Origin of the sequence: Flavobacterium mesophilum (assembly GCF_039581405.1) — a bacterium.
In the GTDB taxonomy this organism is placed as follows: domain Bacteria; phylum Bacteroidota; class Bacteroidia; order Flavobacteriales; family Flavobacteriaceae; genus Flavobacterium.
Window position 1 is genome coordinate 1 of the sequence record NZ_JBCPXZ010000006.1, and the last position, 57,671, is coordinate 57,671.

At 35.4% G+C, this 57,671-nt stretch carries 33 protein-coding genes (1 of these 33 running past the window's edge); 21 read left to right on the forward strand and 12 right to left on the reverse strand.

The window, feature by feature from the left end:
- The 4 genes from AAYQ19_RS17735 to AAYQ19_RS17750 form a co-directional block, all read left to right on the forward strand.
- On the forward strand, positions 1-2,441 hold a 2,441-nt coding region (locus AAYQ19_RS17735; RefSeq protein ID WP_343538087.1), incomplete at its 5' end, for a RemA C-terminal-like gliding motility protein.
- Between the two features lie 146 nt (positions 2,442-2,587).
- Positions 2,588-6,442 carry a RemA C-terminal-like gliding motility protein gene (locus tag AAYQ19_RS17740; RefSeq protein WP_343538088.1) on the forward strand — a complete coding sequence of 1,285 codons (3,855 nt, stop codon included), beginning with the start codon at positions 2,588-2,590 and terminating at the stop codon, positions 6,440-6,442.
- Between the two features lie 607 nt (positions 6,443-7,049).
- Positions 7,050-12,401 carry a RemA C-terminal-like gliding motility protein gene (locus AAYQ19_RS17745; RefSeq protein ID WP_343538089.1) on the forward strand — a complete coding sequence of 1,784 codons (5,352 nt, stop codon included), beginning with the start codon at positions 7,050-7,052 and terminating at the stop codon, positions 12,399-12,401.
- Between the two features lie 466 nt (positions 12,402-12,867).
- The gene (locus AAYQ19_RS17750) at positions 12,868-16,620 is read left to right on the forward strand and encodes a RemA C-terminal-like gliding motility protein (protein ID WP_343538091.1); all 3,753 of its coding nucleotides are present in this window, start codon (positions 12,868-12,870) and stop codon (positions 16,618-16,620) included.
- A 72-nt stretch (positions 16,621-16,692) separates the two neighbouring features.
- Here the strand turns inward: AAYQ19_RS17750 and AAYQ19_RS17755 are convergent, their stop codons facing one another.
- From AAYQ19_RS17755 to AAYQ19_RS17770, 4 genes are all read right to left on the reverse strand, one after another.
- Positions 16,693-17,559, reverse strand: a complete 867-nt coding sequence (locus AAYQ19_RS17755; protein WP_343538092.1) for a cupin-like domain-containing protein — start codon at positions 17,557-17,559, stop codon at positions 16,693-16,695.
- A gap of 80 nt (positions 17,560-17,639) precedes the next feature.
- Positions 17,640-18,728 carry a biotin synthase BioB gene (gene bioB / locus AAYQ19_RS17760; RefSeq protein WP_343538094.1) on the reverse strand — a complete coding sequence of 363 codons (1,089 nt, stop codon included), beginning with the start codon at positions 18,726-18,728 and terminating at the stop codon, positions 17,640-17,642.
- A gap of 172 nt (positions 18,729-18,900) precedes the next feature.
- Positions 18,901-19,338: a hypothetical protein gene (locus AAYQ19_RS17765; protein ID WP_343538096.1), complete on the reverse strand. Its 438-nt coding sequence runs from the start codon at positions 19,336-19,338 to the stop codon at positions 18,901-18,903.
- A 119-nt stretch (positions 19,339-19,457) separates the two neighbouring features.
- Positions 19,458-20,387 (reverse strand): bifunctional riboflavin kinase/FAD synthetase, encoded by a 930-nt coding sequence (locus tag AAYQ19_RS17770; RefSeq protein WP_343538097.1) that lies wholly within the window; start codon positions 20,385-20,387, stop codon positions 19,458-19,460.
- A 195-nt stretch (positions 20,388-20,582) separates the two neighbouring features.
- Here AAYQ19_RS17770 and AAYQ19_RS17775 point away from each other — a divergent pair, with 195 nt between their 5' ends.
- Positions 20,583-23,258, forward strand: a complete 2,676-nt coding sequence (locus AAYQ19_RS17775) for a zinc-dependent metalloprotease (protein ID WP_343538099.1) — start codon at positions 20,583-20,585, stop codon at positions 23,256-23,258.
- Positions 23,259-23,348: 90 nt separating this feature from the next.
- On the opposite strand, the gene AAYQ19_RS17780 is transcribed toward AAYQ19_RS17775, so the two are convergent.
- Complete coding sequence (locus AAYQ19_RS17780) at positions 23,349-23,927, reverse strand: ComF family protein (protein ID WP_343538101.1); 579 nt, start codon at positions 23,925-23,927, stop codon at positions 23,349-23,351.
- A 203-nt stretch (positions 23,928-24,130) separates the two neighbouring features.
- Between AAYQ19_RS17780 and AAYQ19_RS17785 the strand changes: the two genes are divergently transcribed.
- The 5 genes from AAYQ19_RS17785 to AAYQ19_RS17805 all read left to right on the forward strand — a co-directional run bounded on the left by AAYQ19_RS17785 (position 24,131) and on the right by AAYQ19_RS17805 (position 30,083).
- Entirely contained in the window at positions 24,131-25,672 is a 1,542-nt protein-coding gene (locus AAYQ19_RS17785) for a glycine--tRNA ligase (RefSeq protein ID WP_343538103.1), read from the forward strand.
- Between the two features lie 198 nt (positions 25,673-25,870).
- Entirely contained in the window at positions 25,871-26,824 is a 954-nt protein-coding gene (locus AAYQ19_RS17790; protein WP_343538104.1) for a LytR/AlgR family response regulator transcription factor, read from the forward strand.
- A 178-nt stretch (positions 26,825-27,002) separates the two neighbouring features.
- Complete coding sequence (locus AAYQ19_RS17795) at positions 27,003-27,239, forward strand: hypothetical protein (protein WP_343538105.1); 237 nt, start codon at positions 27,003-27,005, stop codon at positions 27,237-27,239.
- Positions 27,240-27,337: 98 nt separating this feature from the next.
- Positions 27,338-29,395 (forward strand): tetratricopeptide repeat-containing sensor histidine kinase, encoded by a 2,058-nt coding sequence (locus tag AAYQ19_RS17800; protein WP_343538106.1) that lies wholly within the window; start codon positions 27,338-27,340, stop codon positions 29,393-29,395.
- Positions 29,385-30,083 carry a response regulator gene (locus tag AAYQ19_RS17805; protein ID WP_343538108.1) on the forward strand — a complete coding sequence of 233 codons (699 nt, stop codon included), beginning with the start codon at positions 29,385-29,387 and terminating at the stop codon, positions 30,081-30,083. Before AAYQ19_RS17800 ends, AAYQ19_RS17805 begins: the two co-directional genes overlap by 11 nt.
- A 121-nt stretch (positions 30,084-30,204) precedes the next feature.
- On the opposite strand, the gene thiL is transcribed toward AAYQ19_RS17805, so the two are convergent.
- From thiL to AAYQ19_RS17820, 3 genes are all read right to left on the reverse strand, one after another.
- Positions 30,205-31,251, reverse strand: coding sequence for a thiamine-phosphate kinase (thiL, locus tag AAYQ19_RS17810; protein ID WP_343538110.1), 1,047 nt, complete (start codon positions 31,249-31,251; stop codon positions 30,205-30,207).
- Between the two features lie 191 nt (positions 31,252-31,442).
- On the reverse strand, positions 31,443-32,342 hold the full coding sequence (locus AAYQ19_RS17815; protein WP_343538111.1) for a hypothetical protein: 900 nt from the start codon (positions 32,340-32,342) through the stop codon (positions 31,443-31,445).
- Between the two features lie 171 nt (positions 32,343-32,513).
- Positions 32,514-36,503 carry a choice-of-anchor L domain-containing protein gene (locus tag AAYQ19_RS17820; RefSeq protein WP_343538112.1) on the reverse strand — a complete coding sequence of 1,330 codons (3,990 nt, stop codon included), beginning with the start codon at positions 36,501-36,503 and terminating at the stop codon, positions 32,514-32,516.
- Between the two features lie 278 nt (positions 36,504-36,781).
- On the opposite strand from AAYQ19_RS17820, the gene AAYQ19_RS17825 reads away from it, so the two are divergent.
- Positions 36,782-37,264: a DinB family protein gene (locus AAYQ19_RS17825; RefSeq protein ID WP_343538113.1), complete on the forward strand. Its 483-nt coding sequence runs from the start codon at positions 36,782-36,784 to the stop codon at positions 37,262-37,264.
- A gap of 43 nt (positions 37,265-37,307) precedes the next feature.
- Positions 37,308-37,808 carry a DinB family protein gene (locus AAYQ19_RS17830; RefSeq protein ID WP_343538114.1) on the forward strand — a complete coding sequence of 167 codons (501 nt, stop codon included), beginning with the start codon at positions 37,308-37,310 and terminating at the stop codon, positions 37,806-37,808.
- A 48-nt stretch (positions 37,809-37,856) separates the two neighbouring features.
- On the opposite strand, the gene AAYQ19_RS17835 is transcribed toward AAYQ19_RS17830, so the two are convergent.
- Positions 37,857-38,816 carry a helix-turn-helix transcriptional regulator gene (locus AAYQ19_RS17835; protein ID WP_343538115.1) on the reverse strand — a complete coding sequence of 320 codons (960 nt, stop codon included), beginning with the start codon at positions 38,814-38,816 and terminating at the stop codon, positions 37,857-37,859.
- 187 nt (positions 38,817-39,003) lie between these two features.
- Between AAYQ19_RS17835 and AAYQ19_RS17840 the strand changes: the two genes are divergently transcribed.
- The gene (locus tag AAYQ19_RS17840; protein WP_343538118.1) at positions 39,004-39,522 is read left to right on the forward strand and encodes a hypothetical protein; all 519 of its coding nucleotides are present in this window, start codon (positions 39,004-39,006) and stop codon (positions 39,520-39,522) included.
- 16 nt (positions 39,523-39,538) lie between these two features.
- Positions 39,539-40,033: a hypothetical protein gene (locus tag AAYQ19_RS17845; protein ID WP_343538119.1), complete on the forward strand. Its 495-nt coding sequence runs from the start codon at positions 39,539-39,541 to the stop codon at positions 40,031-40,033.
- A gap of 119 nt (positions 40,034-40,152) precedes the next feature.
- On the opposite strand, the gene lepA is transcribed toward AAYQ19_RS17845, so the two are convergent.
- The 3 genes from lepA to AAYQ19_RS17860 all read right to left on the reverse strand — a co-directional run bounded on the left by lepA (position 40,153) and on the right by AAYQ19_RS17860 (position 43,554).
- Complete coding sequence (gene lepA / locus AAYQ19_RS17850) at positions 40,153-41,949, reverse strand: translation elongation factor 4 (protein WP_343538121.1); 1,797 nt, start codon at positions 41,947-41,949, stop codon at positions 40,153-40,155.
- A 163-nt stretch (positions 41,950-42,112) separates the two neighbouring features.
- Positions 42,113-42,796 (reverse strand): NUDIX hydrolase, encoded by a 684-nt coding sequence (locus tag AAYQ19_RS17855; protein WP_343538122.1) that lies wholly within the window; start codon positions 42,794-42,796, stop codon positions 42,113-42,115.
- 41 nt (positions 42,797-42,837) lie between these two features.
- Positions 42,838-43,554 carry an NUDIX hydrolase gene (locus AAYQ19_RS17860; RefSeq protein WP_343538124.1) on the reverse strand — a complete coding sequence of 239 codons (717 nt, stop codon included), beginning with the start codon at positions 43,552-43,554 and terminating at the stop codon, positions 42,838-42,840.
- 488 nt (positions 43,555-44,042) lie between these two features.
- Between AAYQ19_RS17860 and AAYQ19_RS17865 the strand changes: the two genes are divergently transcribed.
- From AAYQ19_RS17865 to AAYQ19_RS17895, 7 genes are all read left to right on the forward strand, one after another.
- Positions 44,043-47,138, forward strand: a complete 3,096-nt coding sequence (locus AAYQ19_RS17865; RefSeq protein WP_343538125.1) for a SusC/RagA family TonB-linked outer membrane protein — start codon at positions 44,043-44,045, stop codon at positions 47,136-47,138.
- A 12-nt stretch (positions 47,139-47,150) separates the two neighbouring features.
- Complete coding sequence (locus AAYQ19_RS17870; protein ID WP_343538126.1) at positions 47,151-48,728, forward strand: RagB/SusD family nutrient uptake outer membrane protein; 1,578 nt, start codon at positions 47,151-47,153, stop codon at positions 48,726-48,728.
- A gap of 20 nt (positions 48,729-48,748) precedes the next feature.
- A complete protein-coding gene (locus AAYQ19_RS17875) occupies positions 48,749-49,630 on the forward strand; it encodes a hypothetical protein (protein WP_343538128.1) in 882 nt (293 codons plus the stop codon).
- A gap of 95 nt (positions 49,631-49,725) precedes the next feature.
- Positions 49,726-52,227, forward strand: a complete 2,502-nt coding sequence (locus AAYQ19_RS17880) for a glycoside hydrolase family 2 TIM barrel-domain containing protein (RefSeq protein ID WP_343538129.1) — start codon at positions 49,726-49,728, stop codon at positions 52,225-52,227.
- A 32-nt stretch (positions 52,228-52,259) separates the two neighbouring features.
- Positions 52,260-54,653 carry a glycoside hydrolase family 31 protein gene (locus AAYQ19_RS17885; protein ID WP_343538130.1) on the forward strand — a complete coding sequence of 798 codons (2,394 nt, stop codon included), beginning with the start codon at positions 52,260-52,262 and terminating at the stop codon, positions 54,651-54,653.
- Between the two features lie 180 nt (positions 54,654-54,833).
- Positions 54,834-56,840, forward strand: coding sequence for a glycoside hydrolase family 97 protein (locus AAYQ19_RS17890; protein WP_343538131.1), 2,007 nt, complete (start codon positions 54,834-54,836; stop codon positions 56,838-56,840).
- A gap of 143 nt (positions 56,841-56,983) precedes the next feature.
- Positions 56,984-57,671 carry the beginning of a GH39 family glycosyl hydrolase gene (locus tag AAYQ19_RS17895; protein ID WP_343538132.1) on the forward strand. It continues 878 nt past the right edge of the window, so only the first 688 of its 1,566 coding nucleotides appear in the window; the start codon lies at positions 56,984-56,986; the stop codon falls past the right edge of the window.

Genomic DNA, 57,671 nt, shown 5'->3' on the forward strand with positions numbered 1-57,671 from the left:
CAGCAGGAACAACAAATATTGTTTATACAATTACAGGAGGATGCAGCGGAACAAAATCTGCCCAGCTAAGCATCACTGTTAATCCAAATGCAGCAATCACTTCAGTTACGGGAGCAAGCACAATTTGTATTGGAGGAACAGCAACCGCATATACGGCTAATGGCATTGTTCTTGGTGGCGGCTCAGGAGCATGGAGCAGTACCAATACAGGTGTTGCTACAGTTGATGCTTCAGGTAATGTAACGGGAGTAGCAGCAGGAACAACAAATATTGTTTATACAATTACTGGTGGGTGCACTGGAATAAAATCACAACAAATAAATATTACAGTAAACCCATTTCCAACAATCTCTCCAATATCTGGAGGAGCAACAACAGTATGTACTGGTTTAACAACACCAGCCTTTACAAATGCAACAAGTGGAGGAACATGGTCAATAACCCCAGGAACAGGAACGGCAACTATTGCATCGACAGGAATTGTTACAGCTGGAAATGCAGGAGATGTGACTGTTGTTTATACAGTTACAAGTGGAGGATGCTCAAATACAGCAACATTTAGTTTAACAATCAAACCAAATTATCCAGCACCAACGGCAGGAACACCAACAAGACCAACTTGTTCAGGTGGAGCTAGTGTAACTTTAAGTGGCTTGCCTTCATCAGGAAATTTATTCCAAGATAATGGAACAACAGTTATAAGTATACCTTTCTCATCAAGTACACCAACAATTACTGGATTGGTTCCAGGAACATATAGATTTGCACTTGACAATGGTTGTACTGCAACTTACTCAGCACCTGTGACGGTTTTGGCCAATACTTATAGTGGAGGTTCGTGGTCATATGGTACTCCAGTATCAGATGATTATATTGATTTTCAAAGTAACTATACAGTTTCGTCAGATGTAACTTATTGTTCAGTAACAGTGAGTAATAATGCAATTGTAACAGTAGGCTCAAAAAAGACACTGACTGTTGAAAAGGGAGTACATGTAATTTCTGGAAGTGATTTGATTTTTGAAGATAGTTCTAATTTATTGCAGAACAATACTAGTAATACTTTAAATACAGGAAGTGTTACTTATATACGTGATGCAGGTAAAATTCGCCAAGCGGATTATGTTTATTGGTCAACGCCAGTTAAAAATCAGACTTTGGCTGCTCTTTCACCACTTACAAGCCAGTCTAAATTGTATGCTTATGATGGGACTAAATGGATATTTACACCTAGAACTACGGTTATGACTGCAGGAAAAGGATATATTGTCCGTGGGCCAGATACTTATTCAAATACAGTAAAAACTGATTTTACAGGAAAGTTTATTGGAACACCACAAAATGGTGATTTTACAGGGGAAACCATGGTAGGAGGTCAATTTTACCTATTAGGAAATCCTTATCCTTCGGCATTAGATGCTGACACGTTTATTAATGTAAACAAAACAATATTAGACGGAACATTGTATTTCTGGACTCATAATACTCCTGTAGTTTTAGTGGGTGCTTATCGCTATAAAACAGATGATTATGCAGTTTATAATTTGAGTGGTGGTACAGCGACTGCGGCTCCATCAGGATCTGATACTTCATTAGATACACCTAATACTGATCCACCAAGTGGAAGTATTGGCGCAGGCCAAGCTTTCTTCGTAGGTACTTCTGCTTCTGGAAATGTAACGTATAATAATTTAATGCGAGTTGGAGGTGCTTTAAATGGTCAGTTCTTTAAACCAGGAAAAACTTCTAAAACAGCAGGAATTGAAAAACACCGCGTTTGGTTAAATATGACTAACGAGGAAGGTGCTTTCAAGCAATTATTGGTGGCTTATGTTGAAGGAGCTACCAACAATTATGACAAAATGTACGATGGTAAAACTTTTGACGGAAATCAATACTTAGATTTTTATAGTATTAATGATAGCAATAATCTGGTTATTCAAGGTCGTGGTTTGCCGTTTAGTGATATTGACGAAGTGCCATTAGGCTATCGAACAACAATTGCAGGAGATTTTACAATTTCGATTGGTCAAGTTGATGGAAATATGACTTCACAGACAATTTTTATAGAAGATAAAAAGACTGGAACAGTTCATGATTTGACTAAGAGCAATTTCACTTTCAATACAGAAATTGGAACTTTCACAGATCGACTGGTTCTAAAATATACCAATAAATCGTTAGGAACTGGTGATTTTGAAAATGTTGAAAAAGGTATCACCGTTTCTGTAAAAGATAAAGCAATTAAGGTATTATCTTCAAATGAAACAATCCAAGAAGTTATTATTTTCGATACAGCTGGAAAACTGCTTTATAATAAAAAGAAAGTAGGTTCAAATGAATTGCAAATTTCAAATTTACAATCTAGCAATCAAGTTTTATTAATTGATATAACTCTTGAGAACGGATACAAAACGACTCGAAAATTAATTTTTCAATAGTTAGAAAAATAAAGTTAAAAAAGCCACTTCTTAATTAAAGAAGTGGCTTTTTTTTGTTCGAAATATCACTAAAAGTGGGTATTGTATATCTATGAAACACTTTTTAATTTTAAAGAAAATTCTTATAATTATTTAGTACTTTCATTTTGATTAGAAAATTACTTTATGCAGTTATTTTGGCTGTATTTTTTGGACATGCCTTTATTTATGGACAACAGGGAAAAGTTGACGTCACTTTTAATACTCTTGATGACGGTTTGATTGGTGATGGTTTTGATGCACCTGTTCAGACTTTGTCTTTGCAATCGGATCAAAATCTAATAGTGGGAGGGGAATATTTAAATCTAAACGGAAATTCTTCACCTTATTTGACACGATTAAAACCAGACGGTACGGTCGATGAAAATTTTCATACAGGAACCGGTTTTAACGGAAAAGTATATGCAACATACATTCAGCCTGATGGTAAAATAATCGTTGGCGGGAGTTTTACTTCTTATAATGGAGTAAGTGCCGGCAGGCTTATTCGATTAAATTCAGACGGAAGTTATGATCCATCATTTAATACTTCAGTTGGTGCAACAACGGGTATTATATATGATATTGCGCAACAACAAGATGGAAAAATTCTCATTACGGGCAGTTTTACAAAATATAATAATGCAACTGCAAATCGTATAGCGAGAATTTTACCCAATGGTACTTTAGATACTTCCTTTTTGTCAGGCTCAGGCTCTTCTTCTAATATTAATAATGTAAAAGTTTTGAACGATGGAAAAATACTAATTTCAGGAAATTTCACTGCTTTTAATGGTACTCAGGCAAATAGAATTGTGCGCTTAACAGAAAATGGAGTAGTTGATTCAGGATTCAATTTTGGAACTGGTTTTGATGACGATGTAAACGCAATGACAATTCAGGTTGATGGGAAAATTATTTTGGGTGGAAAATTTACCGCTTTTAATGGCAGAAGTGCAAATAGAATCATCAGAATTATGCAGGATGGAAATATAGATGCCTCATTTTTTATAGGATCTGGATTTAGTTCAGGAGCTGTCCTAGCCTTCAAAGTTGATAGTTTTGGAAATATAATGGTTGGAGGTTCCTTTACAGGAAATTATAATGGGAGTAGTGTCAACAGAGTTTGTTATTTGGATGGTTCAGGTTTTCTGAAGAATAACATTGATTTTGGAACGGGTCCGGCGTCAGCATCTGTTTTCGCATTAGAGACTGATGTTGAAGGCGCTTGGTATATTGGAGGTTCATTTTCTGTTTTTGATGGTTTAAATCAAGGAAAATTGGCAAAAATCGATTCAGAAGGAGAATACGATACAGGGTATTTAGCATCAGGAATTGGTTTTGACAATTCGGTCTACAAAATCCTTGCTTTAGAAAATGGAAAAAGTATTGTAGCGGGAAATTTTAAAAAGTTCAATGGTAGTAATATTTCTAGAATTGCAAAACTTTTAGAAGATGGTTCATCTGATCCTGATTTTAATTCTGGACAATTAGGAGCGAATAATTTAGTTAAAACAGCGGTTTTGCAAACAGACGGCAAAATTATTTTAGGAGGAAATTTTACAAAATATAACGAAACATTGATTAACCGAATTGTTCGAGTTTTACCAGACGGAACTGTTGATGCATCGTTTAATGTAACATCTGGATTTAATAGTCAAGTCTATGCGATGGAAATTCAATCTGATGGAAAAATTATAGTGGCGGGTAATTTTTCAAAATATAATGATGTAAATGTTGGTAAAATTATTCGGCTACTGCCAGATGGTTCTAGAGATAGTAGTTTCAATACAGGAGTTGGTGCTGATGGAATTATAGAGGCCATTTTAATTCAGCAAGACGGCAAAATTTTATTAGGTGGCCGATTTAACACTTTTAACGGAGCTCAATATCCGCACTTAGTTCGTTTAAATTCTGACGGAAGCATTGATGCGGGCTTTGCCATAGGCGACGGAACCAATAATAATGTATATGCTTTGGCATTACAGTCTGATCAAAAAATAATTGTAGGGGGTAATTTTTTAAGCTTTAACAAAGTTGCGCAAAAAAGAATTCTAAGGCTCAATCCTAATGGAAGTTTGGATAATACATTTGAGTCGGGTTTGGGATTTAGTAAAGGAGATGTTCGAAGTATTTTAGTGCAACCTGATGATCGCATTTTAGTTGGTGGAACTTTTTCTGGGACTTATAATGGAACGACATCGTTACGATTAATACGATTACTGAAATCTGGAGCTATCGATGTTTCTTTTAATGCTCGCTTAAATAATAAAGCTTATGCAATGGGTTTCTCTTCAGATTATAAACTTTTGGTTGGAGGCGATTTTAATTCTGTTTCAGGTATTTCCAAACACAGAATTGCGAGATTAAAACTTTGTTTAGAATCGACAACCTGGAATGGATCTTTATGGTCGAATGGTTTTCCGTCAGGCGGAAAAGAACTGTATTTCAAGGAAGATTATCCAAATTTGACAAATGCAAATGTTTGCAGTTGCGCTATCGATGAAGGCAAAAAAGTGACTTTGTTAGCTGGAAATACTTTGGGTATTGAATTCGCATATTCAGGTTTGGGAACTTTGATTATAGAAGATTCGGCAAATTTATATCAGTATGATGATGATATTATTAATACCGGGAATATTAATTTAAAAAGAAATTCATCACCTATTTTAAAATCAGATTATACGTATTGGTCATCTCCAGTGGAGAATCAAAAATTAATTGATCTTTCGCCAAATACAATATCTGATAGATTTTTATCTTATAATCCAAACGTAAAAAATTGGAAGATTGAAAACGCATCAAATATCATGGTTTCTGGTGCCGGATATATCATTCAGGGGCCTAAGGATTTTTCTGCAGTTATTCCTGTAATTTACACGGCAATATTTAAGGGAGTGCCACACAATGGGAAAATCGAAGTGAATTTGGGACCAGCAAATACTTTTAATTTAATTGGAAATCCATATCCCTCAACTTTGAATGCCGATTTGTTTTTAAAGGAAAACGCTTCAAAAATTAAAGGAACAATTTACTTCTGGACGCATTACACACCAATTGCAAATAATAAATATACTACTGATGATTATGCCGTTTATAACCTGTTGGGTGGAGTTGGAACGCGCGGCGCTTTGTCTAATGGTGCTAATGAAATAATTCCCGATAAGACAATTGGATCGGGACAAGCTTTTTTTGTGGCGAGCCAAAATTCGGGCGCAATTGAATTTAATGACAAGATGCGAATGAAAGAAAAAAATACTTCTTTTTATAAACCCACAAAAAGTAATAAAACTCAAAAAAATGATATTGAAAGGCAAAGAATTTGGATTAATTTAAAAAGCGAGGAAGGCCTTTTTAAGCAGATTTTAATAGGTTATATTGAAGGTGCAACAAATGCTTATGACGTGAGTTATGATGCAGAATCTTTCAATGGAAATAAATTTATTAATTTCTACAGTGTTTCAGAAAATAAAAATTTAGTTATTCAAGGACGAGCCTTTCCTTTTGAGCAAACAGATTCGGTACCTCTTGGTTATATGTCCACAATTGATGGTAATTTCAGTTTAAGCATTGATCATACTGACAATGAATTTTCAGAAGTAAATATTTATGTTGAGGATAAGGAATTAAAAGTAATGCATAATTTAAAAGATTCTCCATATACATTTAAAACCGAGAAAGGGACTTTTGATGATAGATTTGAATTAAAATATTTTGATAAGGAATTAAAGATTGATGATTTTGAAAAAGCTTCAAATTTGATTTTTGTTTCTGTGAAAGACAAGCAAATTAATGTTTATGCTTCAAGAGAAATTATTAAGGAAATTTCAATTTTTGATTTGAGTGGGAAAAATATCTATGAAAAAACTAAAATAGGGACGTGTAATTTTTATATCCAAAATCTGAATTCGAAAAATCAAGTTTTGTTTGTAAAAGTGACTTTAGAAAATGGTTTTATAGAGACAAAAAAAATCATTTTTTAAGTCATTTTATACGTTTCAAAATACAATCCGTTTAACTCAATAAACGGATTTTTTTTGCATTTTATTTTCCAAAAAGTTGGCTTGTCTGACGTTTTTTTTGATCGTTTTTTCTGGATCAATGAAAAAAAAATTAGTGTTGCCGAAAAAAGTAAAAAGTACGATTTTATTTATTCAGATGATTTGCAAAATTTAAAAGACCAATTACATTAAAAAAACAGATTCATGAGAAATTACTTAAAAAAATGATTATTAGGAAAACAATAAAATTATAAGGGTCTGTTTTTTAGGTTATTATTAAAATTTTGTAAATTGTTTAAGGATGTTTTCAAATAATTTACACTGCCATTTTACACTTCATTTCGAATCATTTTTTACTTGAAAGCAAGCCAAAATAAATAATTTGTTTTTCGCCCCTCTGCCGAATTAAATTACTGAGTGTTAAAATTTAAAAATACCAGATTTAAGGAACAAAATTACTTTTTACTCGACTTCTCTTTTTTTACGATTTAGGCCTTTTAGTGTTCCTAAGTAAATATGGTATTTGCAATTGCAGAATATTTTTCAGTTCAATCTGAATTTAATTTTTGTCATTTAAAAATACTACAGTATGAAAAAAACATTACTCATTTCAGTATTAGTTTGTCTTCCTGTTTTTCTTTTGGCACAAACTACAGCAACATTTACACTTGGAGGGACACAAACATTTGTTAGCCCAGCTGGTATTACTAGTATTACAGTTCAGGCATGGGGCGCCGGTGGAGCCGGAGGAAGCTCAACGAACCCTGGCTTTAATGGTGCATATGCTGGTTCTGGTGGTGGAGGTGGTGCTTTTGCCAGTGCTCCGCTTACAATTACTTCCGGAGAAACATTAACTGTTAATGTCGGTGTTGGAGGTAAGGGCGTAGCTAGTGCAAATGGCGGTTTTGGTGGATCTTCAGGAATATCAGGATATTCTATTTTGGCAGAAGGAGGAAAAGGAGGTCTAGTAAATAATGGTAGTTTGGTTGCCGGTGGAGCAGCAGGTCTAGCGGCAAATTCTATTGGTCTTACGCGAACTTCGGGAACTGCTGGGGGTAATGGAGAATTCGGATTTACCGATGATACAGGTTCAATTATAAGTTCTGGTGCCGGAGGAAATGGAGCCAATGGAGGAGGAACTGGTGGTGCTGGCATTGCAACTGCTTTTACCTCTAGTGTTGGAAATGCAGGAAATGCTCCTGGAGGTGGAGGAAGTGGAGGAAGATCTTCTTTTTTGGCTGCCGCGAGACGTGGTGGTGACGGTGGTGATGGAAAAGTAACGATTTCTTATACTTGTCCTGCTTATGGTTTAACAAATACAACCGCAAGCGCTGTAAATGTCTGCTCTGGAGATGCTTCAGAAGTTACATTAACTGGAACAGCCTTAAGTCTTCCTATTGGTTTATATTCTGTTTCCTATGAAATTCAAGGTGCAGCGCAAACACCGGCCACTATGAAAGTTACTACAGCCGGGACAGGAAGTTTTATTGCAAGTGGCTTTACAACTGTTGGAACCAGAACAATTAAAATAACTGCTTTATCATCTGGATCGAGTTCTGTAGCTTCAGAAAATTGTAGTACAACTTTAAATTCTGGTAATATTACAACAGTAACAGTAAATTCATCTGGCACAGCTCCAGTGGCTACCGCGGGAACAAATGCAACTTGTAACCAAATTACAGCAAATTGGCAGACAGTTGCGGGAACAGTTTATTACGAACTTGATGTTTCTACTGCAAGTAATTTTTCAAGTTTTGTGACAGGCTACAATGCTTTGAATGTTGGAAGTGTATTAACGTATAATATTACTGGCTTAGCAAACGGTGTTACTTATTATTATCGAGTTAGAGCATATAATGGAAATTGCATTAGTGCTAATTCTAATACTATAACTTATGCAACTGCTGTAATTCCTGGTACAGTAAATGCTTTAGCCGGAACAGGGGCAATTTGTACGGAGTTTATTGCAAACTGGACTGCGCTTGCCGCGGCAACCAGCTATTTGTTAGATGTCTCAACAACTTCTACTTTTAATGCTGGTACTTTTGTTGCGGGCTATAATTCTTTGGATGTAGGTAATGTGACAACTTACGATGTTACAGGTTTGAGTACTAATACGCAGTATTATTATAGAGTAAAAGCAAAAAATGGATGTGGAGTGAGCGTAAATTATTCCAACGTTCGTAACGTAACCACAACAAACGCCGTTCCTGGAACGGTTACGACTATTGCAGCTAATAATGTGCTGTGTAATTCTTTTAATGCTAGATGGAATTCTACATCAGCAACAACAAATTATTTATTGGATGTTTCAACGTCATCGACTTTTGCAAGTTTTTTGCCTGGATATCAATCTTTAGATGTAGATAATGTTAATGGATACGTAGTTACCGGATTGAATGGAGGCACACAATACTATTATAGATTAAAAGCAAAGAATGGGTGTGGTATAAGTGCTAATTATTCAGGAACTCAAACAGTAACTACTTTAAATTCAGGTCCTGTAGCTCCTACAGTATCCACTCCTACCGCATTATGTAATCAAATCAGTATAACTTGGACCGCTTCAGCGGGAACATTAAGTTATATTGCACAAATGTCTACATCTAATACTTTTCCAGCAACTACTGCAACCCAAACGATAACAGGTTTAACAACTACAAATTATGTTTTTACAGGTTTGCCTTCTGGTCAGACTTATTATTTTAGAGTATACGCAAAAAATGGGTGTTCAGTAGGAAATGGAACCGTTTCTAATGTCGTTACAGGAACTACTGAAACCCCACCCGGAGCACCAACAGTCACACAAGATGGGCAATTAACATTTTGCCAAACAGATGGAGTTAATCTGACTTCAAGTGCTGCACCAACTGGTTATACATATCTGTGGTCTAATGGTGCAAAAACTCAAACCATTTTTGTTACAGCTGCAGGAAGCTATACCGTTCAATTTGTCAAAACAGGTGGTTGTAATGGAGCAACATCTACTCCAAAAGTGATTGTAGTTGAGGATCTACCATCAGCAACAGCAGGTGGCTCAACAACTATATGTTCCAATGGGACTGCTACCGTAAGTGGGGCATCTGCTTCAAATGGAACTATTAAATGGACTTTTAGTGGAGGTGCAGGAAGTTTGTCAGGTGATACAACATTGACTCCGACATATACGCCAACTCTTGGAGGTGCAGCTAGAACCGTAATTTTAACTATGACGGTAACTAGCAATAATTCATGCTCACCTCAAATTGCTACGGCGACTTATACTATTAATATTAATGCGGCACCAACAGCATCAATCACTGGATCTAAAATTATTTGTTCCAATGGTTCTGCTACGGTCGGCGCTGGAGAAGCAAATGCGGCAAACGGCACTATTTTATGGACACATGATGGACTTGGAACTCTTTCTAATAGCACTACTTTGACACCAACATATAATGCAGTTGCAGGTGATGCTGGAAAACAAGTTACTTTAACTATGACAGTTACGGCTTCTCCGGCTTGTTCAACGGCCTACAAAGTGTCCGATATTTATCCTGTTGCAGTTCGTCCTGAAAATACAGTTACTACAGCTTCATCATCTCCTGTTTTGTGTGTCAATACTTTGATGACCGATATTACTCATACCACGACAGGTGCAACAGGAATTGGAACTCCTTCCGGTCTGCCTGCAGGCGTAAATGCAAGCTGGGCGTCAAATACAATCACAATAAGCGGAACGCCAAGTAATACAGGAACTTTTAATTATACTATTCCTTTAACTGGAGGTTGTGGCACTTATAATGCAACAGGAACAATAGTTGTAAATTTGAATACCGTTACCACAGCGTCTTCGTCGCCAACAGTTTGTAATCATACCTTAATGCCAAATGTTACTCACAACACAACTGGAGCAACAGGGATTGGTGCTCCATCAGGTTTGCCTCCAGGTGTGACTGCAAATTGGTCATCAAATATAATTACGATTAGTGGAACACCTACAAATACAGGAACTTTCAATTATACCATTCCGTTGATAGGAGGTTGTGGAACAGTTAATGCTATAGGGACAATTACTGTGAATCCTTTACCTGCAACGCCGGGTGTTGGAACCATTGTTCAACCCACTTGTGTTAATCCAAATGGAAGTATTGAGTTAAATGGACTACTTTCTTCAGTAAATTGGACAATAAATCAAAGCGGACCAGTTTCTAAAGTTTATAATACATCGGCTCAAACGGATTTTACAATTCCAAATTTGAGCCCAGGAATATATACTTTTACAATCCAAGATGGAGTAAACTGTCCGTCGCCAGCAACAATTAGTATTGAAATTAAAGCGCCAGTAACAAATATTTGGAGCGGAAGTTGGTCTAATGGAAATCCAGTAAGTACAGATGTTTTAGAGTTTGCAGCAGATTACCAGTCAATTGGGGATTTAAGTGGTTGTTCTTGTAAAGTTGATGCTGGAAAAAAAGTTACTATTAAATCTGGACATACTTTAATAATAGAAAATCAAGTTACAGTTGATTCAGGAAATGGAGCTTCACTTACTTTTGAAGATAGTGCAAGTCTAATGCAAAGTAATAATGTGGTAAATACTGGAAATATAATTTATAAACGCAATAGTGTTCCAATTCGACAAGCCGACTATGTATATTGGTCCTCACCAGTAAAACCGCAAAGAATAATTGACGTATCTCCACTTACTAAAGGAGATAAATTATTTAGTTATAATGGTTCAAATTGGGTGGGAGAAGCACCATCAAAAATAATGGTTGTCGGAAAAGGATATATTATTAGAGGGCCAGAAACCTACTCAAATACAGTCAGAACAAATTTTACGGCTTCATTTATTGGCGTTCCGAACAATGGCGATATAACTGGCGAAACAGTAGTTGCTGGAAATTACTATTTAATTGGAAATCCTTATCCATCTGCTTTAGATGCTGATGAATTTATAAATGGGAATCTTATTTTGGAAGGAACTCTTTATTTCTGGACGCATAATACCCCAGTAGTTTTAAGTGGTGCATATCAATATGCGACAGATGATTACGCTACATATAATTTGAGCGGAGGTGTAGGGACAGGGGCAGCTCCATCGGGAAATGCAGCTCCAGGAAACAATGCTAGTGTTCCAAGTGGACAAATTGGAGCTGGACAATCGTTTTTCGCAAAAATTAGTACTTCGGGGACTATTACTTTTAATAACCTTATGCGTAATGGTGGGAATAATAATAATCAATTTTTTAAACCGGGAAAAGAATCAAAAACGCAAAGTATTGAAAAACATCGTGTTTGGCTTAATATGACCAATGATCAAGGAGCTTTCAAACAATTAATGGTGGGTTATATTCAAGGTGCGAGCAACGAATTTGAAAAAAAATATGATGGCGAAAGTTTTGATGGAAATAAATATCTCGATTTTTACAGTATAAATAACGAAAAACATCTTGTAATTCAAGGCCGTGCATTACCCTTTTTAGATATTGACCTTGTGCCACTAGGATATAGAACGACTATTGCGGGCGATTTTATAATTTCGATAAGTCAAGCAGATGGAAATATGAGCAATCAAGCAATATATTTAGAAGATAAATTGACCGGAAAAATTCATGATTTACGTGAAAGCAATTATGTTTTTAAAACTGAAGCAGGAACTTTCACAGATCGTTTTGTATTGCGATACACCAATAAAACTTTAGGAACCGTAGATCTTGAAAATAGCGATAGCAAAGTCTTAATTGCTGTAAAAGATAAAGTAATTAAAATCAATTCAACTATTGAAACTCTTGACAAAGTCTACATTTTTGATGTTTCAGGAAAACTTCTTTATGAAAAAATCAATATTGGAGAAAAAGAATTACAAATCGCAAATCTTCAATCCTCTAACCAAGTTTTGTTGATAAAAGTCGTTTTGGAAAACGGGAATTTGACAACATCAAAGGTTATTTTCTGACGCTATAAAATCAGTTAAACTTTAAAAATCCATTCCTTTTTGGGATGGATTTTTTTTGTTTTAAAAGTAAGTTGGATGCACTAAATTTTGCTTTAACATCTTTTTTGTCGTTTGCGCTATTTCAAATAAATGCGAGACCAGAATGTTAAAATCTTGATTACTAAGTTAAAATTTTTCTTTATTGTAAATAAAATCGTACCTTGTTGTTGTTTTGATTCGACAAACAACCTAAAAGCCAGTTGTATTACACTTTTTGACTTCTGCAGAAAATAACAAGTCTTTTTATTTGCCTTAAATTCTGATTTTAATTTTAGTACTTCACTTTGGAAAGCAAGAGTTTTTTGTTTTCTGAAATCGCATCACTGTCATAATATGTCTCGTATTATGTCGCTGCTTTGGGGTATTTATAATTAGAGATGATTCTGTATCCGCTAGATTCTTTTTTTAATTTTTAAAATGCCAGAGTATGAAAAAAAATCTACTTATATCATCCATTTCTGTTCAATTTTCGACTTCAATTTTAGTTTATTTAAAACTGCAAAAATTACTTGCTCAGATACATACAACGCATCTATCTTGCTTGTTGTTTTTTATATGCACTTCTTTTTGGGCACAAACCCAACATACTTATACAGCCGATGGAACATTATTTGTCCCAGCCGGAATTACTTCAATAAATGTTGAAGCATGGGGTGCCGGTGGTTCAGGTGGAGGTGCAAGCGGAGCAACTGCAGACGGACGTAGCGGCGGCGGCGGCGGCGGGGGCGCATATGTCCAAGGAAAAATTACAGTTTCACCCGGAGCAACACTAGCAATGAAAGTTGCGGGTGCTACAGCCGTTGGAGCTTCTGGTGGGAATTCTACTATTACTGGGTATGAAAGTGTTTTTTTTGCAGCCGGTGGAAAGTTTGGTGCTGTAAATAATGCTGGAGGAACTCCTGCAGGAGGGAAAGGAGGATTAGATACGGATTCATTTGGGTCGATTAAAAAAACGTCAGGTACAGATGGTGGCTCTGGAAGTACTGGATTAATAGGATTATTGCAGGGGTCTGGAGCCGGAGGAAAAGGAGGGGATACAGGTGGCGGTGCTGGAGGTGCAGGTATAACAAGTGTTGCTTTAGGTAATGCACCTGGAAAAAATGGATCACCTCCTGGAGGTGGTGGAAGCGGTGCAATGAATTCTCTTTTAGGAGCAGCACAAGCAGGAGGTACGGGAGCAGCTGGTCAAATTAATGTGAGTTATACGTGTCCAACTTATAATATCAGCAGCGTATCAGCATCGGCAGTTTGTAGTACACCCGGAGAAGTTACTATTTTTTTAGCATCCACAACCACTTCTTTGCCAGTAGGAGTGTATACAGTTACTTATAGTCTTAGCAATCCAGCAAATAATGATTTGACTGTTTCAATGAATGTGGGAACTGCGGGATCAGGAAGTTTTGTGTTGTCAGGGTTTACAACTGCAGGCACAAGAAATATTACAATTACCAAATTAACATCTGGTGATTGTTTTGCAAATATAACTTTAAATAATACTGCTAGTATTGTCACATCTTCGCCATCAGTTCCGGGAACTGTTGGAGGAGGAACTGCAATTTGTAGTGGTTCTCAGAGCGGCGTATTGACTTTGACAGGAAATAATGGTACTGTTTTAAATTGGGAATCTTCAGTTAGTCCATTTTCTGTGTGGACACCAATTTCAAATACCGCAACAACTTATACTTCTGGATCACTGACGCAAACGACTCAATTCAGAGCGGTTGTACAAAACGGAAGTTGTGCTTCGGCAAATTCGGTGGCAACAACTGTAACGGTTAACCCAATTCCAATTCCGACCTTCTCTGCTCAACCAGGAGCTTCAGTTTGTGTTAATACAGATATTACTTACACAACACAAGCAGGACAAACAAATTATGTTTGGACGGTTCCTGGAATTGTGGGAACAGATTACACGATTACTTCAGGAGGGATTTCATCTACCAACAATACAGTAACATTGCAATGGCTGACTAGCGGGAGTAAAACAGTTTCAGTTAAATATTCATCAAGTGGTTGCGTTGCTGTAACAAGCGCAAGCAACACAACAACGGTTACAAAAACAGAACGAGGAGTTGTAAATGGAGGCACACATATTTGTCAAGGAAGTACTAGTCCATTATTAACCTTGCACAATTATGTTGGAACAATCGTTAGATGGGAATATGCAGAAGCAATTCCTTATGTTTGGCAAACTATTGCCAACACAGCAGATACATATCAGCCGGGAATATTGACTACAAGTACGAGTTATAGAGCAATTGTAAAAAATGGAACTTGTGCTGAAGAAACTGCAATCGAAACTAGAATTGACGTAGATCCTAATCCGCCGGCGCCAAATATTTTGAGTTTTACACAGCCGACTTGTAATGTGCCAACCGGAAGTATTGTGTTAAGTGGATTATCGGGTTCGGGTGATATTTTGCAATCTGATGGAACGCTAATTACACATCGCCCTTATTCGGGAAATTCAATAACAATTTCAGGGTTGGTTCCTGGAAAATACAAATTTGCAATTGACAATAGTTGTCTAATAACATATTCCACAGAAATTACAATACAAGCCAATACCTGGAATGGAACAAATTGGTCTTACGGCACTGCTCCAACAATTAATGACCTGGTAGATTTTCAAGATGATTACAATTTAAGCAGTGATATAAATGCTTGTTCTTGTACGATAAGCAATGATGCGGCTGTAACCATTCAAAATGGCATGACCTTGAATGTTGTTAATGGTATTCATGTAAATTCTGGAGCTTTAACGTTTGCTGAGGGCGCAAGCATATTGCAGTCAAGCAGTGATAATAATTTGAATACCGGTATTATTCATTATAAACGAAACAGTCAACCTATTCGACAAGCCGATTATGTCTATTGGTCTTCACCCGTTAAAAATCAGAAGCTGATAGATGTTTCGCGCGAGACAGCAGAAGATAAATACTTTAGCTTCGATGGTACAAAATGGGTTGGAGAAGCAAGAACTAATGTAATGACAGTCGGAAAAGGATATATAATTCGAGGACCCGAGACTTATTCTAATACGCAAAGATATCTGTTTTCGACAGTTTTCATCGGCGTGCCCAATAATGGAGATATTACTGGAGAAACTGTCACTGCAAACAAGTTTTATTTAATTGGAAATCCATATCCTTCAGCGCTCCATGCAGACGATTTTATAGACGCAAATAAAACATTACTTGAAGGAACATTGTATTTCTGGACCCACAACACACCTGTAATTTTGAGTGGAGCGTATCAATATGCTACAGATGATTATGCAAGTTATAATTTGACGGGAGGCGTTGGAACAGGAAGTTCGGCTCCTTCTGGAACTAAACCAGGCAATAATAATAGCCCACCCCTTGGTGATATAGCAGCAGGACAGTCTTTTTTTGCTGAAACTGTTGGAAATGGAACAATCGTTTTTAATAATACGATGCGAAGAGGAGGCAATACAAATTCTCAATTTTATAAACTTAATGGCGAATCGAAAGAATCGGCAATCGAAAAAAATCGAATATGGTTGAATATGACCAATACTGAAGGCGCTTTTAAACAACTAATGGTTGGTTACATTGAAGGCGCAACAAATGAATATGATAAAAAATATGACGGGAATAGTTTTGACGGAAATAAATTTCTAGATTTTTATAGTATCAATGAAGAACATAAATTGGTAATTCAAGGGCGCGCTTTGCCTTTTAAAAGTACAGATATGATTCCGTTAGGATATCGAACTACAATTGCAGGAGATTTTACAATTTCAATTTATCAAGTTGATGGCAAATTGACCATTCAGCCCATTTATTTAGAAGATAAACAATTGAATATAATACATGATCTACGCAAAGGTAATTATACTTTTAGTACTGAAATCGGAACTTTCTCTGACCGATTTGTACTTCGATACACTGATAAGACTTTGGGTATCGATGAAGTTGTCAGTGATGAAAATAACATAAAGGTTGTTGTAAAATTAAACGATATGAAAGTAATATCTAATAAAGAATCAATTAGTCAGGTAGCTGTTTTTGATCTTTCAGGAAGGCTTCTTTTTGAGAAGAAAAACATTAACGCAACAGAATTGCAAATATTGAATTTCCGCTCTGCAAATCAAGTTTTACTGGTCAAAGTGACTTTGGAGAATGGAAGTACGCAAACAAAAAAAGTAGCATTTTAAATATAAGAGAAAATAAAAAAAGCAGTTAAGGAATTTAACTTTGACTGCTTTTTCTGTTTTCTAAAATCTAGTTTAGGCACTCTTTCGAAGATTTTCATGTGTATTTGTGATTGCTTTTTCGTTCTTGTAATCAATCCATTTTTGGCCTTTTAATTTTCGCATTAAAATATCAAAATGGCGCATGATAAAAACATTGTAAGCCGCTTTTGATAGATTAGCAATGTTTTGAGGAAATGCACGCAAACTCATGGAAAATCCGGGAGTTAAATATTTCATATAATGCCAATATCCTTCTGGCATATAAAGCATTTCTCCATGTTTTAAATTCGTAATATAGCCTGTAGCATTTTTTAAAGCTGGAAATTTTTCGTAATCTGGATTGTCGAAATCAATATCTTCCCTCGAAATTAAGGCATGAGGGACTTTGTACATGAATTTCGATTGATTTGGCGGAAAGATCATGCACTGTTTTTCTCCCTGAAAATGAAAATGCAGAATATTGGAATAATCAATATCAAAATGCATGAATACTTTTGAGTTTTCGCCACCAAAAAACAACATAGGCATTTGCTTGACTAATCGCAAGCCAATTTCAGGCCATTTAAAGTCATTATTCAAACTTGGAACCTCTTTCATGAAATTATAAAGAAAAATGCGGTAATTGGTAGGCTTTGATTCTAAAAGCGCGATATAATCCCTCATTTTCATCTTAGTGTGTGCTTCATTGAAGCCATCTTCATGATTGACAGGTCGATTATCATATAAAGGAACCGTAATGTCGCCTGCTATTTCATTTATATAGGAAAATTTCCATTTGTGATATGCAGGCCAATCTTCAGTTAGTTCCTCAACGACTACAGGAATTTGTTTTTTAACGTATTGGGAAATAAAATCAGCTTTTGAGATTTTTTTTACCCTTTTAATTTGTTCTAACTTCATCTTTCTAAATAAAAAAATTGCTTATAACCGGAGTTATAAGCAATTTGAAAAGATTTATCGAGATAGATTGACTCTATTAATTAAATTTTTGATTTGATTGAATGTTCTACGTTTCTTTCAATCGTATGTCCAGGTCTAGACCATTTTGGTTTTTCGCCCAATGGAGCAAATTGAGAATCTTCAGCTTCAACTGTTTTTGGCTGTGAAACTTTTGTGAAAGGTTTTTGCGGATTCAATCCTAAAAGTTCAAACATTTTCATGTCTTCATGAACATCAGGGTTTGGAGTCGTCAATAATTTGTCTCCTGCAAAAATTGAATTTGCTCCTGCAAAAAAGCACATTGCTTGCCCCTCACGGCTCATATTTGTTCTTCCTGCTGATAAACGAACTTGTGTATCTGGCATTACAATTCTAGTCGTAGCAACCATTCTGATCATTTCCCAGATTTCAACTGGTTTTTCATCTTCCATTGGAGTTCCTTCAACTGCAACCAATGCATTAATTGGCACTGATTCTGGTTGCGGATTTAAAGTTGAAAGCGCCACAAGCATTCCTGCTCTGTCTTCAATACTTTCTCCCATTCCAATAATTCCACCACTACAAACGGTAACATTCGTTTTACGAACATTTTCGATGGTTTCTAAACGGTCTTCAAAAGCACGTGTCGAAATTACATCTTTATAATAATCTTCAGAAGTATCTAAATTGTGATTGTAAGCATATAAACCTGCCTCGGCTAAACGTTGCGCTTGGTTTTCAGTAATCATTCCAAGTGTACAGCAAACTTCCATGTCAAGTTTGTTAATGGTACGAACCATTTCTAAAACCTGATCAAATTCTTCGCCATCTTTTACGTTTCTCCAAGCCGCTCCCATACAAACACGAGAAGATCCGCTTGATTTTGCGCGCAAAGCCTGAGCTTTTACTTGACTTACACTCATTAAGTCATTTCCTTCAACACCTGTGTTGTAACGCGCCGCTTGCGGGCAGTAGCCACAGTCTTCTGGACAGCCTCCGGTTTTGATAGATAGTAAAGTCGATACCTGAACTACATTCGGATCGTGGTTTTGCCTGTGAATAGTTGCAGCTTCATACAGAAGGTCCATTATAGGCTTGTTATATATGGCGATTATTTCGTCTTTAGTCCAATTGTGTTTTGTAATGCTCATTGATACATTGTTTTTGAAGTCTCAAAAGTAGTTAAATTGTTCTAATCAACCAATGAAGTGCTTTGTAAATGAATATTTGACAACTATTTTCAAAAAAGAAACACTCTAAAATCATAAAAAAGAATAATTCTATGATTTTAGAGTGCTAAATGTTAAGATTTATTTTGAAATGTTAATCGGCTGCATATTTATTGTTCCAATACAGCATCATCATTAAAGTTACAATGACCGAAGAGGCAACTCCTTCAAAAAGCAAGCAGATGCAATATGTTGGAACAGAAGGGTTTCCGCCAAACATAAAAGTCTCAGATAAGGTTCTTACATAGGCATCTCCACCTCGTGCATAGCTGTAAACAAGTAAACCGAAAACGCTCATTGACACGCCAACTACTGAAGTTGCCATGGCAGAAACGGCATTCGACACAAAATTGGTTTCTCCTTCATGCAGGTTCATTTGCATCGTTCTGTTTACGCCATAAAAGATAAAAAAGACATTTAGGGTACGTAAATAGAACAAATCTGCTAGACCCAATAGATTCATCAATAAAAAATAAATGCCTATTCCGATGAAAATCAAAAACCCGTTGGTAATTTCTTTAGGTAGTTTCATAGTGGTTATTTTTAAAGAAGTTAATAGTAAATATTTGGAAAACAGAGTTCTATATCAAATTTACTAAAAAAATAACTACGATGATTTAAAAAACACCAAAACTATGCGGTCAGAAGTTCTTAAAGTTGGCTAATAAATGCTTGTGCATTGATTTTGTCTTGATTTAATTGCTCTTTCAATAAATCGACCGATCCAAATTTCTGTTCTTCACGAAGATACTGAAGCAACGAAACTTCAATTTTTTGCCCGTAAATGTCAGCATCAAAATCAAAAAGATTTACTTCAATGGTTTGTTTTTGCCCATTTACCGTTGGATTGAAGCCGATATTCATCATTCCGAAAACTTCTTTTTCATTTACAATTGCTTTCACGGCATAAACACCATTTTTCGGAATCAATTTATATTCTTCTTCAATATGAATGTTTGCAGTTGGAAAACCAATTGTCCTTCCTAATTGTCTTCCTTTAACAACTTCTCCTGTCAAAAAATAATCATAGCCCAAGTAATCATTGGCTAAAGCCATATTTCCTTCATCCAGCGCTTTTCTGATTTTTGTAGAACTTACAGAAACATCTTGGATTTCCTGAGCCGAAATTTGCTCGACTTCAAAACCATATTCCAAACCAAAGGCAATTAAATTGTCAATATTTGCAGTTCTGTTTCTTCCAAAACGATGATCGTGCCCAATAATTATTTTTTGAATCTGAAATTGATCTACCAAAATTGATTTCACAAATTCCTCGGCAGTTAATCTTGAAAAACTTTCATTAAAAGGATGAATTACAAGATTTTCAATTCCGGTCGCTTCCAGAAGTTTTGTTTTTTCGGCAATGGTATTTAAAAGCTTTATTTCTGATTTCTCTTGCAAAACCATTCTTGGATGTGGAAAAAAAGTAAGCACTAAACTTTCATACTTGCCATTTTCGGTATTCTGCGTAATTCTTTCAAGAATTTTTTTGTGACCAATATGCACGCCATCAAAGGTACCAAGTGTTAAAATTGTTTTCTTGGTCGAATGGAAATCGTTTATAGAATGAAAGAGCTTCAAAACAAATTATTTAAGATGCTGCAAATTTATACTATCTATTTTGAATTTGGCACCAAGGCGAATTGATTTTTTTGACTGAATAGGTTTTCTTTTTGTAAAAATCAGCCAACTCGTCGACTAAAAAACGTTAAATGTCGTTTATATGTAAGAATTTGATTTAATTGACTTAATTTTGAATGATCAACGCCTACAAATATGAAAAAACAATTACTCTATTTATTTTTTATTTTTAACTGTACTATTTTAACTGCTCAAAATAATGATTTGTGGCAAAAGGTAAGTGCAAATTCTGCGTTGAGTAAAAGAATAAACGCTTCAGATTCTGATAAATACTACAAACTAAATTCGGAACTTCTTCAAATAAAGCTGGCTTCAGCAACAGGAAAAGGACTTAAAACTAATACGGCGGAGATTACAGTTCCAAATTCTTCGGGAATCCTAGAGCGCTTTACGGTTTGGGAATCTTCAAATTTTGAACCTGGACTTCAAGCAAAATATCCAGAAATCAGATCGTATGAAGGAAGCGGTTTAGATGATAAATCAGCTAAAATTCATTTTAGTGTTTCGCCTTTGGGATTTCAGACTATGGTTTTTCGTTCAGACAAATCAACTGAATTTATGGAAGCAAATCCAGATGATAAAACAGAATATGTTTTGTTTTCAAAAAAATCTTCGACTTCTAAAAGTCTAATCTGTAAGACCGACGATGTTCTTTTAAGTAATAATGGTACCGGAAAAACAGCAAAAGAAGCATCAAGTGCTAAGGTTTTTAAAACAATACGTCTTGCGCTTTCTTGTACTGGCGAATACACAGCATATTTTGGTGGAACTAAAGCGGCAGCATTAGCGGGGATGAACGCAACTTTGACCCGCGTAAATGGTGTTTTCAATAAAGATTTGGCAGTGAAATTAGTTTTGATCGATAATAATGATGCGGTAATTTATACAGATGCAACAACAGATCCCTATTCAAATGCGTCTACAGGTGCCGATGGTGCTTGGAACCAAGAAGTTCAAACTACTTTGACAAACGTAATTGGAAATGCAAATTATGATATTGGACATTTATTTGGCGCTTCAGGTGGTGGAGGAAACGCAGGCTGCATAGGTTGTGTATGTACAAATCCAACAACAAATGTGCCTTTAGGAAAAGGAAGTGCTTACACTTCTCCTTCAGATGGGAAACCGCAAGGAGATACTTTTGATATTGATTTTGTAGCGCATGAATTTGGGCATCAATTGGGTGCTAATCATACTTTTTCATATGATTCAGAAGAAAGGACAAGCGTAAATGTTGAGCCGGGAAGTGGTTCCACCATTATGGCTTATGCTGGAGTTACTGGCGATTATGATATTCAAAATACGTCTGATGATTATTTTGCTTATGTAAGTATTCGACAGATTCAAAATACATTAGCATCGAAAAGTTGTCCAGTAAGTACTGCTATAACAAATAATCCGCCATCGATTAATGCAGGAGCTGATTACACAATTCCAATTAGCACCGCTTTTGTTTTGACGGGAACAGGTTCAGATCCCGAAGGTGATTCGGTTACCTATACATGGGAAGAAAATGATAATGCAACTACAACCTCTGGAAGTACCAGTATTGCTTATCCAACAAAACCTGATGGGCCATTGTTTCGTTCAGTAATTCCAACTGCAAGCGGCACAGTTCGTTATATGCCAAGTTTTAATTATGTACTACAAAACAGACTTACAACTACTTGGGAATCTGTTTCGTCTATTGCAAGAACGTTGCATTTTACTTTGACAGGGCGTGATAATGCGGCGCAAGGAACTGCACAAACCTTTACTGACGATATGGTTGTGAGTGTAGTTTCTACAGCTGGTCCATTTACAGTTACTTCACATACAAATGATAATGTGAGTTGGTGGCAAGGATTGCCAGAAACTGTAACTTGGGATGTAAATAACACCAATGCACTTCCTGGTGCATCAACTGTAAATATCAAATTATCTACTGATGGCGGTTTGACGTTTCCTATAATTTTAGCATCAAATACTGCAAATGACGGTACTGAAACTATTACATTGCCGACAAGTGTTCCGTCATCTAAAAATTGCAGAATTTTGATCGAGCCAACAGGAAATATCTTTTATGCCGTAAACAGTAAAGCATTTGCAGTTGGATATACTTCGACTTCAACTTGTGATTCTTATAGTTTTGGAAATTCATTTGCCATTCCGAATACAACAACTTTTGTTACCAGAACTGTTGCGGTTCCTGCTTCTACGGCTACTGTTCAAGATGTAAATGTTTCGGTTAATGTAACACATGATAAGTTTTCTGACTTAGAACTTCAAATTGTAAGTCCTGCCGGAACAATCGTTCGACTATTTAATAAAAATTGCGGGTCGACGAAATCGACTTTGGCGCTTCAGTTTGATGATTCGGGTGTTGCATTAGATTGTGCCAAAACAACAGAGCAAATCGTTTTGCCGGTTGATTTGTTAAGTGCTTTTAATGGTGAAAATACTCAAGGAACTTGGACTTTTAGAGTGAGAGATGCGGTTACAGGGAATTTTGGAACAATCAATTCGGCTTCAATAAATATTTGCGGTCAGACTTACACTTTGGCAACACCTGATTTTGATGCTATTGATTTTAGTCTTTATCCAAATCCAAATAAAGGAAATTTTACCATTCAGTTTGAAAGCCAATCAGAAACTGGAGTTAAAGTATTTGTTCATGATATTTTAGGCAAGACGGTTTATTCAAAAACTTTTGATGCAACTACAACTTTTAATCAAAATATTCAGCTTCCAAGTACGATTTCAGCTGGTGTTTATCTGGTAACAGTAATTGACGGAAACAGAAGAACAGTCAAAAAAATAATAGTAAACTAAACGTTTAAAAATTTCAATTTTTAAATCCAAATTCCAATTGAAAAGCTATTCGATTGGAATTTGGATTTTTTTTATTGGAATTTAAAAACCTTACGAGTTTGCCATCGCCATGCAAACAATACTGATTTTTGCTCCGGGAATTTTTAATAATGCTTTTGAACAGGCTTCCAGAGTTGATCCCGTAGTCAAAACATCATCGACAATTAGAAAATGTTTGTTGTGGTTTTCTTCGGAGAATTTTACATCAAAAATGTTTTCGATGTTTTCGGTTCTGCCTAAAAGATTCTTTTTGGATTGTGTTTTCGAATATTTTTTTCGGAATAAAATGCTATCGTCAAAAGTGAGATTTAATCCTTCTGAAAGTGCTTTTGCAAATGTTGTGACTTGATTGTAACCGCGTTCCTTGAATTTTTTTGGATGAAGCGGGACAGGAATTATAATTTCAAACGGATTTTGTAGCTTCAATTCTTTTAAATCTTCAGCGTACCAACTGCCCAAAACACTTCCGATTTCCTCATGCCCTTTGTATTTCAGATTATGAATTAGTTCTTGAACAATTCCCTTTTTGATGAAATATAATAATGCTGAGGCATGCTGTATTTCAATTTTTCCATAAAACTTTTTTACTGCTTCGTTTTTAGAATCCAGATGATATTGCGTCAGAGGCATTTCATGACGACATTTTGAGCATAAAACGACTTCGTTGGTTTGTAAAATTTGACGGCATCCGGCACAAACTTTAGGGAAAAATAGATTTATTACGAAATTAAACACAAATAGAAAGAATTTGGTTACAAAAATAACAAAAACAGCCTGTCAATCTTTATTATTTTTCTTTTTTTTAAAACTGATTTTTATATTTTTGCATCACTATGGCAAAACAAGACGATTTATTTAAGAATGTGGTTTCGCACGCAAAAGAGTACGGATTTATTTTTCCGTCAAGCGAAGTATACGATGGATTGAGTGCAGTGTATGATTATGCACAAAATGGTGTCGAATTAAAAAAGAATATCCGTGAATATTGGTGGAAATCAATGGTTCAGATGAATGAAAATATTGTCGGTTTAGATGCGGCGATATTGATGCATCCAACGACCTGGAAAGCTTCGGGCCACGTTGATGCTTTTAATGACCCTTTGATTGATAATAAAGATTCTAAAAAAAGATATAGAGCTGACGTTTTAGTTGAAGATCACGCTGAGAAAATTCATCAAAAAGCGCAAAAAGAAATTGATAAAGCAAAAGCGCGTTTTGGCGATGCATTCAACGAACAAGAATTTGTAACTACAAATGCTCGTGTAATTGAATATTTGGCTAAAGAAAAAGAAATCAGAGAGCGTTTAGGACGTTCTTTGGGTGCTGGAGATTTAGCTGATGTTAAAGCATTGATCGAAGAACTTGAGATTGCTGACCCTGAAACAGGTTCTAAAAACTGGACAGAAGTGAAGCAATTCAACTTAATGTTTGGAACAAAACTAGGTGCATCTGCAGAAAATGCAATGGATCTTTATTTGCGTCCAGAAACAGCTCAAGGTATTTTCGTAAACTTCCTAAATGTTCAGAAATCGGGTCGTATGAAAGTTCCTTTTGGAATTGCTCAAACCGGAAAAGCGTTCAGAAATGAAATTGTTGCAAGACAATTCATTTTCCGTATGCGTGAATTCGAACAAATGGAAATGCAATTTTTCGTTCGTCCAGGTGAAGAAATGAAATCATACGAATACTGGAAAGAAACTCGTTTGAAATGGCATTTATCTTTAGGATTAGGAAAAGAAAATTACCGTTTTCATGATCACGAAAAATTAGCGCACTATGCAAATGCTGCGGCTGATATTGAATTTAATTTCCCTTTTGGTTTCAAAGAACTTGAAGGAATCCACTCTCGTACCGATTTTGACTTAAAAGCACACGAAGAATATTCAGGAAGAAAACTTCAATATTTTGATCCTGAATTGAATGAAAACTATGTGCCATACGTAGTGGAAACGTCTGTAGGTCTTGATCGTATGTTCTTGGCTGTTTTTGCAACATCGTTGCAAGAAGAAGTTTTAGAAGATGGTTCGACTAGAACGGTATTGAAATTGCCAGCAGTTTTAGCGCCAACAAAAGCAGCGGTTCTGCCATTGGTTAAAAAAGATGGATTACCAGAAATTTCAAGAAAAATCATTGAAGATTTGAAATGGGATTTCAATGTTGCTTATGATGAGAAAGATGCAGTGGGTCGTCGTTACAGAAGACAAGATGCATTAGGAACGCCTTTCTGTATCACAGTAGATCACCAAACTCTTGAAGACGAAACAGTAACGATTCGTCATAGAGATACAATGAAACAAGATCGTGTAAAAATTTCTGAATTAAAAGGGATTATTGAAAACGAAGTTTCAATGAAAAACTGGTTGATGAAAATGTAATTTTACCAATTAACACTATATAAATCCCAAATTCCTAGCTGGAGTTTGGGATTTTTTTAATTTTGAAATGTGCATTTCGTCGAACATTTTTGCATTTCGTCTTTATGTATTAACATTTTTATGTAATGTGTTAACAATGAAATGTTTGCATAAATTAATTGCGTAAATTTAATTGCGCATCATACACAAAATTGAAAAATGAGTGGATTGCTTAAATGCGATGATTCATTTTTAAAATTGATTAAAACCAAATTGAAGAAATATTCGTACATCATAATTGATAATGACGCTGAGAGTGTTTTGAAAACCAGAATTGTTGCAGAAGGTTTTTCAGAATTAACTTTTATAGCATCGGCTACGAATTATCAGCAAGGACTGAATTTGGTTTTAGAACACAAACCCTATTTCGTTTTTTTAGAAATTAATGCTGAGGATTCGCAGAGTAATTTGTCTTTGGCTTTTATTGGCGAATTGTATCGTTTCTTAACGGTTATTCCGAAAATCATTATCACGACGACAAAAAAGGATTTTGCTTTTGATGCCATTCAGTATGGTGTTTTTGATTATATCATCAAGCCTTTGACGCATGTGGATCTTGTAAAAACACTTTTGAAGCTTGAAAAAACGTTTTTAGGCTCAAAAGAGCAAAAAAATGCCGAAAACGATCCACAAGCCGATATTGTAAAAGAAAGCGTCTCAGCTGTCGAAATATTGCCCTTAAATGAAGTGGAGAATCAAATTCATGAAAAAGAAGAAGCTTCAATAATTGTAAAAGAAGTTCAAGTGCCACAAATTATCGAAAAGCCATTGATACTTTGCATCAAATCGTATGGTGATTATCGTTATATGAATGCGGCAGATATTTGTTATTTCCAAGCCGATAATAATTCGACTGATATTTATTTGAGTTCTGGTGAAATGGTGACGGCTTTCAAAACTTTAAAACATTTTGAAAGTATTTTAGTACATCCATTTATCCGGATTCATAACAGTTACATCATCAATCAAAATTACATTTCTCGCATTCATAACGGAAACTCAGTTTGTTACATCAAAAACTCTCCAAAAAAGATTCCTTTTTCCAAAACTTATAAAGGAAATGTTGATCTAATAATTGCCAATTTCACTGCTGGGAATTATATAGAGGTCTAAATATTAGGTATTTACATGAATTTGACGCCCAGTGACTATCATTTGGGCATGATCTACCATAAACTCCATTTTTCATGTAAATTTTTTTTGTCATCGGGTATAATTTTACACCATCGATTCGCAGAGAGCGAGTCAGCCCCAAAGACAAAAAAATCAAAAACATTTAAAACCTCAGGTCATGAAAAAAACAGCTTTAACATTCGGATTATTTTCTTTAGTAGTAGTAGCAACTTCTTTTGCAGCTCCAATAACAACTTCTGCTCAACAAGATACTATTATCGGTGGACAGTCAACTGGACGTGATGGTGGTAGAAAAGTTGATTTTCACACAACTACAAATGATTTAAAAAATAATCAATCTGAAGGATTTCGTCAAGACAGACAATCTTTAGGAAATACTATAAAACTTGACTAAAAACCAAGTTCCATTATACAAAAAAAGGCTGCCAAACGAGGACAGCCTTTTTTTGTGTCTGTACTTTTACTATTTTTGGTAAAATTCAAAAACAGACATTGAAAAAAACTTCGCAAATATTACTGTTTTTATTTCTCATCTTGCTCGGATGCAACAAGAAAACTAACCTTGATAAAGGAAAAATTTCAGAAGACGACAGTTTGTCGACTTATTTGTCTTTGGCAAATGATATTAATTTGCCCTATGATCTCAAACAAAAATATACGCTAAAAGCATACAATCTTGTTATTGATAAAAACAATGATTCGATGAATAGAGTAAATCTGTTTAGAATCGCTAATCGGTATTATAACATGAATGATCTCAAGTCATACCGAAATATAACAAAGTTGGTTTTAGAACGATCTATAACTGCGAAGGATTCGGTTAGTATTGGGAAAGCGTACACTTACTTGGGCGATTTTTACAGTTCGCAGAGTATTGCAGATAGTGCTTTTTTGAATTTTTTTAAAGCTCAAAAAATTTATCTTAGAATCAATGATTCCTACAATCTTGCTCAGACTTTTTTAAGCAAAGCAAGCCTCCAATATAATGAAGGAGACTTTTTTGAAAGTGAAATCGCGGTTTTTAAAGCTTTGAGCATTTTAAAGAAGCAAAAAAAAGTAAGCGATTTGCTTTATGAATGCTATAATCTTCTTGGGATATTATATAATGATCGGGAGGAATATGATAAATCTCTAGAATATCATAAAAAAGCAATAGCGGTTTTAAAGGATAAAGATATTCCAAGAGAGTTGCAATTAGAAGCGACTTCATTAAATAATATCGGATTCGTTTATATCAATTTGAACGATTACGAACAGGCAAAAAAATACTTTCAATTAGGTTTGAATCAGAAAAACCTATTTCAGGAAAAAAATGTTCTGTATGCAATGTTGTTAGACAATCTTGCTTATTCTAAATTTAAACTAAGAGATTTTACAGGACTTCCAGACCAGTTTGAAAGATCGATGAAAATAAGAGATAGTTTGGGATTGAAATCAGCATCAATTTTAAGCAGAATTCATTTGTCTGAATTTTATGCTTTTAAAAAAGATACTTTTAAGGCTATACAGTATTCAAAACAATCATTGGTGCAAGCTAGAAATTTAGGTATTGTAAAAAATACCTTAGAAGCGCTTAAGCAAATTGCTGTTGTCGATCCCCAAAATGCATCGGTTTACTCAAAGGAATATTTTAATTTGAATGAAAAAATGCTGAAATCGGAGCGAAAAATGGGAGAGAAATTTTCGCGCATTGAATATGAAACCAATGAAATAAAAGATCAGAATTCAAATCTTCAGGAAAAAAACAGAACGTTGATTTATGTGTTCAGTATTTGTACTTTGGTAGGTTTGTTTTTTTATGTTTATAAGACACAGCAAGCAAAAAACAGAGAATTACTTTTTAAACAACAGCAACAAATTGCGAATGAAGATATTTACAACTTGATGATTTCGCAGCAAAATGAAATTGAGTCAACTCGAATCAAAGAAAAGAAAAAGGTTGCACAAGAATTGCATGATGGTGTTTTAGGCCGAATGTTTGGGGTACGAATCAGCTTGGATAGCCTTGATAAAGTTGATGAAGCCCAAGCGGGAGCAAAACGAAAAAAATATCTGACTGAACTCAAGCATATTGAAGAAGATATACGTGAAATTTCGCATGACTTAAATAGAGAAAAATCGGAATTAATTAATAATTTTGTCGCAATCCTGATGAAACTATTTGAAAATCAGAGAAACACGTATGATTCAAAATTAATTACGACTTTTGATTCTCACATAAAATGGGATCTTGTTAGCAACGCGGTCAAAATTAATTTATACAGAATTATACAAGAGGCACTTCAAAATTGTAATAAATATGCAGATGCAGATACAATTACAGTTGATTTTAAAAGTGAAATAAATTATTTAGTTCTCTCTATTACTGATGACGGAAAAGGTTTCAATACAAAAAGAACCAAAAATGGAATAGGATTGCATAATATTCAATATAGAGCCACAGAATGTAAGGGTACAGTTACTATAAAATCTGCCAAAGGAGAAGGAACGCTTCTCATTGTGAAAGTCCCAATCGATCAAAAAATTAACCTGCATAATAATGACATTTGATTTAACTGCTCCAATTTCGCACTTAATCACGCGAAATATTTTAATTGTCGACGATCATCCCTTTATTATTGAGGGATATAAAAATGCTATTACGCGTTATAATCCAAAGGAATATGATTTTCATATTGCTCAGGCTTACGACTGCAGATCGGCTTATGATTTGCTGGAACGTGAAGCAACTCCAAACTTTGATATTGCTTTTTTAGATATTAGCATGCCAGCCTATGAAGAAAAAGAGCTTTATTCTGGAGAAGATTTGGCAATATTGATTTTAAAAAAGATGCCGCATTGCAAAATAATTTTGCTTACGATGTACACAGAACTTTTGAAAATCAAAACGATTATCAGGACAATCAACCCAAACGGACTTATTATCAAAAATGATTTGACTTTTGATGAACTTCTTTTTGCTTTTGATAAAGTGATGAAGAATGAAAAATATTATAGCCAATCAGTAGTTAAGATGTTGAATCAGGCGCCTCATAATTCGATTGAAATTGATGAATTTGATAAACAGATTTTATTTCATTTGTCAAAAGGAACACGAACAGAGGAAATATCACATTATATACCAATTTCTTTCGCAGCAATTGAAAAACGAAAACTTAATCTGAAAGAATTGCTTAAAATAAGAAGCGGTTCTGATGAAGAACTTGTTCGAGAAGCCAAAAGCAAAGGACTTTTTTAAAATGTAAATTCCAAATAAAAAATTCCAAATTCCAATAATCTAAAGGTTGGAATTTGGAATTTATTTTTTAGGATTTTCCCTTAATTGGAATTTGGAATTTGGAATTTGGATTTTTTCGATTTTATTCACTTAAAGCATCCCATCCGCGGGCTTTTAAAGCAATTTTTGTATTGGCACGAGTGACAAGATGAATTCCTTCGTTTTCTTCTGTCATGTGCCCGATAATTGAAAAGTTTGGATTTCCTTTTATTTTATCAAAATCATTAATGTCAATCGTAAATAAAAGCTCGTAATCTTCTCCGCCATTAATAGCAACCGTTGTACTGTCGATATTGAATTCCTCGCAAGTAGAAATAAACTGAGGATCTAAAGGCAGTTTGTCTTCGTATAAATTACATCCCACTTTTGATTGTTTGCAGATATGGATAATTTCAGATGATAATCCGTCAGAAATATCGATCATCGAAGTTGGTTTTATTTCCAGGGCATGCAAAAGTGTACGGACATCTGTACGTGCCTCAGGTTTCAATTGTCTTTCGACTAAATAAGTATAAGGGTCTAAATCAGGCTGACTGTTTGGGTTGACTTGAAAAACCTGTTTTTCGCGTTCCAAAACTTGTAATCCCATATATGCGGCACCAATATCTCCAGTTACAACTAATAAATCAGTTTGTTTGGCTCCGTTTCTGTATGCAATTTCATTTTCGTCTGCTTCACCAATTGCAGTAATGCTAATGATTAGTCCTTTTTGAGATGAGGTAGTATCGCCACCAACAACATCTACTTTAGATTCTTTTGCTGCGCGCGTAATTCCTTCGAATAATTCTTCTAAAGCTTCTAACGGAAAACGATTTGAAACAGCAACAGAAACCGTAATTTGTGTTGGTTTCGCATTCATGGCGCAAATATCAGAAAGATTTACAACCACTGACTTATAGCCTAAATGCTTTAAAGGCATATACGCCAAATCAAAATGTACGCCTTCGATCAATAAATCTGTAGAAACAACTGTTTTTTTGTCCTTAAAATCTAAAACTGCTGCATCGTCGCCAATACTTTTTAAAGTCGATTCTTGAGTGACATCAAAATTTCGCGTTAAATGGTCAATTAGTCCAAATTCTCCTAATTGTGCTATACTGGTACGTTGCGGATTTTTATCTTCAATCATTTTTTTAAAGTTCCAAAGTTATTTAGGTGCAAAGGTACAAAGGTTTTTTCTTTTTGAGGTACAAAGGTACAAAGCTACAAAGAGGCGAAGTTTTTTTGTTTTGCAATTGTAAAGACGGGTTGCAGTTCTTCTTTACAAAGTATTTCAAGATTGGATTATATGAAAGAGAAAAGAAATAAATTAAAAGTCTTTTAATAATATACTATCACACGCTTTTTAATTCCTTTTTTGTCTTTGGAAGTCCTTATCGATTTTACCCAATTGTTTTTGTCATCCAAAGTATACGTTAAACTTTCAGTTATGTCGAGTAATCTTGTGCCTACATTCATTTTTTGAACCGATTTAATGAGATTTCCATGACTGTCATAGGCGAAATCTAAACGATAAATCATTTGTTGGTTTTTGTTCAGTGATAGTGAAGAGTTTTGATTTCCCATCGCATCATAAGTATAAAGAATTTTGGTGTCTATATCTTTAAAGTCAATTGTGCGGTTTTCAATTAATTGGTTTTTAAGATTATATTTATTAGTGCTTTCAGCTACTATTTTATTTTTGTCATCAAAATCTGTTTTTTTGTAAAGTAAGCCTTTGCTATTGTAGGTTTTGGTGCTTTTGTTTCCTAAAGTGTTATTATAGATGAAATAAGCAACTTCAATTTGTTGGTTTTTTTCATTGTATTTATATTGGTACTGATCTTCGATAGTATCATTGCTGTAATTTATTTCTTTTTCTCTAAGGTTTTTTGAATTGAAAAAAAATACAGTTTCGCGGGTTTTACGATTCAAATTGTCAAAATACTGATATTTTACTACTGAATCATTGATGCCATAAAAATATTTAGAAGAAGAATTTAATTTGCCATTTTGGTAAGAGTCTTGTTGAGTAAGTCTTCCTTTTTCATCAAAATAATTGGTGAGCATTTTGTTTGATTCATCTGGATTTTCATCGTTTTTCATATAATGTTCACTAATACTTTTGACTTTTCCATACAATTTATAGTCTTTTAAAGTGTTGTGTAAACCATTCATTTGTGCTGTAGTTATGAATGCGTTAAAGCACATTAATAGAACGTAAAATTTATTTTTTGTCATAGGTTTATAATTAAAATTGTGAGGAAAATCTTTTTCAAAATAATTTAGAAAAGTAAAAATCGCGTCTATCCAAATTTTTTCTTTCGTTCAAATATAGAAAAATAATAATCTCAAATTTGCAAAAAAATGCTCTTGTAAGACCATGTGAAAGATAGGGAAACACCCAAAACATTATCGTTTTAAGCTAAAATGGGATTTGAAAACTTGGGTCAGATCGTCTTGTTTGTAAAAAACTTGAAACCAATAATCCGAGGAAGGAAGCGGATTTCCATTGTAATTGCCATCCCATCCAGGACCTGCTGGAGAAAGCTGTTTTAAGAATTTGCCATATCTGTCGAAAATATTGATAACGGCATCTGGTTGTGAAGCAAGATCTTTGATGTTCCAAGTGTCATTGTAGCCGTCGTTGTTTGGAGTGAAAAATTTTGGGTATTTAAGTACTTTGGCAAATAAAATTAGGTTGTCGCAATTGCCTTTGGTGTCTTTTATCGTAATAGCGTGTTCTCCTGAATCAACATTAGAAAAAACAGTATTGGTTTGAAAATCGCCATCATCTAATTGGTATTCATAAACTCCAAAACCATTAGTTAGGGTTACGATAATATCTATGTCATCTTCAAAAGCATCTGTCACGGTTACGGTTGCGATGGCTGGACTAGATTTTTCGACAGTGACTGTAGTGGCATTATAACCACAATCGGCGCCAACAACACTGCCTGTTTTTGTGGGGACCGCTGTATAAATTCCTTCCTGAATTGCAGTATAAGAAGGACCGGTGCCTATTTTATTGTTGTTTAAATACCAGTCGACTGTGTATTCATTTGGGTTAAGTCCCGAATTCAGCTGTGCGGACTTAAGCAATGTTCCTGTTTGATAATCGACACAGATTACGGCATTTTTTATTGCAAAATCTTTTAAAGGATAAATGGTAATATTGAAATCATCCTGTGAAACACAATTCGGATTTGTTGCAGAGGCAACGTAGATGTACATTTGCTGTGTGGTGGTTATTTGATCACCAACGTTATATCGAGTTCCAGTTGCATTTGGCCCGCTGTAATACACTCCGGCAGTTAGTGGAGGTAATGTGAAGCTTTTGCAAACCGCAATATCTGAAATTGGAGTTAATACTGGTGTTGATGAAATAGTAACTGTAAAGCTCTTTTCGCTGGAACAAGTTAATCGAGTTCCAACTATGGCATAAACATAAATGGTTTGAGAGTTTGTTAATATTGTTCCGGCAGGAATGATTGAACCTTTTCCTCCAGGCTGAGAATAATAGTTGCCTAATTTTAATGGAGGCAACGTATAGTTGTCACAAGTATTTATATTGTCAAAATTTCCAACATCGATTCCGTTGACATTGATTTTAAAAAAAGTTTCATTGGTGCATTTTGTAAAATCAGGCCATTCATTATAAATGTATACCGTTTGCGATGTACTAATAACTGTACCTTCGGCAAGTTGATTTCCTAAACCATGAGGGCCTCCAGAAGCGGTATAATAGTGTCCGTCTTTTAATCTGGGGAGTTTAAAATTGGTACAAGTAACCACATCTGTAAAATTATCTACAGGAGGTAATGCTCTAATTTCAACTACAAAACTCGATTCGTTGTTGCATTCCGGCCCCACTGAAAAAACGTAAATTGTTTGTGTCGTAGTAATGACATCTCCAGCTTTTAAGGGAGTTCCGCCACCATTTGTATCTGTAAAATAATTGCCATTATTCAAAGGAGGTAAAACATAACGATCGCATTCCAATCTATTGCTGGGCGTATCAACCAAAGGCAAAGGTTTGATCGTGATTTGATATTTTAGTTCATCAGTACAATTTGGAGAAGTAGTTGTAGTAGTATAGTAATATACTGTTTGAGATGTAGTGATAATTGTCCCAGCTGGAATGCTTTTGCCCTGACCTCTTGGACTATCAAAATAACCGCCTATTTCAATTGATGGCAACGTGTAACTGCCGCATTGTGATATCGGAATATAGCGTTGCGAATCAATAATGTCTATTTTGAAAGAATGCTCATTTGTACATGTTCCATCATCAGCAAAGACATATACCATTTGACTGGAAGTTATTTCTGCTCCTGCATTCAGACGAGTTCCTAGACCGCCAGACGACGAAAAGTAATTTCCATTTGTCAAAGGAGGCAATACATAAGAATCGCAAGTAACCACATTGCTCGGTTGATCTACTAACGGCAAAGGGTGAACAATAAAAGGCACAGCTATGTCGCTACAAACTGCGCCATCAATTACGGCATAATAATATATGGTTTGGCTTGTTGTAAAGGATGTTCCGCGTGGAATCGAATTTCCTTTTCCTCCAGGTTCGGTGAAAAATCCGCCAGCAATTACATTCGGAACAATATATTTTCCGCAAGCTTCCTTTGGAAATTCTATTTCATAGATAAGAGTGACATTAAAAGTGTTTTCATTGGTACAATTATTTGCGCTTGGCCCGCTGTAAATGTAGTAAGCACCAGATTTTGTAATGACATCTCCTGCATTCAGTCGTGTTCCCGTACCATTTGGTCCCGTATAATAAAAACCAAAAGTTATTGGAGGCAATGTATAACTGTTGCAGGCGATCACATCTGGAATGTCATTTACAGGCGGAAGAGCATAAATAATGATATTGAAATTTACGGTTCGGTAACAGAAGGAATTTTGAAGGTTTTCAACTCTAACCCAGATGGTTTGCGGTGACTGTGATAAGGAAGTAATAAAAACATCAGGATCTGAAATAGCATTTGAACCATTATTTGCTTCAACCTGACTGGTATGATAGCTGATTTTATATTCTGATGGATTTAAGCTGTTTAGAATACTGCTTTGCTGAACAGTCAAATCGACTCGTACTCTTCCCGAATTGGTGTCGCACAAACTTAAATCTGGAGGCTTTGTGATATTGATTGGAGCAGTTACTTGCAATTGAAATGAAGTCAGATTATTGCAATACGTATTGTTGCTATTGATTGATACGGCTTTTATGTATATGGTTTGATTGCCGACGCTTGTAAAAGAATTCAATTGATTTTGTGGTATGGCAGGTCCATTTGCATTTGCATCGGCCAAAGAGCGAAAATACAAAAGTGAATATTCTGCTGCATTAATGCCTAATGTACTAGCATTGTTTTGGGTTAAGTCATAATTGTAAATGCCGTTTGAGGTATAACAGGCAATTAAATTTTTGGCGGGTTTTATAACCAAATCAGTAATCACAACTTCATCTTTTATTATACAGCCAGAAAGTGTTGCTGTTACGCCATAAGTTCCAGATTTGTCTGCAATCAATGAATTGCTTGTTTGGCCCGAGATTACTGTTCCGTCTAAAGTCCAGACATAATTGTAATTTCCCACTAACCCAGATTGAAGTGTGATTTTTTCGCCTTCGCAAATTGTTCGATCAGGGCCTAAATCCATTGATGTCATGAAACTTCCTCCTTTTATAAAAACAGCCGAATCGTAACTGCTATCATTATAATCGCCAATGGCCAGTTTTATGCTATAGGTTCGGTTTGGAATTACAGTTGAAGATGCCGTTAATACTTTGGTTTCTCCCCTCATATTTATGGCCGATTCAGTGGGACTGTTTACGTTATAATGATCAAATAAATTCGCATTTGCAGATAAACAAGAAGAATTATATTGCTCGTCCCTTATATTTTTGACCGATACAGGCGTTGATGTGCCAGGAAGTACAGCCAGATTTGTGGAAACTCCCGTCGTTAAATCGGTTAGAACAAAAGCGAAAACATCACTGAAACCACATTGAAATTCGCCATATTCATTCGAAGCAAAAAGAAAATCAAAACTAAAATTGCTTGACAAAGGGGTAAAGTCAAATTGAAGATAACTTACATCCGTAATTGGAACCGTTTGTCCATTGCCGTCGCTTATGGCTTGCAAATCACTATCGCCGGCATTATTCAGCTGACTGCTTTCATTATTTCCGGTATATGTTCCTTCGGTATATTTTGCTAATCCATTTCGAATAATAATACCTTCCGAAATTGGGAAATTTGGGTTTGTATTGGTGAATTTGCCAATACCTTGATGTGATGAAAATTTGAAGTTGCTTTCATTTGCACAGGCATTCTGCATTAATTCTTCCCGAACCAGTTGAGGTATGCCCAAGGAAGTCGTGTCCACTATGATCCCCTGTGACAAAGATATAGTCGAATAAAATAATAAAAATAGAAATAGAGATGCTCTCATAGTTCTGATTTTATTGACTGAGGGGAGGCAAAGGTACGAATGATTTTTCTTAATTACATGAAAATCAATAATTTAAAATGTATGTTTGATTTTTTATAAAGATGAATTTTGAAATTTAAAAGAAAAAATAGAAAGTTTTTTTTCCTGCTGACAAACTGTTGTCACCAGCCCATTTTACTTTTGAAGTATTAAAAATTTAAAACTTTAAAACCATGAAAACTTTAGAAGCACAAGTTATTACATCAGAAGATTTATTGAAACATTGGCAAGGACACAGAGCTTTGACTCGTCGCTTGATTGAACTTTTTCCTGAGAAAGATTTCTTCGAATTTTCAATTGGCGGCATGCGTCCTTTTTCAAAATTAGTAGATGAACTTTTGGCAATTGCAGTTCCGGCGCTTAAAGGAATCGTAAATCGTGATGCTCAGCCGTATACGGAAGGAGCTGAAAAATTAATTTTTAAAGCGCAATATCTTGAAAAATGGGATGAAGCAACTGAAGAAATCAATAAATATTGGGCACAATTGTCTATTGAAGATTTTAGCGAAAATTTCAATCTTTTTGGACAATATGAATTTCCAATCATTCAAAACATCTTGTATTTTATTGATAATGAAGTTCATCACCGTGGGCAAGCATACGTATATTTGAGAGCCTTGAATATTGAGCCACCATTTTTCTGGGAAAGACAATAAGCATTCAAAACCACAAAATTTCATTTAATTAAAATCAAAGACTATGAGTTTGAAAAGAATAATGTCCAATTTTGCCGATTATAATTTATGGGTAAACCAACAATTTGTGAATTGGCTTTCGCCGAAATCAGAAGAATTGCTTTATGCCGAAGTAGCTTCGAGTTATCCGAGCATTATAAAAACCTTGGATCATATTTGGGCAACCGAAGAATATTGGTTTTCGATTATTTCTGAAACTTCAATGACACAAAAGAAAGATATAAGCGAATTGTCGAAAGATGAAATATTTGCGGGATTGCTCGATTCCTCCTCAAGATTGAAAGATCTGATTCACTCCAAGTCTGAAGAAGATTTAATTAAAGAAGTTAAGATTACTAATCCTTGGTTTGAATGCGAATTGCCAATTTCAGATTACTTGATTCAAGTGATAAATCACGGAACTTATCATCGTGGACAAATTGTAACCATTGGTCGAAATGTCGGAATCACCGATGCTTCAAATACCGATTATAATTTTTATAATGTGGTGAAAAATCAGCAATAAAAAACAAAAAACTCCTAATGCAACACAGTTTCTTTAGGAGTTTTTTTTCTATAAAAGCCTTTGTCTGTTGACTTCCAGCAATTCTAAAGCTCTTGTTTTAAGTCTTTCGGGTTCTAATATTGTGGCATAATCACCAAACATTAAAAACCATCTTGGAAAACCGCTTTCAATATCGCGGCACATAAAAGTCATTTCAATTTTTCCGTCAACCTCTTTTTCCGAAATGAAACCGTGGTATTTTCTTTCGGTTGACAGGTATCTCGCGATTTTTTTATCAATTAAAATTCGAACTTTTGTCGTTGGGCAAGTTTCTGTTTTCGTCAAATAAGTTTCCAGCGAATTATGTTCGATTGTAAAATCAAGATCTGTTTTTTTAATTCTCTCAATTCGGTCCGTTCGAAATTGGCGGTAATCTTTTCGCAAATGGCAATAGCCAAGGAAATACCAATTGTTATTATCATGAAAAACTCCAACAGGTTCTAGATTTCGCTGTGTTGTTTCGTCTCTTTCGTATGTTTTATAGGTTAACAGAATTTGCTTTTTCTCTGCAATGCCTTCAAAAAGAACCGCTAAAGTATTTGGAGAATTATCATTAAACATCGGTTCAGCGGTTTGCATGACAACGCGCGATTCAATATTGGAAAGATAATCTTTATCCGTACTTCGCAAAACTGATTTCAGTTTATACATCGCCGAAGCATAATGGCTTCCGAGAGAGGGATCAGTGAATTTTTGCATCAATTTTTCAGCGGCGATAAAACTGCTTACTTCTTCGCGCGTGAACATTACTGGCGGTAATCTGTAGCCTTCCATCAAAGCATAGCCAACTCCAGCTTCACTATAAATGGGAACTCCAGATGCTTCAAGCGTTCGAATATCTCTATAAATGGTCCTTAAACTGCAATCAAAACGATCGGCCAATTCTTGTGCTTTTACAATTTTTTTAGATTGTAATTGAATCAGAATGGCAACAATACGGTCAAATCGTTTTGGAGTTTCGTCTAGCATTTTTTCTTTTTTAGGTTCAAAGATTCATTGGCTCAAAGTTACAAAGGTTAAATGTTTAAAGTAATAAAAAAGCTGTTCCAAATTGAAACAGTTTCAAATTGCAAGGAACTATCTTGTTAATTAATTTCATGGATTTAGTTGCTGATTTAAAAAAAGGTGTATTTTTAACACACCCAAAACTAACCATATGCAAACTGAATTTTCTTATTCGAAGACCGAAGAGTTGAAAAAAAAGCTTCGTAACGGAACCTTTGATGCCAATTTTGAGCTTATTGAATTGATTCGCTTGGGTTATGATCCTATTCATGCAAAAGAACTTTTGGCAAAAGTGGTCAAAAGTTATAAAGATGATCTTTACGAAGAAACCAAAGAAGCTAAAAAATCAGAAGAAAGGAAAAATATTGCTTTTAGTGCTGTAATCATTATCACTAGTCTTATTGGCTTACTTGGAGACAATAGTGGCATGATGGTTTTGATAGCTATTATAGCGGCTTGTCTTTGCGGCTATTATGGAAATCAAGAAGATCCACTTCCAGCAATGGTGGGCTATACAGTTGCCGCATTGATTATGCCATTTGCTTGTGCTTTTTATTTTCAAGGAAGAAGTAGTTTTTTGAATTTAGAAATGCTTATTCCGCTATTGGTTTCTTTTGTTCCAGGTCTATTAATAAAATATATTCTGTCTAAAATTTTGCCGTCAGATTAACCCAAAAACGATATTTATGATTAACAATTACTCTTTTAATGAGCATTACAAAAGATTTGAACCACACGAAACAAAATGTACCTACTGCGAACAAGATCATATGAAAAGTATGAATGAATGCTATTTTGTGCCTCTTTTTGTAACCAACGATCGTACAAACATTGTTGTTTACAGATCGGTTAAATATTCTAAAATTTTAATTGGAATTCCGAGATGTGCTTCTTGTAAAACAATTCACGAAAAGTCAACTTCAAAATCCCAATGGATTACTGCGGGTTGTGTAATAGTAGCCCTCATTTTGCTTATCTCCAACTTCATGTCAATAAGTCCAATTGTATCAGTAGGAGCTATTTTTGCAATCATCTTTGGGGCCATTTATGGATCAAAGAAAATGACAGAATCTTTTGTTGTAGGACAAGATATTTATACGTTAGAAGATGGAGCAGAAAGAAACGAAGTAGTTCGAGATTTAATATTGGCCGGCTGGTCTTTTACACAGCCTTCGGCATAACAGATGATTAGAAGTCTTAGTGTTGTAAATTTTAGATTTATAATAAATAAAAAACCCAATAACTTTTAAGTCATTGGGTTTTTATCTTAATACTTAGTACTAAAATCTTAATACTAAAGTTAGTCGTTCAATTTTAAAACAGCCATAAATGCTTCTTGAGGAATCTCAACGTTTCCTACTTGACGCATACGTTTTTTACCTTTTTTCTGTTTTTCCAGTAATTTACGCTTACGCGAAATATCTCCACCGTAACATTTTGCGGTAACGTCTTTACGAAGTGCTTTAATCGTTTCACGAGCGATAATCTTAGCTCCAATTGCAGCCTGAATTGGAATATCAAATTGCTGTCTTGGGATAAGTTCACGTAATTTCTCGGTCATTTTTTTACCGATATTGTATGCGTTGTCTTCGTGAATCAATGCAGAAAGCGCATCAACTGTTTGAGCATTCAAAAGAACGTCCAATTTAACTAATTTCGAAGTTCTCATTCCGATTGGAGAATAATCGAAAGAAGCGTAACCTTTAGAAACTGTTTTCAAACGATCGTAGAAATCGAATACAATTTCCGCCAAAGGCATATCAAAATTCAACTCAACTCTTTCCGTTGTCAAGTAAGTTTGGTTGGTAATTAAACCGCGTTTTTCGATACATAAACTCATTACGTTTCCAACGAAATCAGCTTTTGTAATGATGGTAGCTTTAATAAAAGGTTCTTCAACTCTGTCTAGTTTTGAAGGCTCTGGTAAATCTGAAGGATTGTTTACAACGATCGCCGTTTCTGGATGTTTCTTCGTGTAAGCCAAATACGAAACGTTAGGAACTGTTGTGATTACAGTCATATCGAACTCACGTTCTAAACGTTCTTGGATAATTTCCATGTGAAGCATTCCTAAGAATCCGCAACGGAAACCAAATCCCAATGCCGCAGAACTTTCAGGAGTAAAAACTAATGAAGCGTCATTCAATTGTAATTTTTCCATTGACGAACGTAAATCCTCATAATCTTCTGTGTCAACTGGATAAATTCCGGCAAATACCATTGGTTTTACATCCTCAAAACCAGCAACCATATTAGTCGTTGGAACTTTTGCATCTGTAATAGTATCACCAACTTTTACTTCACGAGCTTCTTTAATTCCAGAAATCAAATAACCAACATCTCCTGCAGAAACTACATTTTTCGGAACTTGATTTAATTTTAAAGTTCCAATTTCGTCTGCAAAATATTCATTATCTGTAGCCATAAATTTAATTTTCTGGCCTTTTTTGATTTCTCCGTTTACAACTCTAAAGATTACCTCAATTCCACGAAATGGATTATAAACCGAGTCAAAAATCAAAGCTTGCAATGGCTCTTCTGGATTTCCTTTTGGAGCTGGAATTTTTTCGATAATGGCAGCAAGAATGTTCTCAACACCAAAACCAGTTTTTCCAGAAGCATGAATAATATCTTCTAATTTACATCCAAGTAAATCGATAATATCATCACTAACTTCTTCTGGATTAGCACTCGGCAAATCGACTTTGTTTAAAACTGGAATAATTTCCAAGTCGTTTTCAAGAGCTAAATATAAGTTAGAAATTGTTTGTGCTTGAATACTTTGTGCAGCATCAACAATCAAAAGCGCACCTTCGCAGGCAGCAATTGATCGTGAAACTTCGTATGAAAAGTCAACGTGACCAGGAGTGTCAATTAAGTTTAAGATATATTCTTCTCCTTTGTATTTGTATTCCATTTGAATCGCATGACTCTTAATGGTAATTCCACGCTCGCGCTCCAAGTCCATGTTGTCAAGCAATTGTGCTTTTTCTTCACGGGCTGTAACGGTTTGTGTAGCACTTAGTAATCGGTCTGCTAATGTACTTTTACCGTGGTCAATGTGTGCAATAATGCAAAAATTACGTATCTTCTTCATTTGTATATATCAGTTCTCTAATCGAGTTTAAGTCTTTTTTTGAGTATAAATTGCACTGCAGCAATCGCTTTAGTGTATGTTATTAAGGCGCAAAGATAGCGCAAAGTTTTGGATTCTGAAATGGAGTTGCCCGATAGTTGGCCACTGAAATTCAAAACAAACCCTAAAATTCAAAATTAAATCCTTTTTCAGTCAGTTTTTTGTAAATATCTGGGTCGAATTTGTACAATTTCGCGGCTCGATGCGAAACATCTTGTTGTTTTTCGTCGAGCGCAACGAGGAGTTTCATGTGGAGAATTTTTCGTCTGAAATTTGATTTGTCCAATTCAATTCCCAGAATTTCTTCATAAAGATGCATCAACTGCAATAAAGTAAATTTCTCAGGCAAAAGATTGAAACCAATTGGCGCTTGACGAACTCTGTTCTGCAATTGCATCAAACTGAAATCAAAAATTTCATTATGATCAAAAATCAAATCTGGAATTTCATTGATTTTGTACCATTTTGCTTCGATCACGGTTTGGCTGGCTTTGATATTATAATCTTCCCGATTTACTAAGGTGTAATAACCAATCGTTACAACGCGCCTTTCGCTGACACGTTTTGGGTCAGTAAACGCTTTCAGTTGTTCCAGATAAATGTTGTCTAGTGTAGTCAATTCATAAACAATTCGCTGTGCGGCTTCGTCTGCACTTTCGTCTTTTCTAAGATAACCACCTAGCAATCCCCATTTTCCAACGCTTTCTCCTTCGGCATGTTGTACTAGCAAAACTTCTAGGCTTGCCTTGTTGAATCCGAAAATTGCGCAGTCAATTGTGATACCATCTACAGCTGTGCTGTTATTCATTGTTGTAATTTTTTTAGCATAAATCGTTTAGGCAAAGAGGATTAAAATTCAAAATTAAATCCTTTTTGAGTGAGCTTATTATAAATCTCAGGGTCAAATTTATACAATTTTGCTGCTCGATGCGAAACATCTTGTTGTTTTTCGTCTAAAGCGACTAACAATTTCATATGCAGAATCTTTCGCCTGAAATTGGATTTGTCCATTTCGATGCCTAAAATTTCTTCATATAGGTGCATAAGCTGCAGCAAAGTAAATTTTTCTGGCAATAAATTAAATCCGATTGGCGCTTGGCGCACTCTATTTTGAAGATGTTTTAAACTATAAGAAAGAATTTCATTGTGGTCGTAAATAAGATCCGGAATCGTATTGATTCGGTACCATTTTGCATCAGAAGCTGTAAAACCTGCTTTAATGTTATAATCTTCACGTTTTACCAAAGCATAATAACCAATCGTAATAACACGTCGAAGCGGGAAACGATCAGGATCGCCAAATGCTTTTAGTTGCTCCAAATAAATATTGTCTAGTCCAGTAAGTTCATTCAATAAACGATGTGCGGCATCATCTGTACTTTCTTTTTTATAAATCCATCCACCGGGAAGTCCCCATTTTCCTTTGCTGATACCTTCAGCGTGTTGCACTAAAAGTACTTCAAGACTTCCTTTGTCAAAACCAAATATAACGCAGTCAATGGTGATAGCGTTCATTGCATTTTGTTCGTTGCTTGTGGCAATTCCTGGATCTAGTTTTTTAACCATTTTCAAAATTTATTAGGACAAATTAAGCAAATAAAATGCATAACTGTCTTTGTTGACTACTGAATATTTTTTAGATCGCAATTTTCTGAAAGCCAAAAAAATGCGAGTTTATTACTAAAGCGCATACCTCATTAAAAACATTTTAAATAGTTGACGGCTAAAATTGCGCTTCTCTATTTTTTTGTCATTTAATATTTCATTTTAAGCCAATTGGTTGTTGTATTGGCAAAAATGGACTGTTATAAATTAGAATTGAAAAAAAATAGACTTAATATTTTGCTAATATAGAAAAAAAGTTTTACACTTGTAGTCAAATTTACCATAAGATAAGTTCATTTTGACTATAAGTTTTAAAAGGGGCTTTTTTTAAAATGGAAAATGATTGATCAAAAGTTCATGAAAATTGATTTTATGAACATCCTGAATTCGAAACTTACACTTTAATTACATATTACAACTAACTTAATTTAACCAATTCTTTAATTATTATGAAAAGCAAAAATTGTATTAAAACGACAATGCTTCCGTTTTGCATGGCACTGCTGCTAAGCGTGTTTGCAATACAGTCTGGTTTTGCTCAGGACCAGTCTAAATCAATAAGTGGAAATGTATCCTCGGCAGAGGATGGAATGGGAGTTCCAGGTGCAACTATTTTGGTACAAGGAACAAAAATCAGTACAGCATCTGATTTTGATGGAAACTACAAAATCGAGGCAAAAGCCGGAGATGTACTTGTAGTAAGTTTTATGGGATATAAAACTCAAAAAATTACAGTAGGAACACAAAGAACTTTAAATGTTTCATTGCAGGCCGAAACAGCAGAGCTTAAAGAAATTGTTGTTATTGGTTACGGAACTCAGAAGAAAAAAGTAAATACAGCGGCAACTTCATTAGTATCTGGAAAAGATATTCAGCAAGTAGCAAGTTTAGATGTTGTCAACGCTTTACAAGGTCAGGCATCTGGGGTGAATGTGATGTCATCTTCTGGTCAGCCGGGCGCAAACATGGTGGTGAACATTCGTGGAGCAGGAACTGCAGGAAACAGTGATCCACTTTATGTTGTTGATGGTGTTGTGGTTGATAACGGAATCGGATATCTTGATCCTTCGGTGATCGAAAGGGTCGATGTTTTGAAAGATGCAGCAGCCTCTTCTATCTACGGTGCAAGAGCGGCAAATGGTGTTATTTTGGTGACAACCAAAAAAGGAAAAGATGGAAAAATGAATGTTTCCTTAAATTCTTATACTGGTTTTCAGCAAGTAGCTAAAAAATTAGATTTGATGAATACACAGGAATATACAACTATAATTAACGAGGCTCGCGTTAATTCTGGTTACACGCCTTTGTACACGCAAGCTCAAGTGGCTACTTTGCCAAATCACGATTGGCAGGATGATTTATTTAATGAAGGTGCAATCAAACAAAATCACTCTCTTTTGATTAGTGGTGGTGACAAAAAATCTACAATCGCAACAGGATTATCTTATTACGGACAAGACGGTATGATTGGAGGAACAACAAATCAATCACAATACAATCGTATTACATTTAGTGTAAATTCAACTTCAGAAATTATTGAAGATCACTTGAAAATTGGAGAAAATTTTACTTTATCTAATATCAAAAGTAGTGGTGTTGCAGATGATGGAATTTACAGCAACGCTATCAGAAGCTTTTTGAATGCGGCTCCAGTTGATGCAGCTTATGATGAAAACGGAGATTTTGCTCATTCTATTATTTCGGCTGACGTAAGTAATCCGCTTGGATCATTGTATTACAATAATTTCAATGAAAGCAAATCAAACCGTTACGTTGGGAATATTTTTGCGGAATTGAAATTCTTTAAAAACTTTACTTTCAGAACGAGTTTTGGTGTTGATATGACAGACAGCAACTACCGTTCTTTCAGACCAGTTTATTCGCTTTCTTCAAATGATAATAATACCGTTTCAAGTGTAACGCAAAGCGGAACAAAATCACAAGGTTGGATTTTCGAAAATACTTTGCAATACAAGTTTGTATTAAACAGTGCACATAATTTTGATGTTATAGTAGGTACTTCTGCTAAGAAAAACACTTCAGATTATATGACTGCAACTGGTAAAAACTTAATTTTTGATGATTTTGAACACGCATATTTAGATAATGCTAAAGATCAAACTTCAAATACAGTGGGAGGAAATCGTACAGATTATGCGATCCAGTCTTACTTCGGGCGTTTATTATACGACTATAATAATAAATATTTGTTCTCTGCAACAGTTCGTCGTGACGGTTCTTCAGAATTTGGTCCAAACAACAAATATGCAATCTTCCCATCGTTCTCTGCAGGATGGAATGTAGATAAAGAAAGCTTTTTCCCAAGTGAAAATAAAGTCTTGAATACGTTGAAAATTAGAGGTAGCTGGGGACAAAATGGTAATGACCAGTTCGCTAGAAAATTTGCTTATATGTCAACAGTAAATTCAACAGATAAAAGCTATCATTTTGGAACTGGAGACGAAACTTTACTAGTAGGTTCAAGCCCAGATCAATTAGCAAACCGCGATTTGAAATGGGAAACTTCAGAGCAACTAGACTTAGGTTTTGATGCTGTTTTATTCACAAATTTCAGTTTGACTTTTGATTATTACGACAAGAAAACAAAAGATTGGTTGGTTTTGGCTTCTATACCAACATATGCTGGAGCAACTGCACCTTACATTAATGGTGGAGATGTAAGCAACAAAGGTTTTGAAATTACGATGGGTTACCGTAAAACGTTTGCTAAAGATTGGAATTTTGGCATCAATGCAAACCTTTCACACAATGAAAATAAAGTGCTTCGAATTGCAAACAGCGAGGGAATTATTCACGGAGAATCAAATGTATTGTTCCAAGGTTTAGACGAAATGAACCGTGTTGAGGTTGGTCAGCCGATGGGTTATTTCTACGGATTAAAAACAGACGGAATTTTTCAAAATGCTGCTGAGGTTGCTGCAGGAGTTCAGCCAAATGCCTCTCCTGGAGATGTTCGTTTTGTGGATTTGAATGGTGACGGAAAAATCGATGCAAACGATAAAACAAAAATCGGAAATCCAAATCCTGATTTTTCTTATGGTGTAAATATGGATCTTTCTTATAAAGCATTCGATTTCACGATCAATACTTATGGTGTTTCAGGAAGCCAAAATGTTTTCGGAATTCATGATGCTACTCGTGCGTACACAAATAATACAACAGAAACATTAAACAGATGGACTACTGAAGGAACTTCAAACAGAATTCCGAGAGTGACTTATGGAACTGATCCTAACGGAAACTATACGAGATTCTCAGATTTATATGTTCAAAATGCTGATTTCTTCAGAATTAAAAATGCAACTATTGGATGTGATTTGACAAAACTGACAAACAAACTGCATTTCTTCAGCAAATTCAGATTATATGTAGCTGGAAACAACATTTACACCTTTACAAAATACAAAGGAATGGATCCAGAAATTGGTTTTGGAAATGTGAACCAATCTTGGGCTAAAGGAATTGATGTTGGATATTATCCACAGCCAAGAACATATATGATGGGTCTTAATGTTAACTTTTAATTTATGAAAACGATGAAAACATATATAAAATTATTTGCTCTTTCAAGCTTATTTGTTTTAGGAGCTTGTTCGGAGGAATTTCTAGAAACGGAACCTTATACACAAAAAGTAACCGAGAATTTTTATAAAACACCAAATGATGCTTTCCAAGGATTGATAGCTGTTTATGATGTATTGCAACGCGAAGCCTATGGCGGACCTTTATTAATTAGTGAACAAGCGTCTGATGATTGCTTCGGTGGATATGGTATTGCTGACGGTCAGGCAGATCTTGAATGGGACCGTTTTTTATACGTTTCAGATAAAGACATGAACAAAGATGTTTGGTCAAATGCATATTTAGGAATTTATAGAGCTAATGTTTTACTAGAAAATCTAGATAAAATCAACTGGGGAACTGATACTGCTTTGAAAACAAGATACGAAGCAGAAGCTCGTTTTTTAAGAGCGCACTTTCATTTTACAGCAGCTAAAATGTTTGGTGATATCATTCCGTTAGATCATACAATCACATCAAGCGAATTTACTTTGCCAAGACAAGCTCCAGAAGTTACTTATGCTTTAATTGCTGGTGATTTAAAGTTTGCTGCTGATAATCTAGGACCAGAAAATTATTCTCAAAAAGGAAATGCAAATTTCGGACGTATCACAAAATGGGCTGCTGAAGCCTATTTAGCAAGAACATTTTTATTCTATACTGGTGTTTATAGCAAACCAGATTTAGCGGGTGTTGTGACTAAAGCGCAGGCCGTAACTTATATTAATGATGTTGTAAACAATAGTGGTCACAATTTAGTTCCTGATTTTGCAAATCTTTGGCTTGCGGCTTCTTTAGAAAATTTCGTTGGAGAAGATAATACCGAAATGGTTTGGGCAGTTCGTTTTAACGGTTCAGGAAAAGGAGATTGGAATTTGCACGAAGGAAACCGTTTCCAAGTAAATATTGCACCACGTGGAGGAGCAATCGGAAGATATGCGACAGGATGGGGAGGAGCAACAGTTAATCCAAAATTAGTTGCGGCATACAATAATGCAGATACTAGAAAAGCGGCTTCATTTATTGATTATGTTGGAGAAGGCTTAAACTTTAATGCTGAAGCTAGAGAACAACGCCAATACACAGGATATTCTTGGAAAAAATACTGTCCAATTACTAATGCAGCGGGAACAAGCGTTGTTGAAGCAAATGGAGGAAATTTCCAAATTGATAATTATCAAGATTATGCAGTTATCCGTTTTGCCGATGTATTGCTTATGGCTGCTGAATTGAATTTAGATACAAATCCAGCAGTTGCTCAGGCAGATTTAGACCGAGTTCGCGATCGTGCTTTCAAAAACACAACAAGTCGTAAAACGGCGAGCAAAGCAGTTATTATGGAAGAGCGTCAGTTAGAATTGGCACTTGAAGGGCAACGTTACTTTGATTTATTAAGACAAGGAATGACGGAAACTAAAAAAGCGATTGACAATTCAACGGGAGGTTCACAGTTTGCTGTGACTTTTAGAACGGAGACACAAGGCTGGTTTCCATTGCCACAATCTCAGATCGTACTTTCAAATGGTACAATTTCTCAAAATCCAGGTTGGTAATTAACTCAAAAACAATGATTATGAAACGTATATTATATATAGTAGTAGCGGCAGTAACCGTAAGTTCACTTTTGTTTTCATGCGAAGCTATTGAAGATCGTGAGACTTTGCCTGCAGTTACTTTAACATCGTCAACACTTAAGTTTTCGGTAACACAAGGTACAACAAACAAAAATCAAGTTACTTTAAAAAGTGACGATCCAACTGTAATTCCGTATTGGAAATATGTGGACAAAAACGGAAATGAAATTGGACATTCAAATAAAAGCGAAGACATTCTTAATTTTCCTTTTGCTGGAAAATACACGATTTATTACACAGCTTATGCAAGAGGTGGATCTGTTGAAGCGGCACCAGTAATTGTTGATGTTCCTAATAATGATGAGGCACAATTTGCTGATCCAAGATGGAATTTGCTTACGAATGGAGCAAAAGGAAAAACTTGGGTTTTAGATATGGTAAAACCGCTTTCATTTATTGGAAAACCAGACTACGAATATCACAACACTACTGAAAATGGAGTGGGATGGTGGCCAAATCTTTCTGATATTTCTTGGGCTGGATTAGAAGATAAAGATTGGGGAGAAATCACTTTTGATCTTGATGGGGGCTATAATGTTAAGGTTGTACAAACTGATCCTGCTGCCGGGAGCACGAAACAAACAACTAAAACGGGAACATATAATTTGACGCTAACTGCAGGCATGACAAAAGATAAATTAGTTTTCAATGGAGGAACAGAAATGCTTCACCCAAATGATGCAAGCTATTTTAGTTCATCTTTCAGTTTTACAAATATTCAAATCATAGAGCTTACTGAAACAACATTGGCTTTTATCGCTATTAGAGCTGATAATGATTATTTACTTTATCACTTAATTGTAAAACCTTCAAAGTCTTAATTACTTAGATATAGAAAACTAACCGGTAGGTGATTGATACAGTCACTTATCGGTATGTTTATATTTGTTTTTCAAAAACTTAAAATTACATCAAAATGAAGAATGAAAGAAAATATCTAAGCAGAAGCCTGACAGTAATAATTCTGGCAGTAATTACATTATTCAGTTCATGCAAGAAAAACGACGAGGCTTTCAGCAGCCGAAAAGTTTCTTTTAATTCAGATTGGAGTTTTCATCTTAATGACAGCATTGTCGATAAAGATACCATCGGATCAACAACAAAATGGAGAACTTTAAATGTGCCTCACGATTGGAGCATCGAAGGAAAATTTGATGAAAAAAGTCCAGCCGGTTATGGAGGAGGTTCTCTTAATGGAGGTCTAGGTTGGTACAAAAAGACATTTAAAGTTGCAGCAGAAGACAGTACAAAAATAACTTCAATCACTTTTGATGGCGTTTATAGAAACAGTGAAGTTTGGGTAAACGGACATTATTTAGGAAAACGTCCAAACGGCTATATTGGTTTTCAATACCAGATTTCTCCTTATTTGAATTATGGGGAAAAAGAAAATGAGATTATTGTAAAAGTTGACAATTCAAAACAGCCAAATTCTCGTTGGTATTCGGGTTCAGGAATTTTTAGAAATGTCTGGCTTGAAACTACAGATAAATTACATGTTGCACAATGGGGAACTTATGTGACAACTCCAAAAGTTACCGCTGAAAAAGCTTCGGTAAATATTGAAACAACAATTAAAAATCAATATAAAGAAGCTAAAAAAGCAACAATAGTAACGACTATTTTTTATGGTATAGGAACAGATCTTAGAAGAATAGAATCTTCTAGTCAAAATACAACGATTCAATCAAATGCAAATCAAACAATCAAGCAACAAATAGAAGTTGGAAATCCAGTTTTATGGTCAGATGAAAGGCCGGAACTGTATACAGCAGTTACAGAAATTTTAGTTGACGATAAAGTTGTAGATGAATATAAAACCAACTTCGGAATTAGAGAATTCAAGTTTGATCTAAACAAAGGTTTTATTTTGAATGGAAAACAAGTCAAAATCAAAGGCGTTTGCATGCATCACGATTTAGGTCCATTGGGTTCTGCAATCAATACGCGCGCGATTGCACGTCAATTGGAAATCTTAAAAGAAATGGGCGTTAACGGTATAAGAACTTCTCATAATCCTCCTGCTCCAGAACTTTTACAGCTTTGTGATAAAATGGGTTTCATTGTAATGGATGAAGCTTTTGACATGTGGAAAACCAATAAGACCAAATATGATTATGCCAATGATTGGGAGAAATGGCATAAAAAGGATTTAACAGATCAATTGCTTCGCGACCGCAATCATGCTAGTGTTTTTATTTGGAGTATCGGAAATGAAATTCCAGATCAATGGAGTGAAACCGGAGTACAAATTGCAAAAGAATTAGCTGGAATTGTGCGCCAATATGATAAAACACGTCCGCTTACAGCTGCGATGAATCCGCCGGTAAATATGAATATTGATGAAGTAACGTTGCAATTTGAGAAGAAAAACGTTCAAATTAATCCGATTGCTGCTTCTGGAGTTTTAGATTTAATTGGATACAATTATGCCCATCAAACTTATGAGCATCATCAAGAAAATTTTCCTAAAACACCTTTCATCGCAACCGAAACCACTTCTGGTTTAGAAACTCGTGGTTATTATGACAATGTTTCAGATGTTGTAAAAAAATGGCCAGTTCGTTGGGATCTTAAATTCACAGATGGAAATCCAGGAAATACGGTTTCGGCTTACGATCAAGTTCAAGCACCTTGGGGTTCTACGCACGAGGCAACTTGGAAAGTGATGAAAAAATACGATTTCCTTTCTGGAATGTACATTTGGACAGGTTTTGATTATATCGGAGAACCAACTCCTTATGAATGGCCATCGGTAAGTTCGTATTTCGGAATTGTTGATTTAGCCGGTTTCCCGAAAGACGTTTATTATATGTACCAAAGTGAGTGGACGAACAAAACTGTTCTTCACATTTTCCCACATTGGAATTGGAAAGTTGGACAAACTGTTGACGTTTGGGCATACTATAATAATGCTGATGAAGTTGAACTTTTCCTAAACGGAAAATCGGTTGGAGTTCGCAACAAAAAAGGAGATGATTTGCATGTAATGTGGAGAATTCCGTATCAGCCGGGAATATTAAAAGCAGTTTCTCGTAAAGGCGGGAAAGTGGTTTTAGAAAAAGAAATCAAAACTGCCGGAAATCCTTCAAACTTAAAATTAACAGCAGACAGAAGTACAATCAAAGCTGATGGAAATGATTTGTCATTTGTAACAGTTGATATTTTGGATGCGAATGGAACTTTGGCACCAAATGCAAATAACGAAATCAACTTTTCTTTAAAAGGAAACGGAAAAATTGTAGGCGTTTGTAGTGGCGATCCCGTAAGTCATGAATCGTACAAAGGTTCAAAACATACAGCGCTTAATGGAAAATGTCTCGTAATTGTTCAGTCTGAAAATAAAACGGGAAGATTAGAATTGACTGCAAATGCAAAAGGTCTAAAATCATCAACAATTGTAATTACTTCGGAATAAAATACAAGTAAATAAATACTAAAAAACACACAATGAAAAAAATACAAATAGCTTCCTTGTCTTTATTTGCAAGTTTGCTGCTGACGCCAAAAGCTTCAGCACAAATTCAGAATGCAGATGTGCTGAACGCACCAATAGACATCAGCAAAGATTTTCAGAATTATCTGAACACGTTTTATTTTGCTGATGAATTGGCTTCTTTTGATCCTGCAACGGCAAAAGGAACTATAAAATATTTGAGATATAATTATAAAACACGTCAGGCTTTCAACAATATGATGATGAAACCTGATGTGGAAAAAGCAAACGAATTCCCAACAACAGAATATGCAGAATCACCTGTTTTGCCATTTGAAATTCAGTTTGTTTCAGACAGGACAGTTCGTATCAAAACGACTTCTGGACCGCAATTTCATCCACAGGAAACTTCTTTAATGTTGGTTGATGGCGTCGCGCCAAATCATCCTGAATTATGGAAATATTCTAAAATTGAAGGCGGTCACTGCTATACAAGCAAACACGGAAGAGTGGAAATTTTGACAAAACCTTGGCACATTAAAATTTATGATGAGAAAGGAAAATTGCTGACCAGTACACTTCACGATACAGATTTTAAAAACACGTATACGCCAACGCTTCCGTTTTCTTATGTTCGCAGAAACAGTGATTATTCAAGAAGTATGGGCGCAGCGTTCAGCTTAGAACCAGATGAAAAAATATTTGGTTGCGGAGAATCATTCACTCAATTCAATAAACGAGGTTCAAAAGTAGTTTTATGGACGGATGATGCGAACGGAATCCAAAACGAAACAATGTACAAACCGATTCCGTTTTACATGAGTAGTCGCGGTTACGGGGTTTTCATGCACCATTCAACACCAATTACAGTTGATTTCGGAAAATACTTTGGAAGTGCCAATGAAATGTATATTGGAGACGATGAAGCCGATTTGTTTTTCTTCATTGGAGAACCAAAAGACATCTTAGATCAATATACAAATTTGACTGGAAAGGCAGCAATGCCACCACTTTGGTCATTTGGTTTTTGGATGAGCCGTATTACGTATTTCTCAGAAAAAGAAGGACGTGACGTTGCGAGAGATTTACGTAAATACAAAATTCCAACAGACGTAATTCACTTTGATACGGGTTGGTTTGATGTAGATTGGAGAAACAATTATGAGTTTGCAAAATCTCGTTTCCCAGATGCAACCAAAATGATGTCAGATTTGAAAGAAGATGGTTTCCATGTATGTCTTTGGCAGTTGCCTTATTTCACCCCAAAGAACACTTTGTTCCCTGAAATTATGGACAAAAACTTGGCCGTAAGAGACAGAAAAGGAAATCTTCCTTATGAAGATGCAGTTCTTGATTTTTCAAATCCTGAAACGATTTCTTGGTACCAAGGAAAATTAAAAAAATTATTTGATGAAGGCGTTTCGGTTTTCAAAGTAGATTTTGGAGAAGCTGCACCACCAGACGGAATTTATAAATCAGGTAGAACAGGTTTTTACGAGCATAATTTATATCCACTTCGTTACAATAAAGCCGTTGCTGAGATCACACAGAAAGAAAAAGGATATACCTTAATTTGGGCAAGAAGTACTTGGGCAGGATCTCAACGTTATCCTTTGCATTGGGGTGGCGATGCCGAAACTTCAAATGGTGCAATGTCGGCAGAATTACGTGGCGGACTTTCATTAGGTTTAAGCGGATTCAGTTTTTGGAGCCATGATGTTGGAGGTTTTGCAACAAAATCGCCTGAGAATTTATACAGAAGATGGGCGCCATTCGGAATGTTTACTTCTCACGTAAGAAGTCATGGAGAACCGCCTCGCGAGCCTTGGTTATACAGCAAAGATTTCTTGGAAGGATTCAGAAAAGCAGATAATATGCGTTACGAATTAATGCCATATATCTACGCTCAAGCAAAAGAAAGTTCTCAAAAAGGATTGCCAATGATGCGTGCTTTATTTGTAGAATATCCAAATGATCCTGGAGCTTGGTTAGTAGATAATGAATATTTGTTCGGTTCAAGTATGTTGGTTGCGCCACTTTTTGAAGAAGTGGAAGAAAGAGACGTTTACCTTCCAGAAGGAACTTGGATCGACTATCAAACTAAAAAAGTATATCAATCTGGCTGGCATAAAATCAAAGCGGGCGAAGTGCCAATCATAGTTTTAGTAAAAGATGGAACTGCATTGCCACACATCGGATTAGCGCAGTCGACGAAAGACATGGATTGGAGCAAATTGACTTTGAAAGTATTTGCGAGTGATAAAACAACTTCGGCGACAGCCAAAGTGTTTTTACCAAATGACACTAACGTTCAGGAAATAAAAGTGACCAAAACAGGAAACAATTTTGACGTAACCGCAAATCCTTTAAACGGAAAAACCACTTTCAAAACGGAGTGGGCAAAATAAATAGTTAGCCATATATTAAAAGAATTAATGCTCTCGCAAATTAAAAAGATTAAATCTGCAGAATCTGCGAGAGAGAAAAAATAATCCGCTTAGGATAAAAATAAGTTTTTGTTGAGTTTTTAAATCGGGCGAAAGCCTAAATTTCGTCCGATTTATTATTATGAATTAAGAAAAATGAAAATGAAAAAACACCTGATTCTTCCTGCCTTATTACTTTCAGTTTCGATTGGATACAGTCAGAAAAATAAGAACGCTTACGAATTGGCATCGCCAAACGGACAGAATAAAATTAAATTTGAGTTGGTAAAAAACGCTCCGAAATATGCCGTTTCTCACGGAAAAACCGAAGTGATTTCGCCATCTGAAATGGGATTTGTATTGAAAGGAAATGAAGATTTAAGTACGAACTTTGAAATCAAAGGAGCAAAAACTTCTACGTTTGATGAAACTTGGGAACAAGTTTGGGGAGAAAAGAAAAACATTAGAAATCACTACAATCAATTAGTTGTTGATTTACAGCAAAAAACGGGAAACAAACGTAAATTACAAATTCAGTTTCGTGCTTTTGATGACGGAGTTGCATTTAGATATGTTTACCCAAAACAAAATGTAAAAGACAGTATTTTCATCATGGATGAAAAAACGACTTTCAACCTGAAAGAAGACGGAAAAGCGTGGTGGATTCCTGCCAACAGAGAAAACCGTGACGAATATTTGTTTGAAGCATCACCAGTAAGTAAACTAGATACGGTTTTAACTCCACTAACAATCGAAAGCAAAAGTGGATTGGCTTTAAGTTTCCACGAAGCAAACTTGTACGATTTTGCAAGTATGACTTTGGTTAATAATAAAGGAACCGAATTAAAATCGGATTTAGTGCCGTGGGCTGATGGAGTAAAAGTTCGTGTGAAAGATTCGTTTACTTCTTCTTGGAGAACCATTCAAATTGGAGAAAATCCGGGTGAATTGATTACTTCTTATTTGGTTTTAAATCTAAACGAACCAAACAAATTAAAGAACACCAACAGCTATTTCAAACCATATAAATATTTAGGAATTTGGTGGGGAATGCACATTGGTAAATATACTTTCTGGGAAAGCGACAAACAAGGTGCCACTACCAAACACGCTGAAGAATACATGGATTTTACAGCAAAAGAAGGTTTCCACCATTTATTAATCGAAGGATGGAACAAAGGCTGGACGCCAGGTTGGTACGAAAACCGTATGCACATGTTCAGCTTCACAAAAAGCGCTGACAATTTCGACTTAGAAAAAGTGGTGGAGTACGGAAAGAAAAAGAATATCGAATTAATTGGATACCACGAAACAGGTTCAAACTTGATTAACTACTTAAAAGAGGTTGATGAAGGTTTTGCTTTGTACAAAAAACTTGGAATACACACCGTAAAAATTGGTCACGTTGGTTCTAAATTGAACATGAAACAAATGCACTTCGGACAATTTGGAGTGAATTATTTCAGATACATTTTAGAAAAAGCGGCGCAATATGATTTGGCAGTTTTATACCACGAATCTATTAAAGATACGGGAGAAAGAAGAACGTATCCAAACATGGTTTCGAGAGAAGCTGCGCGTGGGCAAGAGTACAACGCTTGGAGCGAAGGAAATCCGCCGAATCACTTAAGTATTATTCCATTTACAAGATTGCTTTCTGGACCAATGGATTTCACGCCTGGAATTTTTGATGTTGAGGTAAAACAAGGTTACCCAGGAAAAAGAATTCAAGGAACAGTTGGGCAACAATTGGCATTGTACGTTACGATTTATTCGCCAATTCAAATGTTAGCCGATCTTCCTGAAAACTACGAAGGAAAACCAGCTTTACAATTCTTAAAAGACGTTCCGACTGATTGGGAAGACACAAAAATCTTAGAAGGAAAAATCGGTGAATACATTACAACAGCAAGAAAAGACAGAAACAGTGCCGATTGGTATTTGGGAACTTTGACAAATGAAAATCCAAGAAACGTAAATGTTTCATTATCATTTTTAGATCCAAATGCAACTTACGAAGCGCAGATTTATGAGGATGCAGAAGGAACAGATCAAAAACACAATCCAGAAGCAGTAGCCATTTCTAAGAAAACAGTAAAATCTACAGATTCTCTAAAACTGAATTTAGGCGGAGCCGGCGGTGGAGCTGTGAGATTTAAAAAATTGTAATTATTAATTTCAGATCCTAACAGGTTTCAAAAACCTGTTAGGTATTTAATTTGATTATAGTTTGAAAAATATACTAGGATCCTAAAAGATACCTAACAGGTTTTTGAAACCTGTTAGGATAATAAAAAGAAAACCATTTTCAGATGAAAAAACTTTTAATAATAGCAACTGTTTTAATTAGTTCAATCCATTCGTTTGGACAAAATGAAGACCGAACCATAAAAGTCGATTTCAATAAAACTGCTGGAAAATTAAATACGATGTTCAAAGAATGCATCGGTGCGGGAAGAGCAAATGAAGGTCTTCGTGCCGATTGGCAACAACAATTGGCATTGGTAAAAAAAGAATGCGATTTCAAATACATCCGCTTTCATGGTTTGTTGTCAGATGATATGGCTGTTTATAGAGAAGATTCAAAAGGAAATCCAGAATACAATTACCAATATGTAGACGTTCTGTTTGATTACATTGTGAGTCTGAAAATGAAACCTTTCGTTGAATTAGGTTTTATGCCGAATGCTTTGGCAAGCGGAAAAGAAACGATTTTTTGGTGGCGCGGCAACGTAACGCCTCCGAAAGATTATAAGAAATGGGAAGATTTGGTTAAAAATCTAACCGCTCATTTCAAAGAACGCTACGGAGATGAAGAAGTAAAAACATGGTACTTTGAAGTATGGAACGAGCCCAATTTATCTCCAGGATTTTGGACAGGAACTCAAGCAGAATATTTCAAATTATATGAATATGCAGCTCGTGGTGTAAAAGCAGTTAATCCAGCTTATAGAGTTGGCGGTCCGGCAACCGCAGGATCTGGATGGGTTTCTGAAACTA

Bases quoted from the DNA above. Each gene is read 5' to 3' on its own strand.
- AAYQ19_RS17745 (WP_343538089.1), top strand. From the start codon at position 7,050: ATGAAAAAAACATTACTCATTTCAGTATTAGTTTGTCTTCCTGTTTTT.
- AAYQ19_RS17750 (WP_343538091.1), top strand. From the start codon at position 12,868: ATGAAAAAAAATCTACTTATATCATCCATTTCTGTTCAATTTTCGACT.
- AAYQ19_RS17755 (WP_343538092.1), bottom strand. From the start codon at position 17,559: ATGAAGTTAGAACAAATTAAAAGGGTAAAAAAAATCTCAAAAGCTGAT.
- bioB (WP_343538094.1), bottom strand. From the start codon at position 18,728: ATGAGCATTACAAAACACAATTGGACTAAAGACGAAATAATCGCCATA.
- AAYQ19_RS17765 (WP_343538096.1), bottom strand. From the start codon at position 19,338: ATGAAACTACCTAAAGAAATTACCAACGGGTTTTTGATTTTCATCGGA.
- AAYQ19_RS17775 (WP_343538099.1), top strand. From the start codon at position 20,583: ATGAAAAAACAATTACTCTATTTATTTTTTATTTTTAACTGTACTATT.
- AAYQ19_RS17780 (WP_343538101.1), bottom strand. From the start codon at position 23,927: ATGCCTCTGACGCAATATCATCTGGATTCTAAAAACGAAGCAGTAAAA.
- AAYQ19_RS17785 (WP_343538103.1), top strand. From the start codon at position 24,131: ATGGCAAAACAAGACGATTTATTTAAGAATGTGGTTTCGCACGCAAAA.
- AAYQ19_RS17790 (WP_343538104.1), top strand. From the start codon at position 25,871: ATGAGTGGATTGCTTAAATGCGATGATTCATTTTTAAAATTGATTAAA.
- AAYQ19_RS17795 (WP_343538105.1), top strand. From the start codon at position 27,003: ATGAAAAAAACAGCTTTAACATTCGGATTATTTTCTTTAGTAGTAGTA.
- AAYQ19_RS17805 (WP_343538108.1), top strand. From the start codon at position 29,385: ATGACATTTGATTTAACTGCTCCAATTTCGCACTTAATCACGCGAAAT.
- thiL (WP_343538110.1), bottom strand. From the start codon at position 31,251: ATGATTGAAGATAAAAATCCGCAACGTACCAGTATAGCACAATTAGGA.
- AAYQ19_RS17815 (WP_343538111.1), bottom strand. From the start codon at position 32,342: ATGACAAAAAATAAATTTTACGTTCTATTAATGTGCTTTAACGCATTC.
- AAYQ19_RS17825 (WP_343538113.1), top strand. From the start codon at position 36,782: ATGAAAACTTTAGAAGCACAAGTTATTACATCAGAAGATTTATTGAAA.
- AAYQ19_RS17830 (WP_343538114.1), top strand. From the start codon at position 37,308: ATGAGTTTGAAAAGAATAATGTCCAATTTTGCCGATTATAATTTATGG.
- AAYQ19_RS17835 (WP_343538115.1), bottom strand. From the start codon at position 38,816: ATGCTAGACGAAACTCCAAAACGATTTGACCGTATTGTTGCCATTCTG.
- AAYQ19_RS17840 (WP_343538118.1), top strand. From the start codon at position 39,004: ATGCAAACTGAATTTTCTTATTCGAAGACCGAAGAGTTGAAAAAAAAG.
- AAYQ19_RS17845 (WP_343538119.1), top strand. From the start codon at position 39,539: ATGATTAACAATTACTCTTTTAATGAGCATTACAAAAGATTTGAACCA.
- lepA (WP_343538121.1), bottom strand. From the start codon at position 41,949: ATGAAGAAGATACGTAATTTTTGCATTATTGCACACATTGACCACGGT.
- AAYQ19_RS17855 (WP_343538122.1), bottom strand. From the start codon at position 42,796: ATGAATAACAGCACAGCTGTAGATGGTATCACAATTGACTGCGCAATT.
- AAYQ19_RS17860 (WP_343538124.1), bottom strand. From the start codon at position 43,554: ATGGTTAAAAAACTAGATCCAGGAATTGCCACAAGCAACGAACAAAAT.
- AAYQ19_RS17865 (WP_343538125.1), top strand. From the start codon at position 44,043: ATGAAAAGCAAAAATTGTATTAAAACGACAATGCTTCCGTTTTGCATG.
- AAYQ19_RS17870 (WP_343538126.1), top strand. From the start codon at position 47,151: ATGAAAACATATATAAAATTATTTGCTCTTTCAAGCTTATTTGTTTTA.
- AAYQ19_RS17875 (WP_343538128.1), top strand. From the start codon at position 48,749: ATGAAACGTATATTATATATAGTAGTAGCGGCAGTAACCGTAAGTTCA.
- AAYQ19_RS17880 (WP_343538129.1), top strand. From the start codon at position 49,726: ATGAAGAATGAAAGAAAATATCTAAGCAGAAGCCTGACAGTAATAATT.
- AAYQ19_RS17885 (WP_343538130.1), top strand. From the start codon at position 52,260: ATGAAAAAAATACAAATAGCTTCCTTGTCTTTATTTGCAAGTTTGCTG.
- AAYQ19_RS17890 (WP_343538131.1), top strand. From the start codon at position 54,834: ATGAAAAAACACCTGATTCTTCCTGCCTTATTACTTTCAGTTTCGATT.